At 60.0% G+C, this 56,620-nt stretch carries 55 protein-coding genes and 1 other RNA gene (1 of these 56 running past the window's edge); 21 read left to right on the top strand and 35 right to left on the bottom strand.

All coding sequences use genetic code 11. The annotated features are described in order from the left end of the window. Positions 1-45: 45 nt before the first annotated feature. From ACIK7D_RS15845 to ruvC, 19 genes are all read right to left on the bottom strand, one after another. The gene (locus ACIK7D_RS15845; protein WP_127755577.1) at positions 46-1,224 is read right to left on the bottom strand and encodes a phosphoserine transaminase; all 1,179 of its coding nucleotides are present in this window, start codon (positions 1,222-1,224) and stop codon (positions 46-48) included. Between the two features lie 212 nt (positions 1,225-1,436). Next, complete coding sequence (locus tag ACIK7D_RS15850) at positions 1,437-2,282, bottom strand: outer membrane protein (RefSeq protein ID WP_020810670.1); 846 nt, start codon at positions 2,280-2,282, stop codon at positions 1,437-1,439. Positions 2,283-2,469: 187 nt separating this feature from the next. Continuing rightward, positions 2,470-3,822: a phosphoglucosamine mutase gene (glmM, locus tag ACIK7D_RS15855; RefSeq protein ID WP_003523248.1), complete on the bottom strand. Its 1,353-nt coding sequence runs from the start codon at positions 3,820-3,822 to the stop codon at positions 2,470-2,472. Positions 3,823-4,011: 189 nt separating this feature from the next. After that, the gene (gene ftsH / locus ACIK7D_RS15860) at positions 4,012-5,976 is read right to left on the bottom strand and encodes an ATP-dependent zinc metalloprotease FtsH (RefSeq protein WP_080819500.1); all 1,965 of its coding nucleotides are present in this window, start codon (positions 5,974-5,976) and stop codon (positions 4,012-4,014) included. Between the two features lie 154 nt (positions 5,977-6,130). Continuing rightward, positions 6,131-7,468 (bottom strand): tRNA lysidine(34) synthetase TilS, encoded by a 1,338-nt coding sequence (gene tilS / locus ACIK7D_RS15865; RefSeq protein WP_400156770.1) that lies wholly within the window; start codon positions 7,466-7,468, stop codon positions 6,131-6,133. A 27-nt stretch (positions 7,469-7,495) separates the two neighbouring features. Then, entirely contained in the window at positions 7,496-8,512 is a 1,017-nt protein-coding gene (gene ybgF, locus ACIK7D_RS15870; protein WP_174024291.1) for a tol-pal system protein YbgF, read from the bottom strand. A gap of 158 nt (positions 8,513-8,670) precedes the next feature. Next, positions 8,671-9,204, bottom strand: coding sequence for a peptidoglycan-associated lipoprotein Pal (pal, locus tag ACIK7D_RS15875; RefSeq protein ID WP_003506243.1), 534 nt, complete (start codon positions 9,202-9,204; stop codon positions 8,671-8,673). A gap of 209 nt (positions 9,205-9,413) precedes the next feature. Further along, complete coding sequence (gene tolB, locus ACIK7D_RS15880; RefSeq protein ID WP_003523242.1) at positions 9,414-10,721, bottom strand: Tol-Pal system beta propeller repeat protein TolB; 1,308 nt, start codon at positions 10,719-10,721, stop codon at positions 9,414-9,416. Positions 10,722-10,741: 20 nt separating this feature from the next. After that, a complete protein-coding gene (locus ACIK7D_RS15885; protein WP_003523241.1) occupies positions 10,742-11,911 on the bottom strand; it encodes a cell envelope integrity protein TolA in 1,170 nt (389 codons plus the stop codon). A 9-nt stretch (positions 11,912-11,920) separates the two neighbouring features. Then, positions 11,921-12,379, bottom strand: a complete 459-nt coding sequence (gene tolR / locus ACIK7D_RS15890; RefSeq protein WP_003523240.1) for a protein TolR — start codon at positions 12,377-12,379, stop codon at positions 11,921-11,923. A gap of 52 nt (positions 12,380-12,431) precedes the next feature. Next, the gene (gene tolQ / locus ACIK7D_RS15895; protein WP_003523238.1) at positions 12,432-13,151 is read right to left on the bottom strand and encodes a protein TolQ; all 720 of its coding nucleotides are present in this window, start codon (positions 13,149-13,151) and stop codon (positions 12,432-12,434) included. A gap of 261 nt (positions 13,152-13,412) precedes the next feature. After that, positions 13,413-13,853: a tol-pal system-associated acyl-CoA thioesterase gene (ybgC, locus tag ACIK7D_RS15900; protein WP_400156771.1), complete on the bottom strand. Its 441-nt coding sequence runs from the start codon at positions 13,851-13,853 to the stop codon at positions 13,413-13,415. 1 nt (position 13,854) lies between these two features. Next, complete coding sequence (locus tag ACIK7D_RS15905; RefSeq protein ID WP_400156772.1) at positions 13,855-14,382, bottom strand: NUDIX hydrolase; 528 nt, start codon at positions 14,380-14,382, stop codon at positions 13,855-13,857. Continuing rightward, a complete protein-coding gene (locus ACIK7D_RS15910; RefSeq protein ID WP_080819505.1) occupies positions 14,379-14,903 on the bottom strand; it encodes an NUDIX hydrolase in 525 nt (174 codons plus the stop codon). The genes ACIK7D_RS15905 and ACIK7D_RS15910 overlap by 4 nt, the downstream gene beginning before the upstream one ends. Next, complete coding sequence (locus ACIK7D_RS15915) at positions 14,900-15,481, bottom strand: DinB family protein (RefSeq protein ID WP_400156773.1); 582 nt, start codon at positions 15,479-15,481, stop codon at positions 14,900-14,902. Before ACIK7D_RS15915 ends, ACIK7D_RS15910 begins: the two co-directional genes overlap by 4 nt. A gap of 36 nt (positions 15,482-15,517) precedes the next feature. Then, on the bottom strand, positions 15,518-15,736 hold the full coding sequence (locus ACIK7D_RS15920; protein WP_400156774.1) for a DUF2945 domain-containing protein: 219 nt from the start codon (positions 15,734-15,736) through the stop codon (positions 15,518-15,520). 52 nt (positions 15,737-15,788) lie between these two features. Next, on the bottom strand, positions 15,789-16,829 hold the full coding sequence (ruvB, locus tag ACIK7D_RS15925) for a Holliday junction branch migration DNA helicase RuvB (protein WP_031234297.1): 1,041 nt from the start codon (positions 16,827-16,829) through the stop codon (positions 15,789-15,791). A gap of 125 nt (positions 16,830-16,954) precedes the next feature. Then, positions 16,955-17,572, bottom strand: a complete 618-nt coding sequence (gene ruvA / locus ACIK7D_RS15930; protein WP_003523218.1) for a Holliday junction branch migration protein RuvA — start codon at positions 17,570-17,572, stop codon at positions 16,955-16,957. A gap of 32 nt (positions 17,573-17,604) precedes the next feature. After that, positions 17,605-18,117, bottom strand: a complete 513-nt coding sequence (ruvC, locus tag ACIK7D_RS15935) for a crossover junction endodeoxyribonuclease RuvC (protein WP_003523217.1) — start codon at positions 18,115-18,117, stop codon at positions 17,605-17,607. A 246-nt stretch (positions 18,118-18,363) separates the two neighbouring features. Here ruvC and ACIK7D_RS15940 point away from each other — a divergent pair, with 246 nt between their 5' ends. Continuing rightward, entirely contained in the window at positions 18,364-20,673 is a 2,310-nt protein-coding gene (locus tag ACIK7D_RS15940; RefSeq protein ID WP_400156775.1) for a methyl-accepting chemotaxis protein, read from the top strand. A gap of 128 nt (positions 20,674-20,801) precedes the next feature. Then, entirely contained in the window at positions 20,802-21,803 is a 1,002-nt protein-coding gene (locus ACIK7D_RS15945) for an LLM class flavin-dependent oxidoreductase (protein WP_080819508.1), read from the top strand. Positions 21,804-21,856: 53 nt separating this feature from the next. On the opposite strand, the gene ACIK7D_RS15950 is transcribed toward ACIK7D_RS15945, so the two are convergent. Further along, the gene (locus ACIK7D_RS15950) at positions 21,857-22,603 is read right to left on the bottom strand and encodes a YebC/PmpR family DNA-binding transcriptional regulator (protein ID WP_400156776.1); all 747 of its coding nucleotides are present in this window, start codon (positions 22,601-22,603) and stop codon (positions 21,857-21,859) included. A gap of 194 nt (positions 22,604-22,797) precedes the next feature. Between ACIK7D_RS15950 and ACIK7D_RS15955 the strand changes: the two genes are divergently transcribed. Continuing rightward, entirely contained in the window at positions 22,798-23,301 is a 504-nt protein-coding gene (locus ACIK7D_RS15955; protein WP_031234299.1) for a pyridoxamine 5'-phosphate oxidase family protein, read from the top strand. A gap of 38 nt (positions 23,302-23,339) precedes the next feature. On the opposite strand, the gene ACIK7D_RS15960 is transcribed toward ACIK7D_RS15955, so the two are convergent. From ACIK7D_RS15960 to ACIK7D_RS15990, 7 genes are all read right to left on the bottom strand, one after another. Continuing rightward, positions 23,340-24,182, bottom strand: a complete 843-nt coding sequence (locus ACIK7D_RS15960; protein WP_400156777.1) for an MBL fold metallo-hydrolase — start codon at positions 24,180-24,182, stop codon at positions 23,340-23,342. A gap of 114 nt (positions 24,183-24,296) precedes the next feature. Beyond that, complete coding sequence (locus ACIK7D_RS15965; RefSeq protein ID WP_003523211.1) at positions 24,297-25,121, bottom strand: TIGR00282 family metallophosphoesterase; 825 nt, start codon at positions 25,119-25,121, stop codon at positions 24,297-24,299. 173 nt (positions 25,122-25,294) lie between these two features. After that, on the bottom strand, positions 25,295-25,912 hold the full coding sequence (locus ACIK7D_RS15970) for a 5-formyltetrahydrofolate cyclo-ligase (RefSeq protein ID WP_400156778.1): 618 nt from the start codon (positions 25,910-25,912) through the stop codon (positions 25,295-25,297). Then, positions 25,912-27,174 (bottom strand): hemolysin family protein, encoded by a 1,263-nt coding sequence (locus ACIK7D_RS15975; protein ID WP_003523208.1) that lies wholly within the window; start codon positions 27,172-27,174, stop codon positions 25,912-25,914. The genes ACIK7D_RS15970 and ACIK7D_RS15975 overlap by 1 nt, the downstream gene beginning before the upstream one ends. A gap of 230 nt (positions 27,175-27,404) precedes the next feature. Next, positions 27,405-27,563: non-coding RNA, 6S RNA (gene ssrS / locus ACIK7D_RS15980), on the bottom strand. Positions 27,564-27,642: 79 nt separating this feature from the next. Further along, positions 27,643-28,020 (bottom strand): cell division protein ZapA, encoded by a 378-nt coding sequence (locus tag ACIK7D_RS15985; RefSeq protein WP_003523207.1) that lies wholly within the window; start codon positions 28,018-28,020, stop codon positions 27,643-27,645. 10 nt (positions 28,021-28,030) lie between these two features. Further along, positions 28,031-28,303, bottom strand: a complete 273-nt coding sequence (locus tag ACIK7D_RS15990) for a DUF4164 domain-containing protein (protein ID WP_035263131.1) — start codon at positions 28,301-28,303, stop codon at positions 28,031-28,033. A 325-nt stretch (positions 28,304-28,628) separates the two neighbouring features. Here ACIK7D_RS15990 and tkt point away from each other — a divergent pair, with 325 nt between their 5' ends. Both tkt and gap read left to right on the top strand, forming a co-directional pair. Continuing rightward, positions 28,629-30,611 (top strand): transketolase, encoded by a 1,983-nt coding sequence (gene tkt / locus ACIK7D_RS15995; protein WP_400156779.1) that lies wholly within the window; start codon positions 28,629-28,631, stop codon positions 30,609-30,611. 62 nt (positions 30,612-30,673) lie between these two features. Beyond that, positions 30,674-31,684, top strand: a complete 1,011-nt coding sequence (gene gap / locus ACIK7D_RS16000; protein ID WP_400156780.1) for a type I glyceraldehyde-3-phosphate dehydrogenase — start codon at positions 30,674-30,676, stop codon at positions 31,682-31,684. A 183-nt stretch (positions 31,685-31,867) separates the two neighbouring features. On the opposite strand, the gene ACIK7D_RS16005 is transcribed toward gap, so the two are convergent. Beyond that, positions 31,868-32,137, bottom strand: a complete 270-nt coding sequence (locus ACIK7D_RS16005) for a hypothetical protein (protein WP_080819512.1) — start codon at positions 32,135-32,137, stop codon at positions 31,868-31,870. Positions 32,138-32,539: 402 nt separating this feature from the next. Between ACIK7D_RS16005 and ACIK7D_RS16010 the strand changes: the two genes are divergently transcribed. From ACIK7D_RS16010 to ACIK7D_RS16060, 11 genes are all read left to right on the top strand, one after another. Continuing rightward, on the top strand, positions 32,540-34,405 hold the full coding sequence (locus tag ACIK7D_RS16010; RefSeq protein ID WP_400156781.1) for a potassium/proton antiporter: 1,866 nt from the start codon (positions 32,540-32,542) through the stop codon (positions 34,403-34,405). A 67-nt stretch (positions 34,406-34,472) separates the two neighbouring features. Continuing rightward, complete coding sequence (locus tag ACIK7D_RS16015; RefSeq protein WP_080819514.1) at positions 34,473-35,675, top strand: phosphoglycerate kinase; 1,203 nt, start codon at positions 34,473-34,475, stop codon at positions 35,673-35,675. 191 nt (positions 35,676-35,866) lie between these two features. Beyond that, on the top strand, positions 35,867-36,892 hold the full coding sequence (locus ACIK7D_RS16020) for a class I fructose-bisphosphate aldolase (protein WP_003523197.1): 1,026 nt from the start codon (positions 35,867-35,869) through the stop codon (positions 36,890-36,892). Positions 36,893-37,570: 678 nt separating this feature from the next. Beyond that, the gene (locus ACIK7D_RS16025) at positions 37,571-39,448 is read left to right on the top strand and encodes a TRAP transporter large permease subunit (RefSeq protein WP_174058044.1); all 1,878 of its coding nucleotides are present in this window, start codon (positions 37,571-37,573) and stop codon (positions 39,446-39,448) included. Between the two features lie 66 nt (positions 39,449-39,514). Beyond that, positions 39,515-40,525, top strand: a complete 1,011-nt coding sequence (locus ACIK7D_RS16030) for a TRAP transporter substrate-binding protein (protein ID WP_400156782.1) — start codon at positions 39,515-39,517, stop codon at positions 40,523-40,525. A 76-nt stretch (positions 40,526-40,601) separates the two neighbouring features. Further along, on the top strand, positions 40,602-41,405 hold the full coding sequence (locus ACIK7D_RS16035; protein ID WP_400156783.1) for an SDR family NAD(P)-dependent oxidoreductase: 804 nt from the start codon (positions 40,602-40,604) through the stop codon (positions 41,403-41,405). A 1-nt stretch (position 41,406) separates the two neighbouring features. Further along, entirely contained in the window at positions 41,407-42,264 is an 858-nt protein-coding gene (locus ACIK7D_RS16040) for an IclR family transcriptional regulator (protein ID WP_127755561.1), read from the top strand. Beyond that, complete coding sequence (locus ACIK7D_RS16045; RefSeq protein WP_400156784.1) at positions 42,261-43,430, top strand: acetyl-CoA acetyltransferase; 1,170 nt, start codon at positions 42,261-42,263, stop codon at positions 43,428-43,430. The genes ACIK7D_RS16040 and ACIK7D_RS16045 overlap by 4 nt, the downstream gene beginning before the upstream one ends. Next, a complete protein-coding gene (locus tag ACIK7D_RS16050) occupies positions 43,427-45,052 on the top strand; it encodes an acyl-CoA synthetase (RefSeq protein WP_400156785.1) in 1,626 nt (541 codons plus the stop codon). Before ACIK7D_RS16045 ends, ACIK7D_RS16050 begins: the two co-directional genes overlap by 4 nt. Before the next feature lie 31 nt (positions 45,053-45,083). Continuing rightward, the gene (locus tag ACIK7D_RS16055; RefSeq protein ID WP_174024315.1) at positions 45,084-45,857 is read left to right on the top strand and encodes an SDR family NAD(P)-dependent oxidoreductase; all 774 of its coding nucleotides are present in this window, start codon (positions 45,084-45,086) and stop codon (positions 45,855-45,857) included. Continuing rightward, positions 45,854-46,747 (top strand): PCC domain-containing protein, encoded by an 894-nt coding sequence (locus tag ACIK7D_RS16060; protein WP_400156786.1) that lies wholly within the window; start codon positions 45,854-45,856, stop codon positions 46,745-46,747. The genes ACIK7D_RS16055 and ACIK7D_RS16060 overlap by 4 nt, the downstream gene beginning before the upstream one ends. Positions 46,748-46,785: 38 nt before the next feature. On the opposite strand, the gene ACIK7D_RS16065 is transcribed toward ACIK7D_RS16060, so the two are convergent. After that, entirely contained in the window at positions 46,786-47,193 is a 408-nt protein-coding gene (locus tag ACIK7D_RS16065) for a PPC domain-containing DNA-binding protein (RefSeq protein WP_400156787.1), read from the bottom strand. Next, positions 47,180-47,746: a PCC domain-containing protein gene (locus ACIK7D_RS16070; RefSeq protein WP_003520352.1), complete on the bottom strand. Its 567-nt coding sequence runs from the start codon at positions 47,744-47,746 to the stop codon at positions 47,180-47,182. The genes ACIK7D_RS16065 and ACIK7D_RS16070 overlap by 14 nt, the downstream gene beginning before the upstream one ends. Positions 47,747-47,907: 161 nt before the next feature. Between ACIK7D_RS16070 and ACIK7D_RS16075 the strand changes: the two genes are divergently transcribed. Next, on the top strand, positions 47,908-48,393 hold the full coding sequence (locus ACIK7D_RS16075; protein ID WP_059755818.1) for an Lrp/AsnC family transcriptional regulator: 486 nt from the start codon (positions 47,908-47,910) through the stop codon (positions 48,391-48,393). Positions 48,394-48,482: 89 nt separating this feature from the next. Here ACIK7D_RS16075 and ACIK7D_RS16080 read toward each other — a convergent pair whose 3' ends face one another. Next, positions 48,483-48,638, bottom strand: a complete 156-nt coding sequence (locus ACIK7D_RS16080) for a hypothetical protein (protein WP_003520354.1) — start codon at positions 48,636-48,638, stop codon at positions 48,483-48,485. A gap of 137 nt (positions 48,639-48,775) precedes the next feature. Here ACIK7D_RS16080 and ACIK7D_RS16085 point away from each other — a divergent pair, with 137 nt between their 5' ends. From ACIK7D_RS16085 to ACIK7D_RS16095, 3 genes are all read left to right on the top strand, one after another. After that, positions 48,776-50,065, top strand: coding sequence for an MFS transporter (locus tag ACIK7D_RS16085; protein WP_035262904.1), 1,290 nt, complete (start codon positions 48,776-48,778; stop codon positions 50,063-50,065). After that, positions 50,062-50,253, top strand: coding sequence for a DUF1192 domain-containing protein (locus ACIK7D_RS16090; RefSeq protein WP_400156788.1), 192 nt, complete (start codon positions 50,062-50,064; stop codon positions 50,251-50,253). The genes ACIK7D_RS16085 and ACIK7D_RS16090 overlap by 4 nt, the downstream gene beginning before the upstream one ends. Before the next feature lie 404 nt (positions 50,254-50,657). Further along, the gene (locus ACIK7D_RS16095; RefSeq protein ID WP_035262902.1) at positions 50,658-51,173 is read left to right on the top strand and encodes a DUF1465 family protein; all 516 of its coding nucleotides are present in this window, start codon (positions 50,658-50,660) and stop codon (positions 51,171-51,173) included. Positions 51,174-51,650: 477 nt separating this feature from the next. Here the strand turns inward: ACIK7D_RS16095 and rpmE are convergent, their stop codons facing one another. Further along, positions 51,651-51,872 (bottom strand): 50S ribosomal protein L31, encoded by a 222-nt coding sequence (gene rpmE, locus ACIK7D_RS16100; protein ID WP_003497640.1) that lies wholly within the window; start codon positions 51,870-51,872, stop codon positions 51,651-51,653. A gap of 260 nt (positions 51,873-52,132) precedes the next feature. Here rpmE and ACIK7D_RS16105 point away from each other — a divergent pair, with 260 nt between their 5' ends. Next, positions 52,133-53,932 carry an ABC transporter transmembrane domain-containing protein gene (locus ACIK7D_RS16105; protein ID WP_400156789.1) on the top strand — a complete coding sequence of 600 codons (1,800 nt, stop codon included), beginning with the start codon at positions 52,133-52,135 and terminating at the stop codon, positions 53,930-53,932. Position 53,933: 1 nt separating this feature from the next. On the opposite strand, the gene ACIK7D_RS16110 is transcribed toward ACIK7D_RS16105, so the two are convergent. The 3 genes from ACIK7D_RS16110 to ACIK7D_RS16120 all read right to left on the bottom strand — a co-directional run. After that, a complete protein-coding gene (locus ACIK7D_RS16110; protein WP_400156790.1) occupies positions 53,934-55,580 on the bottom strand; it encodes an FAD-binding dehydrogenase in 1,647 nt (548 codons plus the stop codon). Between the two features lie 98 nt (positions 55,581-55,678). Further along, positions 55,679-55,933: a hypothetical protein gene (locus tag ACIK7D_RS16115; RefSeq protein ID WP_400156791.1), complete on the bottom strand. Its 255-nt coding sequence runs from the start codon at positions 55,931-55,933 to the stop codon at positions 55,679-55,681. Between the two features lie 16 nt (positions 55,934-55,949). Further along, positions 55,950-56,620: the 3' portion of a peptidoglycan -binding protein gene (locus ACIK7D_RS16120; RefSeq protein ID WP_003520358.1), read on the bottom strand. The gene runs 361 nt beyond the window's last position; only the last 671 of its 1,032 coding nucleotides appear in the window; its start codon lies off the right edge, out of view; it ends in the stop codon at positions 55,950-55,952.

The following is a 56,620-nucleotide window of genomic DNA, read 5'->3' on the forward strand; positions in this document are numbered from 1 at the left end:
GCGGGGAATATGCGGCCCCGCATCAGCGCAGGGCCGGTATCAAAATCAGGCGGCAGCCTTGGAAAGTGCTGCCTTCTGCGTCTGGTAGGCCCAGGCAAGCCAGGGCATGACGGCTTCCATATCCGCCGTCTCGATGGTCGCGCCGGCCCAGATGCGCAGGCCGGACGGGGCGTCGCGGTAAGCGCCGATATCGAGGGCGACATTTTCCTTTTCGAGCAGGGAGACAACGCCCTTGGCGAAATCAGCCTGTGCGGCGGCATCCAGCGCCTGCACCTCGGGATCGACGATCTTCAGGCAGACGGAGGTGTTGGAGCGGGTTTCCGGCTTGACGGCCAGGTTGGCGATCCAGTCGTTCTTTTCGATGAAGTCGTAAATGACCTTGGCATTGGCATCGGCACGGCCGATCAGCGCCTTGAGGCCACCGAGATTCTTCGCCCACAGCAGCGCGTCGATGTAATCTTCAACGCAGAGCATGGACGGCGTGTTGATGGTTTCGCCGGTGAAGATGCCTTCGATCAGCTTGCCGCCGGAAACCATGCGGAAGATTTTCGGCAGAGGCCAAGCCGGCGCGTAGCTCAAGAGACGCTCGACAGCGCGTGGCGAAAGGATGATGACGCCATGGCCGCCCTCACCGCCCAGAACCTTCTGCCAGGAGAAGGTGACGACGTCGAGTTTCGTAAAATCCATGTCCTGTGCGAAGGCCGCCGAAGTGGCGTCGCAGATGGTCAGACCCTTGCGGTCAGCCGGGATGAAATCGGCATTGGGAACGCGAACGCCAGAGGTGGTGCCGTTCCAGGTGAAAACCACGTCGCGATCGAAATCGACTTCGGCAAGGTTCGGCAGCAGGCCGTAATCGGCCTCGAATTTGCGGACGTCCTTCAGCTTCAGCTGCTTGACGACGTCAGTGACCCAGCCGGCGCCGAAGCTTTCCCAGGCGAGCATATCGACGCCGCGTTCACCGAGCAGCGACCAGAGCGCCATTTCAACGGCGCCGGTGTCGGATGCGGGAACGATACCGATGCGATAATCGGCAGGAACGTTCAGGACTTCACGGGTGAGATCGATGGCCTGCTTCAGCTTGGCTTTGCCAACCTTGGCGCGATGCGAGCGACCGAGCGGCGCATCGGAGAGAGCATCTAGCGACCAACCGGGGCGCTTCGAGCAGGGACCAGAGGAAAAATGCGTATTGCCCGGACGGACGTCCGGCTTCACGATATCTGTCATTTGACTACCCTTCCAGATAGGCGCTCCACGTTAGGGTGGAGTGTCCTGACGCCGTTGCTATTCCTCTCGCCGATCCCAGTCAAGCGGAATATGTCGCTACGCAGAAGAATTTTGGCCCATATGCGTCATGCCCCGTGTCAGATGCCGATAAAACAAAACCGCCCGCACCCGGAGGATGCGGACGGTCTGAAACTACCAGCTGGGCGTGACGTTTATTTATAAACGGCGGGCTGCAGCGGAATATCGGCGGGCGGCATGTATTGCGCGGTATCGCAGCCGTTGAAGACATAACGGCCGCCGACGCGCACTTCATGCGAATAAAGGCCCTTGTCACGACCCGGACCGCCGCCATTCTCATAAGCGAACATATCGCCCTTGTTGATATGGCGGAAACGATAGCCGATATCGGCCTTCAGGTTACAGGTAACGTCGATGGATGCGCCGGCCATCAGAGCGTAGGCGAAACGCCACTTGCCCTTGCCGCCATGTTCCGTGGTCGGGTCGCAGCCTAGGCCATTGACGCTGCAGGATGTGTTGCGCAGCTTGTCCCACTTGACGTAGGAACCGCCGATACCGCCACCGACATAAGGCGTGACACGGCCATAGGTGCCCAGATCGACATAGGCATTCGCCATCAGAGTATAGGCGCGAACCGAGCTAAGGTCCTCCGAGACGCAGCGACCGGGAACGGAACCGCAGAAACCGCTCGTGGAGCCACGAAAATCCGACTTACCCATATAGTCGAAGGTCACGTCACTGCGGAAATAGTTGTTGAACTGATAACCGACACCGGCGCCGATGACATAGCTGTCCTTGATCGTCGCGGTATCAAAATCCGCGAGGTAGCCGCCGGGGCCGCCCTGATAATAATGGGCGCCGCGCAGCTTGTTGAAGGAATAACCGACATCGCCGCGCAGATACCAGCCGCTTGCCTGGGTGATCTCGACTTCGGGGGCCTCGACATAGGCCGGTGCGGGCTCGGCTTGATAAAGATCGGCAGCGATGGCGCTGGTACCGGTCAGCAGGACGGCCAGAAATCCGGCCAGGACGTTTTTCATGACTTCCACTCCAGAAGAGGCACGTGCGGTTTCGGCAGCAGATGCCAGTGAACTGTTCAGTCATGGAGATTGACGTAAAATGGTTAAGTCCCGATTAACCACGATCATTCACTATATTTATTAGGAAATACTCAAAGAAAAAGCCGGCTGCAGAGCCGGCTTTTTCAGGCGTTACTGTCGTGGAAGCTCACGCCGCCGAGCGGGCATTGGCGATGACGCCGACGAGATCGTTGACGATCTGCTCCACCTTCGCGCTGTCGTCGCCTTCCGCCATGACGCGGATCAGCGGTTCCGTGCCCGAGGGGCGGATGACGAGGCGGCCATTATTGGCCAATGCGCTTTCCGCATCCGCAATCGCCTGCTGCACGACAGGGTTTTCCAGCGGCTTGCCGCCGGAAATACGGACATTCTTCAAAAGCTGCGGCACCGGCTCGAACTTGCGGCAGACTTCGCTGACCGTGAGGCCGGAGCGCTTGACCTTGGCGAGAACCTGCAAGGCCGCAACAAGGCCATCGCCCGTCGTGCCATAATCCGACAGCACGATATGGCCGGACTGCTCGCCGCCGACGTTGAAATTGTGGTTACGCATATGCTCAACGACATAGCGGTCGCCCACCTTGGTGCGGGCAAGGGTGAGGCCCTTGTCGCCCAGGAAACGTTCAAGACCGAGATTCGACATGACGGTCGCCACGATACCGCCGCCGCGCAGCGTGTTGTCGGCAGCCCAGCTATCGGCGATGACGGCCATCAGCTGGTCGCCATCAACGATCTCGCCGCGCTCGTCAACGATGATGACGCGGTCCGCATCGCCATCGAGCGCGATGCCGATATCGGCCCGTACTTCATGCACCTTCTTCTGCAGCGCTTCCGGGTGGGTGGAGCCGCATTCCAGATTGATGTTGATGCCGTTCGGCTCATTGCCGATGGTGACGACTTCCGCGCCGAGTTCCCAGAGCGCAGCAGGCGCCACCTTGTAAGCCGCGCCATTGGCGCAGTCGATGGCGATCCGCAGTCCGCTCAGCGTCACATCGCGCGGCAGGGTGCGCTTGACGAATTCGATATAACGATAGATGTCGCCATCCACGCGCTTGGCGCGGCCGATCTCGCTCGGCTTGGCCAGCTGCGCATAGATATCCTTGTCGAGAAGGTCCTCGATCTCCAGCTCCAGCTCGTCGGAAAGCTTGTAACCATCCGGTCCGAAAAGCTTGATGCCGTTATCGGAGAAGGGGTTGTGCGAGGCCGAGATCATCACACCGATATCGGCGCGCAGCGAGCGGGTCAGCATGGCGACGGCGGGCGTCGGAATGGGGCCGAGCAGAAAGACATCGAGGCCGGCGGCGGTGAAGCCGGCGACCAGTGCGTTCTCCAGCATATAACCGGAAAGGCGCGTATCCTTGCCAATGACCACGCGATGGCGATGATGGCCACGGCGGAAGATCGTCCCGACCGCAATGCCCACGCGCATCGCCAGATCAGGCGTCATGGGGAATACGTTCGATTGTCCACGGATACCATCGGTTCCGAAATAACGGCGTGCCATTTGAACTCCAAATCTTTTCCAGCATTCCGGCAAAGGTGAAAACAGCCGGAAGCGTTTTTGGCTAGATGCCACAAACCACGATAAACAGCACGTAAATTAGCGCAAAAATGGCTTATATCTTGTTACCAAAATGAAAAGGCCACCCGGAAACCCGGATGGCCTTTTACAATTCTTAGCTTGCGCGAACGATCAATGCGGCTGCGGCTCCATGCCGCCTTCGGCCTCACCGTCGCCCTTTGCTTCGCCGTCACCCTTTACTTCACTGGGGCCGTCCTTCTTGGTGCCTGCCTTCGGCACTGCCGAACCACGGCTGCCCGGAGAATCGTCACCCAGGTCGCGGGCGGGCTTCTCGCCCTTCAGCAGGGCCTTGATCTCGTCGCCCGTCAGGGTTTCGTATTCGAGAAGACCTTCGGCAATCGCAACGAAACCATCGTGGTTTTCCGTCAGGATACGGCGCGCCTCGCCATAAGCCTCGTCGATCAGGCGGCGAACTTCCGTGTCGATGGTCTGGGCCGTCGCCTCGGAGACGTTCTTCGACTGCGAGACGGAATGGCCGAGGAAGACTTCCTGCTGGTTTTCACCATAGGACACCTGGCCGAGAGCATCGGAGAAGCCCCATTGCGTGACCATGGCACGGGCAAGCTTGGTGGCCTGCTCGATATCCGAAGAGGCGCCGGAGGTGATGTTTTCCTTGCCGAAGGTCAGTTCCTCGGCAACGCGGCCACCCATCATGATGACGAGACGCGACACCATCCACTTGTAGCTCATGGAGTAGCGGTCGCCTTCCGGCAGCTGCATGACCATGCCGAGCGCGCGGCCACGCGGAATGATTGTCGCCTTGTGCAACGGATCGGCCACGGCAACCTTCAGCGCGGTGATGGCGTGTCCGGCTTCGTGATAGGCGGTCAGCTTCTTTTCGGCCTCGGTCATGGCGGAGGAGCGGCGTTCCGCACCCATCATGATCTTGTCCTTGGCGTCTTCGAATTCCTGCATGGTGACGACGCGCTTGTTGCGGCGGGCAGCCATCAGGGCGGCTTCGTTGACGAGGTTCATCAGGTCCGCACCCGAGAAACCGGGGGTACCACGGGCCAGAACCTTAAGGTCGACATTCGGCGCCAGCGGCACGTTGCGGATATGCACCTTGAGAATGCGCTCGCGGCCGACAATATCCGGGTTCGGCACGACGACCTGACGGTCGAAACGGCCGGGACGCAGAAGTGCGGGGTCGAGAACATCAGGACGGTTGGTGGCGGCGATGAGGATGATGCCCTCATTCGCCTCGAAACCGTCCATCTCGACCAGCAGCTGGTTCAGCGTCTGCTCGCGCTCGTCGTTACCGCCGCCAAGACCGGCGCCGCGATGGCGGCCGACGGCGTCGATTTCGTCGATGAAGATGATGCAGGGTGCGTTCTTCTTGGCCTGCTCGAACATGTCACGCACACGGCTTGCGCCGACGCCGACGAACATTTCCACGAAATCCGAACCGGAAATCGTGAAGAAGGGTACATTGGCCTCGCCCGCGACGGAACGCGCCAGAAGCGTCTTACCCGTACCGGGCGGGCCGACGAGCAGCACGCCACGCGGAATTTTGCCGCCGAGGCGCTGGAACTTCTGCGGATCGCGCAGGAATTCGACGATTTCCTCGAGGTCCTGCTTGGCTTCGTCCACGCCTGCAACGTCATCGAACGTCACGCGGCCATGGGCTTCCGTCAAAAGCTTGGCCTTGGATTTGCCAAAGCCCATCGCACCACGCGAGCCGCCCTGCATCTGCCGCATGAAGAACAGCCAGACGCCGAGAATGAGGAACATCGGCAGAAGCGTGCCGAGATAGCTCAGGAAACCGGAGGAACCGTCGCTTTCAGGACGCGCCACGATGGTCACGTTCTTGCTCTGCAAGCGCTCCATCAGGCTGTCGTCGATGACGGGGGAATAGGTCTGAAAGGCCGTGCCGTTTTCGGTGTAGGTTCCGAGAACCCGGTTACCGGTGACGGTCACGTCGCGAACTCGCCCGGAATCCACATCGCGAAGAAACTGGGAATACGGAATTTCCCGCGAACCCGTTTGCGTCGGCGACGTCTGGAACATGCTGAACAACGCGATCAGCAAGAGGGCAATCACGGCCCACAAGGCGAAATTTCTGAAATTTGGGTTCATCGAACTCCCCGAACTCACACGGGCATATCTGCTGCCCGCTCTTACGTGCCCCTAACATAAGGACGACATCTGCCGTTGCCAAGGCAAAGCGCATTATCTGATGCGTTTTGGTGTAAAAACTATTCCAAGGCAATTCACGAAAAAGAGGCCGGATTTAAACCGGGGGCTGTGGATATGCCGTCCGCCCGAATAAATTGGCGATTGCATTCGCCAACTCAAGGTCGAAACGCGACAGGAACAGATCGAAAGGTGCGAGCCTCGGCGTGATGGTGACGGCCTCCGCCCTCGAACCCGGCTCATCGGCCGCTGCGGCAATTTGCGGCAGCCCCGCCATTGCCTGTTTCGCCACGCCGGCCTGTACCGACGAAAAAAGCGCGGCCGCTTCCGCAGCATCGCTGGCCCTGCGCGCTTTGACGTGCACTGGAAAAGCCGATCCGTTCTTCACGAGGAAACGATCGTCCCACAGCCCTTGGTCATTTGCGCCAATATCAAGCTCCGGCAGGTTTCGCTGCTCGCGGAACATATAGAGCCCGTCCCGCCGGCGATCGAGCAGGACGCGACCGACCGTCAGTCGCCCGTTTTCAGCCGCTTTAAGAAACCGCAGAACGCGCTCCATGCTGCTTGCGGCTGGAAAATATGCCCTTCCGCCAAGGGTGGCGATCAGCGCCGCCAGCCCATGCCGGAACTCGGGAAGATCGGGATTGACGCCATCGCCGGCCAATCTGGCGAGCGCAGCATGGAAAACCTGTGTGTGACCGCGCAGGAAAGCCGCCGTTGTTTCGGAAAGCGCCCGTCTTTTGAGAGAGGTTTCCGCATCGATCCGAACGGGAGAGACGGGAAGCGCCTGCCGTACACGCACTCTCTCATATCGGGTGTTTTCATTGCTTGGATCCTCAAACCAGCCGCGGGAGCGGGAGGACACATAGTCACGGATCGCCTGCCTCTCACACGTCAGGAACGGCCGCATGATCCAGTGGCGGCCATCGTATAAGACCGCATCCGCCATGCCGGAGAGACCGAGATTGTCAGAGCCGCCGCTGCGGGCGGCGCGCATCGCCACGGTTTCACGCTGGTCGCCGATTGTATGCCCCGTCACGACAAGATCAGCGCCGGTCTCGCGGGCGACCTCGGCAATCAGGCGGTAGCGGGCAAGCCGGGAGGCTTCGGAAAGGCCGGAGGCCGGTTTGACGCCGTCCCATCGGCGGGTAACGTGGGTGATGCCGAGTTCGGCGCAGAGCGCCGCCACCTTGCGCGCCTCATCGGCGGATTCCGCTCTCAGCGCGTGGTCTACGGTGACAGCCGAAAGGCGCAAGCCGTCCCGACCCATCTCCGCCATTGCCTCATGCACGGCCAGCAACAGACCGGTGGAATCACTGCCTCCGGAGATTGCGACGAGGATATGGGCGGGTGTGTGGAGATTTTTGACAAAAGACCTTGCCGCCGCGAGCGGCGCAACAGTCTTTTCGTTCAGAATGCGGGCATCAACCGGCATGGAAATACCCGCGATCGCAGGGAAAAATCAGCAGCTCAGCCGTTTCTGTTCGCTGGCAACCTTGCTCAGCACGGTCTTGGAAGCATTGGGATAACGCTTCGGCACCTCGCGCAGCGTGGCGCAGGCGGTTTCGGTATTGTCGAGAGCGGCAAGCGACATGCCGAGCTTCATCAGCATTTCCGGCGCCTTCGGAGATTTGCCATAGGCCTGATGGCCGTTCAGGAAGGTTTTTGCGGCCTCATTGAACTTGCCCTGGGAATATTGCGCCTCGCCCAGCCAGAAGCTCGCATCCGCGGCCTTCGTGCCCTTGGGATAACCCTGCAGATATTGCTGGAACCCCTGTTCCGCCAGCTTGTAGTCACCGGAAAGAACATGGCCGTAAGCGGCCTGATAAATATCGCCTTCGCTGGTAAGCGCCGCCGTATTCACCGGATCCGTCTTGCGCTGGCTATTGCCCGTGCTGACGCCCGGAAGGCTGCCGGAAGAATTATTAGCGCCCTGATTCAACGTGCCGCCAACCGGCATTCCCTTGGAATCGAGCTCGATGGAGCCGAGCGTCGTCTCTCCCGGTGCGCCTGTCGGGGCGGTGGAGGGAGCAGACGGAGAAACGGAAGCGCCACCCTCGGGTGGCGTTTCGATGATCGTTGCAACGTCGTCGGTCGGCGGTGAGGCCGGATTGACCGGACTGGCTTCCGCCTTCTTTTTCGGCGCAGCGGTCGGGCTTGCACCCTTGCCGCCGGCATTGCCGCTCTCCAGTTCCTGGAAGCGGAACTCATTGTCTTCCTGCGCCTTGCGGATCGTTTCCTGCATCTGCAGAAGCTGGAAGCTCATTTCCTCGATACGGCCGTTGAGCTGCCGGATCTGTTCTTCAAGCTGCTGAACCCGATAGGCTTCATTGGCCTGAACCCGGACGACCGGGGGCTGCTGAGAGTTGATCGTGCCGAAGCTACCCCCCGCACCGAACAGCGGACCCGAAACGGCGATGCCGCTCAAGCCGGTGCAGGCTGCAAGCCCCAGCATTCCCGCCACGACAAGTTTCTTCATCTCATTCGTCCTGCCTTAACTGATTTGCACCGGAATGGCGCAAGCCGGATTTTTTCCATATCAACCGAAAAAGCAACTTAACTTCGGCCAAACTATGAAAAAAACAAAAGGCGGCCCAAAGACCGCCTTTCATTCAAGATCACAATAACGTCAGGCAATCACATGCCCGCGCCACCGAGAACCGTCACGGCGCGGCGGTTCTGCGACCAGCAGGAGATGTCGTCGCAAACGGCGACCGGCTTTTCCTTGCCGTAGGAGATCGTCTTCATGCGGTTTGCCGGAACACCCTGGGAAGCCAGGAAGTCGCGGGTTGCAGCCGCACGACGGGCGCCGAGCGCCAGGTTGTATTCGCGCGTGCCGCGTTCGTCGGCATGGCCTTCAACGGTGATGGCGTAGTTCGGATAACGGGCGAGCCACTGAGCCTGGCGCTGCAGGGTCTGCTGGGCGTCGGCGCGGATCGAGGTGGAGTCAGTGTCGAAGAAGATGCGGTCGCCGACGTTCACCGTGAAGTCCTGCTGGGAGCCCGGCGTTGCGGAGCCCGCGCCACCAAGGCCAAGTTCACCGGCGCTGTTCGGCATGTTCTTCTTGTTCGCGCAACCTGCGAGGGCAAGCGCGAGCGTCATGGCGATGACAGCCGGGTTACGGGCCAGTTTCTGCATGGGGCTGAGTGCCGAAATGTGTGTACGGCTCATCGCCGGTCTCTCCTTAGGATTTCAATAACGTTGCCGGACACTAACTGATCGCGGTTAATAGCCGGCAAACGCTTATGGTTAACAGAAAGGAAATGTCCCATTTTTTGCTCCCTCACAACAGTTTGCGGCAAGAAAGAGGCGCACTTCCCCATGGTATCAAATAAAACATGACGGCGCCGGTTCATGCCGGCGCCGTCATGGCAGTCATATCAGTCCAGAAGCGGCGACCATGCCGGATCCGAAGCGAAAGTCGGCGTCTTGATGAGCTGTTCGTTGTAGCCCGTCAGGTCGATCGAATAGAGCTGCGGACCGCCCGCACCGGCGTTCTGACGGAAGAACATCAGCACGCGGCCGTTGGGCGCCCAGGTCGGGCCTTCATTGTGGAAACCGCTGGTCAGGATGCGCTCGCCCGAACCGTCGGTCTTCATCACGCCGATCGAGAACTTGCCACCCGACTGCTTGGTGAAGGCGATCAGATCGCCGCGCGGCGACCAGACCGGCGTGGAATAGGAGCCATCGCCGAAGGAAACGCGCTGCTGGCCGGAACCATCGGCATTCATGACGTAAATCTGCTGGCGGCCGCCACGGTCGCTTTCGAAGGCAACGCGCTGCCCATCCGGCGAATAGGACGGCGCCGTATCGATCGCCGACGTATTCGTCAGCCGCGTCGTGGTGCGAGAGCGCAGGTCCATCGTATAGATATTGGCGTTGCCATCCTGCTGCAGGCTCATGATGACCTTTTGGCCATCCGGAGAGAAGCGCGGCGAGAAGGTCATACCGGGGAAATTGCCGACAACTTCGCGCTGCCCGGTTTCCAGTTGCAGCAGATAAACGCGCGGCTGCTGGCCTTCGAAGGACATGTAGGTCACTTCCTGACGGTTCGGCGAGAAACGCGGCGTCAGGACGATGTCGTTCGAGTTGGTGAGGTTACGGACGTTGAAGCCATCCTGGTCCATGATCGACAGCTGGCGCTTGCGGGCCGTCTTCGGGCCGCTTTCAGAGACGAAAACGACGCGGGTGTCGAAATAGCCCTTTTCACCGGTGATGCGCTCATAGATGGCGTCGGCGATGATGTGGGCGACGCGGCGCCAGTTTTCAGGCTGGGTAAAGAACTGCTGGCCAGTCATCTGCTGGTTGGCGAACGTATCCCACAGGCGGAACTCGGCGCGCAGGCGGCCATCGCTTTCGCGCGTCACACGGCCAGTCACGAGCGCCTGCGCGTTGATGACCTTCCAGTCCTCGAAACGCGGCTGCTGATCCGGATTGCTGATCTTTTCGATAAAGGCGTTCTTGTTGACCGGCGCAAAAAGGCCGGAACGCTGCAGGTCGGCGGCAATGACCGCGGAAACCTGCGCGCCGATGCCGTCGCTCGACATGAAGTCGGTGATGGCGATGGGCAGCGGCTCGACATTGCCCTTGTTGATGTTGATTTCCACCCGCGCAAAAGCCGGTGCGGAGAAAACCGACATGAGGGCCGCGACAGCGAGCACCAGCCGGATCGGCGAAAATATCTTCATGTTGCCAGGCCTTTCAGCATTCATAGCAATTCACTGGGATCGAAGTTCACGACAACTTCGTTCCATGCGTCATATTTGTCGGCAGGAAGGTTGGTGAACGGAGCAGAACGCATGATGGCGCGATAGGCTCCGCCGGAAAGAGCACGGCGCGTCCCTTCGGAACCGCCGGTCGCCTCGATCTCGGGCCGACCGATGATGGTTCCATCACGGTCGAGCTTCATGGTGACCCGGACGCGAACGTCCGAGGCATCCGCCATGCCGGGAATGATTTGCCAGTTCTTCTGGATCGCGCCACGCAGCGCATCCATTTCCGTCTGGCTGAGCGTCGAACCGCCCGTCGTCTTCTTGCCGCCGAGAGAGGCCTGCTGGGTGGAGCGCTTGGCGCCGCCGCCCGAGGGGGCCTGTTTGTTCAAAAGCGCGGCGATATCGTCAGCGTTAAAATCGCTTTCCTTCGAGGAAGCCGATTTCGCAGTCTCCTGCTTCTTCTCGCCGGGCTTCTTGTCGGAAGGCTTGTCGGTGGACTTCGCCTGATCGGGCTTGGTCTCGGCCGGTTTTTCCGCGGGCTTCTGCTCGGCAGGCTTGGTCTCGGCCTGCTTCGGCTCTTCCGGCTTCGGCGGCTCGGGACGGGAATTCGGGCGCGGCACGTTCTGCGGCACGGGGATTTCGGCCGGTTCCTGCTGCGCGGGCGGCGGCTCCTCGGCCTTGGTTTCCTGCGGCGGCGGCTCCGTCTTCGGCTGCGGCGCGATCTCGGGCTTGGTCTGCGGCAAGGCAGCCATTTCCTGCGGCTTCGGAGCCGAGGTTTCTTCCTTGACGATTTCCTTTACCTCGTTCGCCTTGGTGTCGACGACGGGTTGCGGCTTTTCCTGCTTCGGCGGGGCAGCAGCGCTGATATTGTCGTTAGGCTTGGTGGTCGGCGTCGGCGGTGCGTCAAGATCGACCGTGTTGTTGCCGACATTCTGGGCGTTCTCGACGATATCCGGACGCGTGGTCGGAACGGGGGCCGACTTCTCTGCTTTCGGCGCGTTCTTGTCGCCCTGCTGGATCTGGCTCAGCTCCTCGATGGGCACCAGTTCCACCGGCAGAGCCTCGGCCTGCGAAACGTCAAGCGGCTCCGGCGAGCCCAGGGATACGAGGGCGAAAGCCAGAAGCGACGCATGCACGATCGCGGATGTGGTAAGGCTGCCCTTCATCGTTTTACGTCAATTGTCCTGTTTCTGCTGGGTCACAAGGCCGATATTCTTGAAGCCCGCCGCCTGAATACGCGCCATCACATCGGCAACGACGCCGTAAGCGGCAACGGAATCCGCGCGCACGAAGATGCGCTCGTTATAACCTGTCGTGGCGATCGCCTGCAGCTTGTCGGCCACTTCGGCCGCCTGAATTTCCGTTTCCTGCAGATGGATCTGGCCATTGGCATTGACGGAAATGGTGATCGGCTGCGTGTCCGAGTTCAGCGCATTGGCGGATGTCTGCGGCAGATCGATCGGCACGCCGACCGTCATCATCGGCGCTGCCACCATGAAGATGATGAGCAGCACGAGCATGACGTCGACCAGCGGCGTCACGTTGATCTCGCTGATCGCGCCGCCCCTGCGTCGTCCGCCGCGCCCCCGGCGTCCACCGGAACCGCCGCCGCTGCCACCTGCTGACATACCCATATCATCTACTCCATTTTGCCTTGCGGCAAATTACTGCACAGCATGCGGCCGCTTACTGGGCGGCCTGCCGCGTCTGAAGTTTTTCATCGATCTGGCGCGACAGGATCGCGGAGAACTCGTCGGCGAAACCTTCCATGCGGGCGGAAAGCTTGTGCGCGTCGGCCGTGAACTTGTTGTAGGCGATAACCGCGGGAATAGCCGCGACAAGGCCGATGGCCGTCGCCAGAAGCGCTTCGGCGATACCCGGCGCCACGACCGCAAGGTTGGTCGACTTCGAACCGGCAATCGCCTGGAACGAGGTCATGATACCCACAACCGTACCGAAGAGACCGATGAAGGGACCGGCCGAACCGATGGTGGCGAGCGAACCGAGGCGCGCCTCGTACTGTTCGCTTTCACGCGCCATGGTCACGTCCATCGCCCGGTCGATACGCATCTGCAGACCGATGGGCGAACGTGCGCCGCGCTCGAAGGATTTCTTCCATTCGCGCATGGCGGAAACGAAAATCGCCGCAAGACCGCCGTTCTGGCGTTCCGCCAGCGTGCGATAAAGCTCTTCGAGCGACTGACCCGACCAGAAGACCTGTTCGAATTGGTCGAACTGGCGTCTTGCCTTGCCGAAGCTCACATATTTGTCAAAGACGATCGCCCACGTCCAGACCGAGGCGGCGATAAGTCCGATCATCACGAGCTTCACGATGAGGCCCGCCTGCATAAACAGTGCCCAGAGACTTACATCGTGCGTCGCCGCTGCCAAACCTGCCTGTTCCATAAATATCCAATCCCCGAATCCAAACGCCCGGTACGGGACCGGGCGATTCAAACGCGTGTTAACGCTCGAAGTCCTGCGGCAACAGCCGCCAACCCCTTAGCCATACCCCGATACTTGCCAGTAAGCCTTACTTGCCAATAAATTTGGTGAAAGGAAGGCGTGCGCCGCACAAATGCCAGTTGCTAAAGTAAGACACCATTATGGTTAAAGGAGTGTTACAGCCAGGCCACGCGGGATGGATTTACTGGATGCGGCCGCCAATTACTTCAGGAATTTTTCCGCCACGGTCTCCGGAAGACGCCTCGGGCGACCATTGGCATTGATGACGGCGATGATGACCTTGGCGGCGACCAACAGTGTTTCGCCACGCCGGATTTCCTGATTGAGCACCATTTTCGCGCCACCGGCCTTCTCGGTGATGGTCGTGATCGTCAACACGTCATCCATTCGCGCCGGGCTTTTGAAATCGATCTCCATGCGATGAACGACGAAGACCAGACCTTCTTCGTCAGCGGTCAGAAGCGCGCTTTGTTCGCAGCCGAGGCAACGCAGGTAATCGGTGCGCCCGCGCTCGAGAAAATGCAGATAGCGGGCGTGATAAACGAGGCCGGAGAAATCCGTATCTTCGTAATAGACACGCTGCATCAGGCGGTGGCCATGTTCGATAAGCTCACCCGAAAGCGAAACCACAAGCTCGCTCATACTATCTCCTTATTTCGACTGCATCAGAACGTCCTTCGCGGACGATAAGATGCTCATGCCGTTGCGGCAGCGCCTCAATACGCTCCGCGATGAAACGGGGCCTCAGATCGCTCTTCAGAAGTGCTGAAGGCTGCGCGGGCAGCCAGCGGAACTCCACCTCGACGCCATCCAGCACCCGATGCACGATATCGCTTTCATGGAACGGCAGAGGCTGTTGAAGCGAAACGAGATAATAAAATCCCAGCTCATGCGCCGCAAAGCCGTCATAGGCGAAAAAACTCTCGGCCGACCAGAGAAGACGCTCGACCGAGCAATCCCGGTCAAGCTCCTCGCCGATCTCGCGGATGATGGTTTCCTGCGAGCTTTCGCCGATTTCGGCCCGCCCGCCGGGCAAGGCCCAGTAGCTGTCCTTCGCGCCGCGCTGGACGAGAACATGGCCGTTCTGAAAGATCAGCGCCGCCACGCGCATGCTGAAAAGCTGCGGTTTCCGGTCCAGCCGGATCATGTGGCGTTCGGGGGCAGAGGTCATTTATCGTCCAGATCGCCGTCATGCCAGACGAGGTGTCTCGTGGCCTTCGGCAGGTGCTCTATTTCGTCGGCGATGAAATAGGGCGGAATATCAAGCTCCGTCAATGCCTGACGGGTTGCGGCGACCCAGCGGAACTCCAGTTCGTTGTCGCCGTCCTGAACGCGGTGAATGATATCGGTCGGATGAAAGGCCAGCGTCTCCGGCAGGTCCATCAGGTAATAAAATCCGAGTTCGTGCCAGTCCTTGCCCTCGTAGTGGAAGAAATTTTCGACTGCCCAGAGAAGCCGCCCGATCTTGGCCTCGACGCCAAGCTCTTCCACCATTTCGCGCGCCAGCGTTTCTTCGGAGCGCTCGCCCATTTCGGCGCGACCGCCCGGAAAGGTCCAGAATTTTTCATGCGACGCCCGGTGCACCAGCACGTGGCCATCGCGAAACGCCAGTCCCGCCACCCGCATCTGGAAAATGCGCTTCGGCTTGAACTTCATGCGGATGCGGGTGTCCTGCTTGGTATCGTGTGTCATGGCGCTGACCTGCGGGCTGGAAACATCAAATCGGTTTCCGTCCACCCTAACGCATCCATCTCTTCTTTTCTTGCCTTTGCATCATCGCCCACAATGAATTCATCCAGTTGCGGCGGCTTGACCACGGTGCCGGACAACATGGCATGCGCCTGCCCCCGATGATGCGTCTGGTGCTGGAAGAGATGGGACAGGATATCGTCGCAGCGATCGTGCTGTATACGCGCGCCGCGATGGATATTGACGTTAGCGGCAAGGCCGTCTTCATCGAGGCTGTCGACAAATGCGATCAGCACCTCGTCCAACTCCGTCTGGGCGACACGCAGATCCGCCATGGTGGCGAAAGGCTCTTCTTCAGCAAAGGCCGCAAGGCCGAGCGTGCCGCCTTGCAGGGCATCGATATAAAAGCGGTCGACGGTGTAGATGTGGTTCAGCGTCGCGCGCAGCGTTGGAAAGAAACTGACGCGGGAAGCCACAAACGCTTCCTGCGAAAGCTGAAGACAGGCCCGATGCAGCCGAAAATTGGCCAGCCGGTTATTGCGCGCGAGTTTGCGGAAGACCCGCAGCGAATCGTAAGACATGAAGGCTCCTCCATTGCCGCCGAAGAACGGCGTCGTTCAATCGACGCGCTCAAGCTCCGATCTGCTTTTCAGAACCCTGGCGCCGTCTTCCTGCTCGATCAGATAGGCAGGCTCCTGCCTGCTTGCCTTCCGCTTTATTCTGGAGCCGGCGATGGTGCGTTCGACATCATCCGTGAAAGTCTCGACGATTTTACCTTCACCGGTGCCACTGCTCCAGTTCCACCGGACCTTCGTGCCCTTGCGATACACCGACATGATCATCTCCGTGCCAAAGACGATCAAATGCCGGCACGCCGGGCTTGTTCCCTCAATCCTCCTCCAGCGTCAGCCGGAACTGTGCCGCCTCGAGATCCTTTGGCGGCTGCATTCCCAGATGTTTCCAGGCCGTGCCGGTCAGAATGCGGCCACGTGGCGTGCGCTGGATGAAACCCTGCTGGATCATATAGGGTTCGATAATATCCTCGATGGCATCGCGCGGCTCCGAAAGGCCGGCGGCGATGGTTTCGATGCCAACCGGGCCTCCGCCGAAATTGACCGCGATCATGGTGAGATACCGCATGTCGAGCTGGTCGAGGCCCATTTTGTCGACCAGCAGCCGGGTCAAAGCCTCATCGGCGATCTCGCGGGTAACGGCTTCCGCCCGCGCCACCTCGGCGAAATCGCGCACGCGGCGCAATAGCCGGCCGGCGATGCGCGGCGTACCGCGCGCGCGCCTTGCCACCTCGCGCGCCCCCTCGTCGGTCATGTTCAGCCCCATCAGCCGCGCGCCGCGCCGTACGATCAGTTCCAGTTCGTCGACAGTGTAGAAAGCCAGCCGGACGGGAATGCCGAAACGGTCGCGCAGCGGCGTCGTCAAAAGCCCCAGACGGGTCGTCGCAGCGACAAGGGTGAATTTGGAAAGATCAATCTTCACCGAGCGCGCCGCCGGTCCTTCGCCGATGATGAGGTCGAGCTGGAAATCCTCCATTGCCGGATAGAGTATTTCCTCCACCGCCGGGTTGAGACGGTGGATTTCATCGATGAAGAGTACGTCGCGCTCCTCGAGATTGGTCAGAAGCGCTGCAAGATCGCCCGCCTTGGCGATGACGGGGCCGGAGGTGGATTTGAAGTTGACGCCAAGCTCCTTGGCCATGATCTGCGCCAGCGTGGTCTTGCCGAGACCGGGCGGGCCGACGAACAACACGTGATCCAGCGCTTCACCACGGTTCTTGGCCGCCTCGATAAATACCTTGAGATTGGCGCGGGCCTCCGCCTGGCCGGTAAAATCGTCCAGCGATTGCGGACGCAGGGTGGTGTCGATGTCCTCACCGCGCTTGTCCGCCGAAATCAGTCTGTCCGCATCGCTCATTCAGGGCATTCCATTGTTCTAAACGAATTCATGAGGTGGTCTTCGCCGCTATATCATGACTGTCACGCCAAGGCGCTTCACGAAATTCAACATCGCGCCCGAACACCATGTGTACCGCGCCCGGCCTACCGCGAAAGCTCTTTCAGCCCGAGCCGGATCAGCTTGGCGCTGTCGCCGCCCTCCCCGCCGTTCTTCAGCGCGGCGGCAACCGCATTGGCGGCCTGGTCGCGCGAGTAGCCGAGATTGGTGAGCGCGGAAACGGCATCCGCTACCGGCGCGGACGCGACGCCTTCGCCAAGCTCCTGCTTGAGGCCGATTGAGGCGGAAGCCTCTCCCGCAAAGGCCGGAGCCTTGTTGCGAAGCTCGGTCACAAGACGCACCGCCACCTTTGGCCCGACGCCCGGCGCGCGCGAGATCATCGTTTTGTCCTGTAGCGCAATGGCATTGGCCAGTTCGGAGGGTGACAGCGTGGAAAGAACGGCCAAGGCCACTTTCGAGCCAACACCCTGCACGCTCTGCAGCAGGTTGAACCATTCCCGCTCCAGCGCCGAGAGAAAACCGAAGAGCTTCAGCTGGTCCTCACGCACATAGGTTTCGATGAACAGCACCACCGCCTCCCCGACGGAGCCGATTTTCGACAGCGTGCGCGCCGAACAATAGGCGACGTAACAGACGCCGTGCACATCCACCAGCACATAGTCCGCGCCGATTTCCTCGATGCTGCCCTTCAGTTTTCCGATCATGATGCCGCCCGCTGCAATGAGACTCTAAATATTCAACCGGCCGCCAGCAGTCGCCGCATCCTGTCACCGCCGCGATTATGGGCGTGGCAGATTGCGATGGCGAGCGCGTCCGCCGCATCGTTACCCTTGAATTCGGCCTTCGGCATCAGGATTTTCAGCATCATGTGAATTTGCTGCTTTTCGCCGTGCCCTACACCGATCACGGCCTTCTTGACCGCGTTCGGCGCATATTCGAAGACCGGCAACCCTGCGCGCGCCGGAACCAGCATGGCGATGCCGCGTGCCTGGCCGAGTTTCAGGGTCGCAACCGCATCCTTGTTCACGAAAGTCTGCTCCACCGCCGCTTCATCGGGCTGGTGGCTGTGCACGATATCCGCCAGCCCGTCATGCAGCTGGCAGAGCCGCGAGGCCAGATCCATATCACCGTCCGACGTCACCGTGCCGGAGGCGACAAACCGCAGGCTGTTGCCGAGGGTGTCGATCACCCCCCAGCCGGTGCGCCTTAATCCGGGGTCAATGCCGATGATTCGAATCGTCTTTTGCATGAGGCACCTTATCTTTCCGGCTGCGACCCTGCCAGCGATAAGTGAACAAAACGACAACATTCATCAAATTTGCGGTGCAGCATTTACCTCTGCTTAAACCGCGTACCGCATTGTTCCCTCACAAAAACAAAAAAGGGGAGCTGCGGACATGATGATCCGCAGCATAATATTTGAGCCATATCAGCCATCCGGTGGCGCCACATGCTTGGCGCGGGAACTGATCCGGCATTGGGGGCTGCATCGGCCATGCTGAACCGTTTTCATTCCATATCCACCAAAGTGCTGGCGATTTTCCTGGCGCTGATGGCGATCTCGACCGGGGCTCTGACGCTTCTCGGCTATCAAAGCAGCAGCGGCGTTCTCGAAGAACAGGCGTCGAAATCCATGGAGAGCATTCTCGTCTTTCGCGGCGACATGCTTCAGGAGCGTCTTGAGCAGCTGAAAACGCAGGCGGATTCCATTGCCAAGATCGAATCCCTGCAAATGGCTGTCGTCTCCATGCGCAGCGGCTGGGCGACCGTGCAGAAGAATTCCGGTGATGCGAAGGCGGAACTGCAGCGCGTCTTCGTCAAGGAAAACCCCTTTGGCGAAAAGGAAAAGCTGATCAAGCCGGAAAGCCCGAGCGGCTTTTATTATTCAACCCATGAGAAGACCCAGACGGATATTGGCGGTTATCTGCAGGGAACGCCGTTCAGCGACGTTCTCTTCATCGATCCCGCAGGCACGGTCTATTACTCTTACCTGAAAGGATCGGCTTTCGGGGAAACCGTCACCGGCGGTGCCTGGACGGAAAGCGGCCTCGGCGCGGCCTTCGCACGCGGCGCTGCGAACGGCGAAAAGGCCGTGAACGACGTGGCGCAGACCAGCTTCTCCGGCCTGCGCATCGATGCCGCCACGAAAGAAGCCGGCATTTATTTCGGCGTTCCGGTCGTCAAGTTCGGCGCGTTCAAGGGCATCGTCCTCTTCCGGGTCAAGGAAGAGGTCTTCAGCCAAATCCTCACAAAGGGTGTGACGGCCGGCAGTTCCGAACAGTCGGCAATCGTTTCCGCCGATGGCAAGGTTATCGGCGTGGAGGGCAACAGGCTGGTCGGCCTCGATCCGGCAATCTATGGTTTCCATGGACAAGCGCTGAATACGACGGGCATGACGATTGCCAAGATCGACCGTGCGGATGGCGAGGCCAATGCCTATGCCCGCCCCTTCTCCTTTGCCGGGGAAAAATATCTCGCGGTGGAAAGCATGCTGCGCAGCGAATTAAATGCGGGCTCGGTTTCGATTGCCGGCACGCTTGCCGTGATTGGCCTTTGCGTTCTGGCGGCCATGTGCGCGGCCACGGCCTTTTTCGCGCGGCGTCTCTTTGCACCGCTGGAAAAGCTTGCAGGATTGACCGGCGAAGTGGCCGCAGGCCGTCTCGATGCGGAGATCGGCAATCAGGACCGAAAGGACGAGATCGGCCGCATGGCGCAGGCGCTCGGCAGTTTCCGCGAAAAGCTCATCCTGCAGCGGGAGATGGAAGAAACCGCATCGCGCACGCGGGAGGAAGCCGAAACGGCCCGCCGCGCGCATCTTGCGGAACGGGAGGCCGAGGCCGGCACCCTGCAGATGGTCGTGCATTCCCTGGATGAAGGTCTGGACCGGCTGGCGAACGGCGACCTCGCCTATCGTATCGAAACCGTCTTCCCCGACGATCTCGAAAGCCTGCGTCATAACTTCAACACGGCGCTTTCCCGGCTCAGCGAAACCATGCAGGCCATCGGCCGCAACTCCGCCGCGGTTCGTGGCGGTTCCGAGGAGATGCGGGTGGGCGCCGATCAGCTCGCCGAACGGACCGAGCGGCAGGCAGCCTCCATCACCGAAACGGCAAGCGCCATCAAGGCGATCACGGAGGCCGTCCGCGACCAGATCGAACGCGCCGAACAGGCAACGCGGATCGCCCGCGACGCCAGCGCGGAGGCCACGGCATCCAGCCGCGTCATGGAGCAGACCATCGCCGCCATGGAGGCAATCCAGACCTCGTCGCGCCAGATCAACCAGATCATCGGCGTCATCGATGAAATCGCCTTCCAGACCAACCTTCTCGCCCTCAATGCCGGCGTGGAGGCAGCCCGTGCGGGCGAAGCCGGCAAGGGCTTTGCGGTCGTGGCGCAGGAGGTGCGCGAACTGGCGCAGCGTTCGGCAGCGGCCGCAAAAGAAATCACCAGCCTGCTGAAACGCTCCACGGACGAGGTTTCCGCCGGCGTGGCGCTGGTGGAAAAAGCCGGCACGTCGCTTTCCGGCATCGGCAAGCATGTGCAGACCATCAGCGCGCGCATCGAGGAGATCATGGACTCCACCCGCGAGGAAGCGCACACGCTCTCGGAAATCAACAGCACCGTCGCCAGCCTCGACACCATGACCCAGCAGAATGCCGCCATGGTGGAAGAAACGACGGCCGCCATTCACAATCTCGCCTCCGAAGCGGGTGAAATGGATGGCAGGCTTGGACAATTCGCACTGGCTTCCGACCGGAATGCGGCAGGCCATCACAACGCCCGACAAATTCGGCGGGCAGGCTGAGAAAGAAATGGGCCTCTTCGGAGGCCCAATTTTTTTGAACCATCCTTCAATTCTGCGCGACTTCACTGGTAAATCGGGACACGCGTCTTACATCCGCAGCAAAGATTTAAATTTCGCAGGAGCGTCGGATGATCCCCTTTTCCATTCTCGACCTTTCGCCCATCGGCGAAGGCGAGAGCGTCAGCGAGGCGCTTGAAAATTCCCGCCGAATGGCGATCAAGGCCGAAGAACACGGCTATAACCGCATCTGGCTGGCGGAGCACCACGGCATGCCGGGCATTGCCAGTGCTGCAACATCGCTGGTCATCGCCCATGTGGGCGCGGCCACGAAACATATCCGCGTCGGCTCCGGCGGCATCATGTTGCCCAACCACTCCCCGCTCGTCATCGCCGAGCAGTTCGGCACACTTGCGGCGCTGCTTCCCGGCCGCGTCGATCTCGGTCTCGGCCGTGCGCCCGGAACCGACATGCGCACGGCACGGGCGCTGCGCCGCAATCTCGATGCCGGCGCGGAGAATTTCCCGCACGATATCGTCGAACTCCAGCGTTACCTCGGCCCGCCGCAGCAGGATCAGGCTATTCTCGCCGTGCCCGGCATGAATTCGAATGTGCCGATCTGGCTGCTCGGTTCCAGCACCTATAGCGCGCATCTCGCCGCAGCCCTCGGCCTGCCCTATTCCTTCGCCTCGCATTTCGCGCCTGACATGCTGATGGAAGCGATCCATATCTATCGCGAGCGCTTCCAGCCCTCAGAAGTGCTGGACAAGCCCTATGTGATGGTGGGTGTGATGGGCGTCGGCGCCGATACGGACGAGGAGGCGCAGCATCTCTTCACCTCGTCGCAGCAGCAATTCGTCAACCTGCGCCGCAACGTGCGCACGCAGTTTCCGAAGCCGGTGCACAGCATGGACGATTACTGGAACGAGATGGAGCGTTTCTCTGTCGAACACACACTGCGTTTCGCGGCCGTGGGCTCACCTGAGACGATCCAGCGCCATCTCGACGGTTTCCTGGCGGAAACGCAGGCGGATGAGCTGATCGTTTCCATGCCGATCCATGACATCGAAAAACGGCTGCGATCCGTGGAGATTTTTGCCGACGTGCGAACCTCCATAAAGAAGGCCGCCTAAACAAAAAGCCCCGGAGCGGATCGCTACCGGGGCTTTTTTTGAAACATGAGACGTCAGGCGGAAAGCTTGGCGAGAATTTCTTCGGACACTTCGAAGTTGGAATAGACGTTCTGTACGTCGTCATCGTCTTCGAGATTGTCGATGAACTTCATCAGCGACTGCGCCTTTTCTTCATCCACCGGCACCGTGTTCTGCGGCTTCCAGATGGCCTTGACGCTTTCGGCTTCGCCCAGCACGCCTTCCAGCGCCTTGGAAACCTCGTTCATCGCTTCGAAACCGCAGATGATGGTGTGACCGTCTTCGGAAGATTCGACGTCGTCGGCACCGGCCTCGATGGCGGCTTCCATGACCTTGTCGGCATCGCCGACTTCAGCCTTGTAGGAGATTTCGCCGACGCGGTCGAAGGAGAAGGAGACCGAGCCGGTTTCGCCGAGAGCGCCGCCGGCCTTGGTGAAGATGGAGCGAACGTTGGAGGCGGTGCGGTTGCGGTTGTCGGTCAGGGCCTCGACGATGACGGCGACGCCGCCCGGGCCGTAACCCTCGTAGCGGACTTCGTCATAGTTTTCGCCATCCGCACCGGAGGCCTTCTTGATCGCGCGCTCGATATTGTCCTTCGGCATGGACTGGGCCTTGGCGTTCTGGATTGCCAGACGCAGGCGCGGGTTCATGTTCGGGTCGGGCATGCCCGTCTTTGCCGCAACGGTGATTTCGCGCGCAAGCTTGGAAAACATTTTGGACCGCACGGAGTCCTGCTTGCCCTTGCGGTGCATGATGTTCTTGAACTGTGAATGACCAGCCATGGAAAACCTGATTGTCGTAATTTGGAGATTGCGGGCCTTATAAGTGCGATAGCCGCGCCATTCAACCCCGCAAGCGCTTTCTCTTGCCGCAACAACGGAAGGAACTGATTTATCCGCTCTTCGTTCTGATCATGAACGCGGCGGAACAGGGCATTTTTCCTCCGTCGCAGCATGAGACCCGAAGGAGAAAACATATGGTCAGCCTGACTGAAGCACGAGAAGCACCGGCCCGCCAGCTCTGGGACGAGATCAATTCCGTCCATGCCGGCATGCTCGGTCTCGAAGGACTGCACAACCACATGCAGCCCATGGCGCCTCATGCTGACCCCAAGACCAACACCATCTGGTTTTTCTCCAAAAAAGACACCGATCTGGTGAAATCGCTGAAATCCGGCTCCCGGGCGCATTTCTGCGTGGTGGGCAAGGACCATGACTACCACGCCTGCCTTTCAGGCATCCTCGAAGCCCGCGACGACAAAACCAAGATCGACGAATATTGGAACTCTGTCACGGCGGCCTGGTACGAACACGGCAAAAGCGACCCGCAACTGACCATGCTGGCGTTACATGTCGACGATGCCGATATCTGGGCTTCGACGGACAGCACGCTGAAATTCGGCTGGGAAATCGCCAAGGCGAACATGTCGGATGACAAGACGCCTGACGTCGGCGTCCGTCAGCACCTCACCTTTGCCTGATAAACCACTCCCCCCGGTCTTCCCCGCCCGTCGCCATTTTACATGCCTTTCGGCACCAGTATCTGCGGCTGGCGGGGAAGGTTTCTCATCGAAACCCGGATCACCGGATCGGCCGCATAGGCAATGCGGAAACTTTCGCCGAACATCGTCAGAAACTGCTCCAGCGGCGGGCCGGTGCGGTGCATCGGCAGGATAAGCGCGGAGCGCAGGCGCTTGACCACCCGGCTCATACTGTCGGCACCCATGGTCAGACCGCCATCCACCGGCACCATCAGCACATCCAGACGACCAATTTCGGCATAATGTGTATCCGTCAACTCATGATGCAGATGCCCGAGATGGCCGATGCACAGCCCGGCAACCTCGAAGATGAAGATGGAATTGCCGTTCTCCTGGAAGGACTCGTAATCGCCCCAGCGGTTGCGGATATCGGTTGCGACATTGCGGATATAGACATCGCCCACCAGAACCTTGTGCTCGGCCTTTTCTCCCGGCGTATCGCTCCAGCCATGCAGCACATATTGAATGGCCGGGTCCGGACTGAGGGTGAAGTGCGTCGAATGCGCCCGGTTCATCGTCACGACAGTCGGCGTGACGGGCGGACGATAGATGCCGTTATAATCGGTGGCGATGGTCACACCGCCGGGGCTTTCGATGAGATAGGTGGAATGGCCGATGAAGCTGATCTTCACCTCTTCCTTCGCCGTCGCCTGCGCCAGCTGAACACCCGGCGGATTGAAGCTCGCGAACATGACGCCCGGAATGTTGCTGGCGATCGCCTGGCACTGGCTGACGGGAGGACGGCTCGCCGTCTGGGCAAAGGCCGCTCCCGAACAGGCGATCAGCCCGGTTATTGCAAGCATTAGCACGCGCAGCATCATGCCACTCCCCTGAACTTGCGAAGCTGAGAGGATGGGACAGGTTTTGGCGAGCGTCCAGTTACAAGAGCAACGGAAGGCTCACACTCTCGTCATTGTGAACGCTTCGGGGGAAGATTAAACCCAGAAGGACGGCAGGGTTTCCGAAAGCCGCGGCCCGATGCGCAGCGGCGCAATCTTTTCCGCCAGTCCGGTTCGGTCGGAAATCTCCACGCCGACACCGCAGATCGTCGCAGGTCCGCTCGCAGCCTCGAAACGGCCCTTCGGCATTTTGGAAATGAAGCGGTTGATCGGCTCTTCTTTCTCCATGCCAAGCGAGCTGTCATAATCGCCGCACATGCCGGCATCCGACATGTAAGCGGTTCCGCCGTTCAATATCTGGGCATCGGCGGTCGGAACATGGGTGTGGGTGCCGACAACGAAGCTGGCGCGCCCGTCGACGAAATGGCCGAAACACTGTTTTTCGCTGGTCGCTTCCGCGTGGAAATCGAAAATAATGGCGTCGGCCTGTTCCTTCAGGGGGCAGGCGGCAAGAATGTTTTCCGCCGACTTGAAGGGATCGTCCAGTTCCGGATGCATGAAGACCCGGCCCATGATGTTGGCAACCAATATGCGCGCGCCGTTGCGGGCATAAAAAATGCCCGAGCCCTTGCCCGGCGTACCATCCGGATAGTTGGCGGGCCGCAGGAACTGGTCGTGGCGCTCACAGAAGGAAACCGCTTCCTTCTGGTCCCAGACATGGTTGCCGGTCGTCACCACATCGGCGCCGGCATTGATGGTCTCAAGATAGATATCCTCGGTGATACCGAAACCGCCTGCAGCGTTTTCACCATTGACGATGACGAAATCCAGCTTCAGGTCGGAAATCAGCCCCGGCAATCGTTCCCAGACAGCCGTGCGTCCGGTCTTGCCAACCATATCTCCGAGAAAAAGAAGCCTCATTCACCCGCCCCGATCTTGCGCATGTTTCTATATTTCGTCCCCTCTAGTGCATTTCCAGGGAAAGTGGAACCCGGTTTTCCGTCCGGAAATGCGACGAAACAAAGAGTTAGAGGGTCTTCGCCATTCAAAGAAAGTGGAGCCCCTCCAGCGGGTAATCCATCTTTTAAAAAGTGCTAAAGCGCCTTTTGCCCACTATCGGAGATCGACAACGGGGCGGAAAACCAGCGCAGTCCGCTTTCCGTCAGAATGGCGTGAAGCGACACATCATGCGGCTCCGCCGGTACGGACGGCACTTCCTGACAATCGAAGGCGACGCCGATGAGCACAGGCTGACGGCCCCTAGCGTGCAAACGCGCAATGGCGCGGTCATAATGGCCCGCGCCATAACCGACCCGCTGCCCTTTGCCATCGAAAACGGAGAGAGGCACGAGCAGAATATCCGGATCGAGAACCTCCGCATCCTCACCCGGGCCGGTCGTGCCGAAGCCGGTCTTCACCAGCGGCGTATCCGTTTCAAAGGCGCGGAAGACAATGGTTTCACGATCCAGCACAACGGGCAGGACAAGACGCCCGCCCTTTGTCCGCAACGCTTCCATCAGCGGCCGGGTATCGGCCTCGGAGCGGATCGGCATGAAGCCGGAAATTACGGTGCCCGGTGCAAAGGGGATGCCGGAGGCGCCATGCGCCATAATGGACTGGCTCTTCTGCTGGCGCTCCGCCAGCGTCAGCGCATCGCGCGCGGCGAGCCTTTCGCCGCGCAGCCTTGCTTTTTCGGCAACGTCACCGGGCATCAGGCGGCCCGGCTCACGAGAACCTTGTCGATACGGTGGCCATCGAGATCGATGACCTCGAAACGCCAGCCATTGCGAGTGACATGTTCGCCCAGTTCCGGCAGGCGGCGGAACTCGTCCAGAACCAGACCGGCAACGGTTTCGAACTCGGCATCCTCGTCGATCTGGAAACCCATGCGATAAGCGAACTCATCGGCGGGCATCCAGCCGGCGACGAGGAACGAACCGTCCTCGCGCTCGACCATGGCCGGCTCCTCGTCATCATCTTCCTGAAACGCGCCGGTGATGGCTTCCAGCACGTCGCCGGAGCTGATGATACCTTCGAAATGGCCGTATTCGTCATAGACCAGCACCATATGCACGGTGGAACGGCGCAGCGACTGGATGACGTCCACCGCACTCGTCAGATCCGATACGACCGGAACTTCCCGCAGAAGCTCGCGAATGTTGAGTTCCTTGCCGGAAGCCAGCGCATCGAAAGCGTCCTTGGCGAAAAGCACGCCGAGAATTTCATCCGAGGCGCCGTTGCGCACCGGCAGGCGCGAACGCTGCGTCTGGCGAAGCTGCTCGCGGATTTCTTCGGCGCTGTCTTCGATATCGACCACTTCCACATCGCGACGCGGCGTCATCAGGCCGCGCGCATTGCGGTCGGCAAGGCGCATGACGCTGGTGATCATCGCCGATTCCTCGGTCTCGATCACACCGGCGCTGTGAGCTTCGGCCAGAACCGTGCGGATTTCATCGTCGGTGACCGAAGCGTTGGATTCACCGCTATGGCCGAGAAGCGCCAGAACGGCCTTGCCCGACCGGTCGAGCAGCCACACCAGCGGCGCGCCGACCTTGGACAGCAGCATCATGGTGGGGGCGACGCGGGCAGCGACCTTTTCGGGATCGCGCAGCGCAATCTGCTTGGGCACCAGTTCGCCGACGATCAGCGACAGATAGGTGATGGCGACGACCACCGAGCCGACGCCGAGCGCATCGGCGGCACGGTCGGGAACGCCCTGCTCCAGAAGCCACGCCGTGAAGCGCGCGCCGAGCGTGGCGCCGGAAAAAGCGCCGGAAAGGACGCCGACCAGCGTGATGCCGATCTGCACCGTGGAAAGAAAGCGTCCGGGATTTTCGGAAAGGCTGAGCGCCAGTGTGGCGCCCTTGCTGCCTTGTGTGGCAAGCACCTTGAGCCTCGCCGGTCTGGAGGAGACAACGGCAAGCTCGGACATGGCAAGCACACCGTTCAATACGGTGAGCAGGACCACGATCATAATTTCAGTAAACAAGTTTAGCTCTTTGGGCTGTTGAACGGCACGTCGCGGTTTTGACCGCAGCGCCCTTTTTTAAAGGGCATGACAGACATACCAATCCGGATAATAGGGAATTGTTCCGCCATTGCAATGACGGCAATATAAAAAAGCCGTGTCCGGCAGTTATGAAAAATGACTGTCGAATATATCAAGGGTACAGGGAAGCCCCGGGGGTTGATCCGAAACTTCAAGCGCGATCCACGGCGACCGATGGAGATTTACGATCCTGGGCGCCTACAAAAGTAGGTGGGCACCGTGTGTCCAGCCCCACGGGACTGGCCAGGGACAGCTCCCTTTGGATCGAGTATGGCCCCAGGGATTGTGGTTCCTGTCGGGAAGCGCAGAACGCATAGAAGATATAGGACGGATCGGAGAAAACCGCCAGAGGGCACCGCGCGAAATTTTGCCGCCTCAGAACCCTTCACTCGGTCAATGCGCGGCGGGCTTCGGCCGCGCCAGGAGTTTTTCGGTAATCCCGTTCAGGCGGTCGGCCAGATCGCCGATGGCAAGCGCCACCATCTCGTCCGATTTCGCCCGGTGCTCCGCCATGCCGTCGCGGTTGCGGGAAAGGGATGCGACCTCCCCTTCCAGCTTCTCTATCTTGCGATTGAGTTCGGAAAGCTCGTCCATCACCATGATGCCCGCCATGACGGTCAGGCGAAGATCGCCGATTTCACCGAACTGGCTCTTGAGGTGCCCGACATACCGGTCGAACCTCGTTGCGAGATCGGTAAGATGGTCTTCCTGCCCCGCCTCGCATGCCATGCGATAGGCCTTGCCGTCGATCATAACTGTGACTTGCGCCATGAGCCCGCTCCTATCGATCCAGCACCGCGCGGATCGTCTCCATCGCCGTCACCAGCCGGCGGGAAACCTCGCGGTTGACTTCTTCAAGACGATTGGCGCGAAACTCGGCCTGATCCAGCTCATGCGCGAGCCTTGCGCGGTCGACATGGACACGCTTGACCTCATTATCGATCTCGCCCGTCTCCCTTTGCCGCTCGATACGCATATCGATGGCATTTTCGAGATTTGTGATGGCAGCATTCAGCTCCGTCAGCGCAGATTGTACGGTCTTGTCAGCCGACATCGTTTTTTCCAACTCGCACGCCACCGGCCGAATCGTCCGGTTTCAGGCCTTTTCAACAATCACGAGGTTATTACCCGATTTACCATCCCGTCAATCAAACCAGTGCATTGAGACGTTTTGCTCTGTGGATGAACGAAGAGGCGGCAGCGCCCATCGCACGGATTTTGTCAGGATGCCCGATTTTCTAAACGATTTTTTCTCCCTCAGCGAACCGCAAACGCCCGTGGATTTATTGACTTGCCGGCCTCACCTGCTATGGATCAACCCGCTTTTTGGATAGTTGCGTAAAACTATCTCCTTTCACCCGGAAACAGACGGAAAAGCCATGATTTCTCGCGACAAACACAACCGGATGGCAAATGCGATCCGATTTCTTGCCATGGATGCAGTGGAGAAGGCCAATTCCGGCCATCCCGGTCTGCCGATGGGCGCCGCCGATGTCGCCACCGTTCTCTTCACCCGTTACCTGAAATTCGATCCCAAGGCTCCGCTCTGGGCGGATCGTGACCGCTTCGTGCTGTCGGCAGGTCATGGCTCGATGCTTCTTTACTCGCTGCTCTATCTGACGGGCTACGAGGACATGACGATCGACGAGATCAAGCGTTTCCGTCAGTTCGGTTCCAAGACCGCCGGCCACCCCGAATATGGCCATGCGACCGGCATCGAAACCACCACCGGCCCGCTCGGCCAGGGCATCGCCAACGCCGTGGGCATGGCAATCGCCGAACGCAAGCTGGAAGAGGAATTCGGCTCCGACCTGCAGAGCCACTTCACCTATGTCCTGTGCGGCGACGGCTGCCTCATGGAAGGCATCAGCCACGAAGCCATCGCGCTTGCCGGCCACCTGAAGCTCAACAAGCTCGTTCTGTTCTGGGATGACAACAACATCACCATCGACGGCGAAGTCGGCCTCTCCGACAGCACCGACCAGATCGCCCGCTTCCAGGCCGTTCACTGGAACACCATCCGCGTCGATGGCCACGATCCGGACGCGATTGCCGCCGCCATCGAAGCCGCGCAGAAATCCGACCGCCCGACCTTCATCGCCTGCAAGACCGTCATCGGCTTCGGCGCACCCAACAAGCAGGGCACCCACAAGGTTCACGGCAATCCGCTCGGCGCCGAAGAAATCGCCGCCACCCGCAAGCACCTGAACTGGGAAGCGGAAGCCTTCGTCGTTCCGGAAGACGTGCTGGATGCATGGCGTCTTGCCGGCCTGCGCTCCACCAAGACCCGCCAGGACTGGGAAGCCCGCCTTGAAGTTGCTGAAGCCGGCAAGAAAGCCGAATTCAAGCGCCGCTTCGCCGGCGACCTGCCCGGCAACTTCAACAGCGCCATCGATGCCTTCAAGAAGAAGATCATCGAGAACAACCCGACGGTCGCCACCCGCAAGGCGTCGGAAGATTCGCTCGAAGTCATCAACGGCGTCCTGCCGGAGATGGTCGGCGGTTCGGCTGACCTGACGCCGTCCAACAACACCAAGACCAGCCAGATGAAGTCCATCACGCCGACGGATTTCTCCGGCCGTTACCTGCATTACGGCATCCGCGAGCATGGCATGGCGGCGGCGATGAACGGCATCGCGCTCCATGGCGGCCTCATCCCCTATGCCGGCGGCTTCCTGATCTTCTCGGACTATTGCCGTCCGTCGATCCGCCTTGCGGCGCTTATGGGCATCCGTGTCGTCCACGTTCTGACGCATGATTCCATCGGCGTCGGCGAAGACGGCCCGACCCACCAGCCGGTGGAGCAGATCGCAGCCCTGCGCGCCATTCCGAACCTGCTCGTCTTCCGCCCGGCGGATGAAACCGAGACGGCGGAATGCTGGCAGCTGGCTCTCGAGCAGAAGCATCGTCCTTCCGCGCTGGCACTCACCCGCCAGAACCTTGCGCCCTCGCGCAAGGAATATGAAGAGAAGAACCTGTCTGCTTACGGCGCTTACGAACTCGTCTCCGCCAGCGACGCCAAGGTTTCGATCTTCGCATCCGGTTCGGAAGTCGAAGTGGCGCTGAAGGCCGCCGCAACGTTGAAGGACAACGGCGTTTCCGTCCGTGTCGTTTCCGTTCCCTGCTTCGAGCTTTTCAAGGAACAGCCGGAAACCTATCGCAACGCCATCATCGGCAAGGCTCCGGTCAGAATAGCGGTCGAAGCCGCCATTCGCCAGGGCTGGGATTATTTCATCGGTAACGACGGCGCTTTCGTCGGCATGCACTCCTTTGGAGCGTCCGCGCCGGCGAAAGATCTCTTCAAGCACTTCGGCATCACGGCGGAAGCCGTCGTCGCCGCAGTCGAGGCAAAACTTGCATGAGGGCTCCCAAGGCCCTCACATTCCGCATAGACCAAGCACATATCTTGTTCGGGAGACTGTAAATGACTGTAAAAGTTGCCATTAACGGCTTCGGCCGCATCGGCCGCAACGTCCTGCGCGCCATCGTCGAATCTGGCCGCACCGATATCGAAGTCGTTGCCATCAACGACCTCGGCCCGGTGGAGACCAACGCACACCTGCTGCGCTACGATTCGATCCACGGCAAGTTCCCGGCCGATGTGAAGGTCGAAGGCGACACCATCATCGTTGGCGGCGGCAAGCCGATCAAGGTTACGGCCGTTCGCGATCCGGCAACGCTGCCGCACAAGGAACTCGGCGTCGACATCGCGCTGGAATGCACGGGCATCTTCACTGCGCGCGACAAGGCTGCCGCTCACCTGACGGCCGGCGCAAAGCGCGTCATCGTGTCTGCTCCGGCTGACGGCGCAGACCTCACGGTCGTCTTCGGCGTCAATGACGACCAGCTGACGAAGGACCATCTGGTCATTTCCAACGCGTCCTGCACCACCAACTGCCTCGTGCCGGTCGTGAAGGTTCTCGATGACGTCGTTGGCATCGACCATGGCTTCATGACCACGATCCACTCCTACACGGGCGACCAGCCGACGCTCGACACCATGCACAAGGATCTGTACCGCGCCCGCGCCGCAGCCCTTTCCATGATCCCGACCTCGACGGGCGCCGCCAAGGCCGTTGGCCTCGTTCTGCCGCACCTCAAGGGCAAGCTGGACGGCACGTCGATCCGCGTTCCGACCCCGAATGTTTCGGTCGTCGACTTCAAGTTCCTCGCCAAGCGCGACACGACGGTTGAGGAAATCAACGAAGCGATCAAGTCTGCCGCCAATGGCCAGCTCAAGGGCATTCTCGGCTATACCGACGAGCCGCTGGTTTCCCGCGACTTCAACCACGACAGCCATTCCTCGATTTTCGCGATCGACCAGACCAAGGTCATGGAAGGCAAGTTCGTACGCATCCTGTCCTGGTACGACAACGAGTGGGGCTTCTCCAACCGCATGTCGGACACGGCCGTCGCCTTCGCGAAGACCATCTAAGCGGAATTACTCCAATCAAAAAGCCGGCAGGAGCAATCCTGCCGGCTTTTTATTTATAAAAAATGCCGACGGGAACGAGGAAACCCGTCGGCGTCGATCCGGAAGCAAGGCGGGGCGCTTCGGATCGAAAACATCGCTGGGGGCAAGGGGGACTAGCCCGCTGCCAGCCTGCCGGCCCAACCGTCACCTTCTGTTGTTGATGATGATTGGATCGCGCGAGCCGGCATTGCTCCAGATCGTGTCGAAAGTCTGCTGCCTCAACTCACTTTGCTGCATGGAAAGCTTCATCATGCAGTCGGCAGCATCTCGCGAGCCTTCGGGATAACCGAAGGACCGGCAGCGCTCGCGTTGCGCCGCCATGTTTTCAGCTGTCTGTTCCGTGCTGGAGCAGCCAGAAACAATCGCGCCCGCCGCCAATACTATAATAAGTCCAGTAATATTTATCTGTTTCATCCGATCGCTCCGGTAATGTTGAAAAGCAATTCGGACGAAAGAACTAACGCAGCTGCATTGTCTCTATGTTACGTTGAAACGCTGAAAAAGGAATTGTTTCTGCGGGAGTATCTGCCGCTCTCCTTGCCATCCATTTTTTCGCCCGCGAGCCGAAAAAATTCCCATTTCCTGCCTTTGTCTGGTCCACTTTGGGACGGACAAGAAACACAGGGATAACGGTCGTGCGCAATGCACTTCGGCCCTGCCGTATCATTCGATACACCCCGCCTTGCGTCGCCTTTCAACGCCACCCGAAACAGCGCTGACAGACCGCAACCCGTGGCGCATTGACTGCAGACGCGCAGAGCATTCATTGCGCCACGGACTGCGGTCCATCAACGCGGTTTGAATGAGGCGGTGGACGTGGAATCATTTTATCTTCTGTTGCTGGTCGCAACCGTTCTCGTTCTCGTCGCCGCCTTTTCCAGCCTCATCGCCTTCCGCTTCGGCGCGCCACTCCTCCTGCTTTTCCTGATGATCGGCCTTGTGGCTGGTGTGGATGGCCTCGGCATCGAATTCACCAACAATCCGCTGGCCTATATGCTCGGCTCGCTGGTGCTTGCCGTTATCCTCTTCGATTCCGGCTTCGGCACATCCATCCAGTCCTTCCGGCTTTCGGCGGCACCCGCCGTCGCTCTCGCTACAGTCGGCGTCATCCTCACATCCGTCTTTTTTGCCGGCGCGGCGGCTCTGCTACTCGGGCTTTCCTGGCTGGAAGGCCTGCTGCTCGGCGCCATCGTCGCCTCCACGGATGCGGCAGCCGTGTTCTTCCTGCTGCGCATCGGCGGCATTCATATCCGCGATCAGGTGCGTTCGACGCTGGAAGTCGAATCCGGCACCAACGATCCGATGGCGATCTTCCTCACCATCGCCCTGGTCGAAATCATCGCCAAGGGCGAGGGGCTGGCCGGCATCGACAGCGGCTTTCTGCTGCTTTTCATTGAGCAGATGGGGCTTGGCGTGATTTTCGGCCTGCTCGGCGGCGTCATGATTGCCACCGTCGTCAATCGGTTCGCCGCCGACCGCGGGCTTGCGCCGATCTTTGTGCTGGCGCTGGCGCTGCTGGTCTTTTCCTTCACCGGCACAATTGGCGGCAGCGGTTTTCTGGCGGTCTATGTGGCCGGCATCGTCGCCGGCAACCGCCGGATCTTCGCCAAGGAAACCATCCGCCGTTTCCATGAGGGGCTGACCTGGCTTGCCCAGATCATCATGTTCCTGATGCTCGGCCTGCTCGCCACCCCGTCGCAGTTTCCGGCAATCGCCATTCCCGCCGTGCTGCTCGCGCTTTTTCTGATCTTCGTCGCCCGCCCGCTCGCGGTGTGGCTCAGCCTGATGCCCTTCAACTATACCCAGCAGGAAACCTCCTTCGTCGCCTGGGTAGGCCTGCGCGGCGCCGTCTCCATCCTGCTCGCCATCATGCCCATTCTCGGCGGGCTTGACGATGCGCAGGTCTATTTCAACGCCGCCTTCATCATCGTGCTGGTGTCACTCCTCGTGCAGGGCTGGACCATCAAGCCGGTGGCGACAAGGCTCGGGCTGATCGTGCCGCCGCGCATGGGCGAAGTCGACAAGCTGGAGGTGGACCTTCCCGGCACCGCCAATCATGAGCTGATCTCCTACCGGGTCGCGAAAGGCAGCGCCATCATGCAGGGCGAGCGCATTCCGCGCTGGGCCATGCCTTCGCTGGTGGTGCGCGACGGCAAATCGATCCGCTACCAATATGCCGGACGGTTGCGGGAGAACGATCTCGTCTACCTCTTCATCGCACCCGGCTATTCCCGCCTGATCGACCGGCTTTTCGCCAGCGCCCTGCCGGTTGCCGATGACGACGCCGATTTCTTCGGCACCTTCGCGATCTCGCCCACCCGCCCGGCGAAGGAGCTGGACGCAGCCTATGGTCCGGGCCTGCTTTCGTCCGCCGAACAGGCGATGAGCGTCGCGGAACTCATCGAGGCCCGCCTTGCCGGAAAGGCCGACTATGCCGACCGCGTGCGCCTCGGCTCCATCGTGCTGATCGTTCGCACACTGGACGAACACGAGGCGATAACCGGTGTGGGCATCTCCCTCGAACCGGTGGAACCGGCGACCAGCCTGCCGATCTTCATCAGCTTTTCGGAAATCCTCAACCGTGTACGCAACCATGTGGCAGAGAAGCGCCAGCCGCGCGCCGCCAGCGTTGAAGAAAGCGCCCCCGCCGCTCCGAATACAGTGAGAGAAAATGAGGCGTGACCCGCTTGCGTCGTCAATCAGGCATAGTATGGTCCGTGCCGAACTCGCAACAAATCAGGATCGACCTATGCCCGCTTTCAAGACCCTCGACGACCTCAACGACATTGCCGGAAAGCGCGTTCTCGTCCGCGTTGATCTCAACGTGCCGGTCGCGGATGGCAAGGTAACGGACGCAACCCGTATCGAACGCGTTGCGCCGACCATTCTGGAACTGTCCTCCAAGGGCGCGAAAGTCATTCTGCTTGCCCATTTCGGCCGTCCGAAGGGCGAACCGGTGACCGATATGTCGCTTTCCCAGATCGTGCCTGCCGTCGAGGAAGTGCTGGATCATGCCGTTTCCTTCGCGACCGATTGCATCGGCGCACCGGCCGCGGACGCCGTCGCGAAACTGAACGATGGCGATATCCTGCTTCTGGAAAACACCCGTTTCCACAAGGGCGAAGAAAAGAACGATCCGGCCTTCGTCGAAGCTCTGGCAGCCAATGGCGATATCTATGTGAACGACGCCTTCTCCGCCGCCCACCGCGCCCACGCTTCCACCGAAGGCCTTGCACGCCACCTGCCCGCCTATGCCGGCCGCACCATGCAGGCCGAGCTTGAGGCCCTGGAAAAAGGCCTCGGCCAGCCAGTCCGTCCGGTCGTCGCCATCGTCGGCGGCGCCAAGGTTTCGAGCAAGATCGATCTGCTGATGAACCTCGTCAAGAAGGTCGACGCCCTCGTCATCGGCGGCGGCATGGCCAACACCTTCCTCGCCGCCCGCGGCGCGCAGGTCGGCAAATCGCTTTGCGAGCATGATCTCGCCGAGACCGCAAAGCAGATCATGATCGAGGCTGCGACATCCGGCTGCGCCATCGTGCTGCCGGAGGACGGCGTCGTCGCCCGCGAATTCAAGGCCGGCGCGGCCAATGAAATCGTCGACATCAACGCCATTCCCACTGATGCCATGGTTCTCGATGTCGGCCCAAAATCGGTTGAAAGCATCAAGGCCTGGATTTCCCGCGCCGAAACACTGGTCTGGAACGGCCCGCTCGGCGCCTTCGAAATCGAGCCCTTCGACGCGGCGACCGTGGCTGCCGCAAAACACGCGGCGGAATGCACCAAGGCCGGCAAGCTCGTCTCCGTCGCTGGCGGCGGCGATACCGTTGCCGCCCTCAACCACGCCGGCGTTTCCGAGGATTTCTCCTATGTTTCGACGGCCGGCGGCGCCTTCCTCGAATGGATGGAAGGCAAGGAACTGCCGGGCGTTGCCATCCTGACCGCCGCCAAGTAAACTCACCCTACTTGCCTGACACGAGGCCGGACAAGCCATGCTTGTCCGGCCTTGCTTTTTGGTAAGCGGCACCGGGAGGAAAAGTTTCAAACGATTGAAATCATTTCAATCGTTTCAATGAGTTAGCGTGCCATTTCCCTGCCCTGGAACTTCTGTTATCGGAAATTTATTGTGCCTTGGGAGAATAGCAAATGACCGAACGTCTCGAAGACATCGCAATCAAAATGGTCGCCGACGGCAAGGGCCTGCTCGCCGCCGACGAATCCACGGGAACGATCAAAAAGCGTTTCGACAGCATCAATCTGGAGTCCACCGAGACCGCCCGCCGCGATTATCGCGAGATGCTGTTCCGTTCCGACGACGCCATGAAGAAATACATCTCCGGCGTCATCCTTTATGAAGAGACCCTGTTCCAGAAGGCCGCCGACGGCACGCCTTTCGTGGATATCATCAAGGCGGCCGGCAGCCTGCCGGGCATCAAGGTGGATATCGGCGCCAAGCCGATGGCTTTCCACCCGCATGAATTCATCACCGAAGGTCTCGACGGTCTTTACGAGCGCCTGCGCAAGTATCATGAGGCCGGCGCGCGTTTCGCCAAGTGGCGCGGCGTCATCACCATCGGTGAGCAGCGTCCGAGCTGGGGTTCGATCAAGGCAAACTCCCAGTCACTCGCCCGTTACGCCGCCCTCTGCCAGCAGGCGGATATCGTGCCGATCGTGGAACCCGAAGTGCTGATGGACGGCGAGCCGGGCACGCATGACATCGACCGCTGTGCGGAAGTCACGCAATGGGTTCTCCAGACCGTCTTCGCGGACCTGTTCGACGCCCGCGTGAATCTTGAAGGCATGATCCTCAAGCCGAACATGATCATCGACGGCAAGAAGGCCCGCAAGGCTTCCGTCGAAGAAGTGGCGGAAAAGACCGTGAAGGTTCTGAAGGCAACCGTGCCTTCCGCCGTTCCGGGCATCGCCTTCCTTTCCGGCGGCCAGTCCTCCGAAGAGGCGACGGCGCATCTCTCCGCCATGAATGCCGGCTACGACCTGCCCTGGTCTCTGACCTATTCCTACGGCCGCGCGCTTCAGGATACGGCCCTCAAGACATGGGGCGGCAAGCAGGAAAATGTCGCCGCCGGCCAGCGCGCCTTCACACACCGCGCCGCGATGAACAGCCTCGCCGCCAAGGGCAACTGGAAGCAGGAACTCGAAAAGGCAGCCTGAGGCTGACAGAGAACATCCGATAAACAGCAGCCGCCCCAACGGGCGGCTGCTGTGTTTGATAAAGCAAGATCATCCATATTCCGTCACCCGGACCAATCGTCTTTCATTTTACCTGACTGATAATTCTCAACCGTTTTGATTGTGCATCGCTACCAGCGTGGAAGCATATCCACCATGGACAGCCTTATCCGCTCAAGTCATGCGACCTGACGACTTTATGACCGTCATTGCCGCAATAGACAGCGGATGCCCTCCCCGGCTTTCTCCAGCGCATAACGCCAGACCATCCGGATCGCCCGGCACCACAAGCGCTTTCGTCGAAGGGCTCTCGAAAAGCCCCGGAAATTGCTGCGCGCTCGTTACATCACAGATAAATTTCAATCAATTATAGTATGATCCACTATGTGGACCTATAAACATGCTATGAAAACCACGCAATACTGCATTTATACAGTTGATTTCGGCACTTTTCCTGTGTATCCCGAATGCATAGTTTTTTAACGGTCCATATTGTGGAGGCAATATACCGCTAGTTTCAGGCTTTTGGAGGGGTCTGGCCGGTCTGGCAATGACAGATATATCCTGATGCGTCAGTCATGATATTGGCCTGGACGCGGATAATCCTCTTTGTCTGCCGCAGTCCGTTGCGAAGGTTGTTCTGTGGGAGAGGAGGCCCCGATGACCATGACCGCAAACGCGAATGACGACGTATTTGTACTCGACGGAGAGCTGTTGCATACGGGGCCGGTAACAGGCTCGTGGTTCATGCGACCCGTCGAGGCCGTGGCGGCGGTGCTGCTGGCGGTGATGATCGGCCTGCTTCTGCTGGGCGTGACATCGCGTTATGCCCTGCATTTGCCAATCGTCTGGATCGATGAAACGGCGTCGTTGAGCTTCCTGTGGTTTGCCATGCTGGGTGCGGCAATTGCCATCGACCGCAGCGAACACCTGCGACTGACGCTGTTCCTCAACATGTTTCCGCAGCGCATTCTGGGCTATGTCAACTCGCTCGCGCTCGTGCTGGTGGCGACATTTCTTGCGGCGATTATCAAGCCGGCGATAGAATATGCCATTGAGGAATGGGTCGTCACCTCGGCGGCGCTGAATATTCCGATGTCCTTCCGCGCCGCGGCATTGCCGGTCGGCGCCTGTCTGATGCTGCTGCTGGTCCTCAACAATCTCTTCCGCAGGGAAAATCTGCGGGACATCATCGCAGCCATTGTCACCGTCGCGGTCGCCTCCGGCCTGCTCTATCTGGCATCGCCGACGCTCGAAACTTTCGGCAATTTCAATCTGGCGATCTTCCTCGGCCTGTTCGTGGCGGTGTTTCTGGTGCTGGGCGTACCGATCGCCTTCTGTTTTGGCCTTGGAACCCTCGCCTACCTGACCTTTACCACCTGGGTTCCGACCATCGTGATGATCGGGCGCATTGACGAGGGCATGTCGGGCATCATTCTGCTGTCGGTTCCGGTTTTCGTGCTGCTGGGCTGTGTGCTCGATGCCACCGGCATGGGCAAGGCGATTGTCGAGCTGCTATCCTCGATGTTCGGCCATATTCGCGCCGGCATGTCCTATGTGCTGCTCGGCTCGCTGTTTCTGGTCTCGGGCATTTCCGGCTCCAAGGTTTCGGATATGGCGACGGTTGCACCGGCGCTGTTTCCGGAAATGAAGCGCCGTGGCCACAAGCCCAAGGAAATGATTGCGCTGCTCGCCACCGGCGCCGCCATGGCCGATACCGTTCCGCCCTCCATCGTGCTGATCGTTCTCGGTTCGGCGGCGGGTGTGTCGATTGCCGGTCTGTTCACGTCCGGCTTCATGATCGCCATGGTGCTGCTTCTGGTGCTGGCCGTTCTGGCCCGCTGGAAGGCGCGGCATGAAAACATGGAAGGCGCAAAACGCACCCCGTGGCCGCTGGTCGGCAAGGCGGCCCTCGTTGCCGCACCGGCGCTGGTTCTGCCCTTCCTCATCCGCAGCCTCGTCGGCGGCGGCGTGGCGACGGCCACCGAGGTTTCCACCATTGCCGTGCTCTATGCGATGATTATCGGTGCGGTGCTTTATGGCGGCATCAGCCTCAAAAAGCTCTATTCCATGCTGGTGGAGACGGCCGCCCTTTCCGGGGCGATCCTGCTGATCCTCGGCTGCGCCTCGGCCATGGCGTGGGGGTTGACCCAGAGCGGCTTTGCCTTCCAGCTGACCGCGATGATCACCGATCTGCCGGGCGGATGGATGACCTATATGGTCGTATCGATCCTGATTTTCATGATCCTCGGCTGCGTGCTGGAAGGCCTGCCGGCAATCGTATTGCTCGCACCGATCATGTTCCCCATCGCCCGCACGCTTGGCATCAACGACATCCATTATTCGATGGTGGTGGTTGTCGCCATGAATATCGGCCTGATGGCGCCGCCCATCGGCATCGGTTTCTATATCGCCTGCAAGATAGGCAATGTTTCGCCTGATGAGGCCATGGGCGCCATCTGGCCCTATCTCGCAGCCATGGTCATCGGTCTGCTGCTGATTGCGGCAATTCCGGGCTTCTCGACAATTCTGCTCTGAGACCGTGGCGGGTCCACCCGCCACGCCGATGAATGACACATGCTTTTATTTTGGGAGGAGAAAGCAATGAATATCAACAGACGTACCGTGTTGGCCGGCGCCGGTTCTGCCGTTCTTGCCACCGCTTTTGTGTCGCGCGCCCGCGCTGCGCAATTCAATTATAAATACGCCAACAACCTGCCTGCAGCGCACCCCATGAACATCCGCGCCAAGGAAGCGGCCGACCGTATCGCCAAGGAAACCGACGGCCAGGTGATGATCAATATCTTCCCCAGCAGCCAGTTGGGCGCTGATACGGATGTGTTGAGCCAGGTACGCTCGGGCGGCGTTGAATTCTTTACGCTTTCGCCACTGATCCTGTCGACGCTAGTGCCGAATGCATCCATCAGCGGCATCGGCTTCGCCTTCCCGAACTACGATTCGGTTTGGGCGGCCATGGATGGCGATCTCGGCAAATATGTCCGCAGCGAAATCGCCAAGCAGAACCTCGTTGCCATGGACACCATCTGGGATAACGGCTTCCGCCAGATCACCAGCGCGTCCAAGCCCATCGCCACGCCGGCCGATCTCGAAAGCTTCAAGATCCGCGTGCCGGTAAGCCCGCTCTGGACCTCGATGTTCAAGGCCTTCAAGTCGGCCCCTGCCTCGATCAATTTCGCTGAAGTCTACACCGCCTTGCAGACCGGCGTTGTCGATGGCCAGGAAAACCCGCTGGCGATCATTTCCACCGCCAAGCTGTTCGAAGTGCAGAAATTCTGCTCGGTCACCAACCATATGTGGGACGGCTTCTGGTTCCTGGCCAACAAGCGCGCCTGGGAGCGCCTGCCGGATGACCTGCGCGCCATCGTTGCCAAAAACCTCAATCAGGCAGGCAAGGACGAGCGGGCCGATGTGGCGAAACTCAATGCCTCGGTGAAGGAAGACCTGATTGCCAAGGGCATGACCTTCAACGACACCGACGCCTCACTCTTCCGTGCAACCCTCAAGGAAGCCGGCTTCTATTCCGAATGGAAGGGCAAATATGGCGATGAAGCCTGGGCCATTCTCGAAAAGGCCGTTGGCGCCAGCCTGACCTGATCGGTCCGCTGAATAGCTGGCCCCGCGTCAGGCGGGGCCGACCCGACTATTTTTGACGATTGTAATGGAGACTGTTTTGACAGGTCGCCTGACGGGAAAACGCGCCATTGTTTTTGGCGCAGGATCATCTGGTCCTGGTTTCGGCAATGGCAAGGCTGCGGCCGTGCAATTTGCCCGCGAAGGCGCGCGCGTGTCCTGTGTCGACCTCTCCGCCGACGCGGCAGAGGAAACCGCGCAGATTATTCGCGCCGAAGGTTTCGAGGCGATTGCGGTTGCGGCCGATGTCACGGAACTCTATTCCGTATCAGCCACGGTTGCGCGGACCTGCGAGGTCTTCGGCGGCATCGATATTCTGCACAACAATGTCGGCGTGACCCATATGGGCGGCCCGGTCGAGCTGGATGAGGAACGCTTTCGCGCCTCGGTCGATCTCAATATCGGCTCCGTTTATCGCACCGCAAAGGCAGTGTTGCCGGTGATGCTGGCGCAGGGCGGCGGGGCCATCGTCAACATCTCCTCGCTCGCCTCCATTCGCTGGACCGGCTATCCCTATTTTGCCTATTACGCCATGAAAGCCGCCGTAAACCAGGCAACCGTGGCGCTGGCCATGCAATATGCCCGTCAGGGCATTCGCGCCAATTGCGTTCTGCCCGGAATGATCGATACGCCGCTGATCTACAAGCAGATCAGCAATCAATATGCCTCCGTCGAGGATATGGTGGCGGCGCGCAATGCCGCGGTCCCGGTCGGCCGCATGGGCGATGCCTTCGATATCGCCCGCGCGGCAGTCTTTCTGGCATCCGATGAAGCCAAGTTCATCACCGGCATCTGCCTGCCGGTCGATGGCGGGCAAAGCTGTGCGGTGGGAGCGTTTTCCTGATATGGCCACGATGATCCCGACAGAAAGCGACCTGACAGGCGCGCGCGCGGTAGACCGGGCGCTGGGACTTCTATCCATGGTGGGGCGTCATGCCGAACGCGGTGTGGCGCTTTCGGTCATCGTCACCGAAAGCGGGCTGAACAAGCCCACGGCCCGCCGCCTGCTGCTGGCGCTGATCCGCGCCGGCCTGGTGGAGCAGGATGAGGAAACGCGGCGTTATTATCTGGGCGAGGAAGCCTATGTGCTGGGCAGTCTGTCATCGCGCCGTTTCGGCTTGCTGCAGATGGCCCAGGACAGTCTGACGCGCATTTCCCGCCGGACAGAGGATTCGAGCTTCCTTTCCGTTCGCCGCGATACATTTGCATTGTGCCTCTATCGCGAAGAAGGCACCTGGCCGGTGCGCACCCACGCGCTTCAGGCCGGTTTCGAGCACCCGCTGGGCATTGGCGCGGGATCGCTCGCCATGCTGGCGGCGCTGCCCGATGCCGAGGTGGAAAGCGTCATTGCCGCCAATAGCGGGCTGATTGCCGCGAACTATCCCGGCATCACGCTGGACGGGCTGCGCCGCGATGTCGAATTGACGAGAACCAATGGTTATTCGCTCAATCCGGGTCTGATCCTCTCCAATTCCTGGGGTATCGGCGTTGCCATCCGAACACCGGATGGCGCTGTGGCGGGGGCGTTGAGCATTGCCGCCGTCGACAGCCGCATGCGACCGGAGCGCCAGCCGGAACTGGCGGCCCTGCTGCGCGAGGAAGTGACGCGCATCGAAACACGCATTGCGGAAATGATGGCCAGCCGCGCCCGCACGCGCGGCGAAGGCGATGCAAAACGGCAAACAAGGAGAACGAGCAAATGAGCAAAGCGCAGATCGTCGGCTGGGCGCATTCGCCTTTCGGCAAATCGACCCTTGAAAATACCGAGCAACTGATGGCTTCGGTCGTGGTGCCAGCCATAGACCATGCCGGCGTCGATGTCGGCGATATAGACGGCATTTTCGTCGGCGTCATGAATAACGGTTTCTCGAAACAGGATTTTCAGGGCGCGCTGGTGGCCATGGGCGATGAGCGCCTCGCCTATACGCCCGCAGTGCGTTTCGAGAATGCCTGCTCGACGGGATCGGCCGCCCTTTACAGCGCCATGGATTTCATCGAGGCCGGGCGTGGACGCATCGCGCTCGTTGTCGGCGCCGAAAAAATGACGGCGCTGCCAACCGCCGAGGTGGGTGAAATCCTGCTATCCGCCTGCTACCGCGCTGAGGAAGCCGATATTTCCGGCGGCTTTGCCGGCCAGTTCGGACGCATCGCTGAGGCCTATTTCCAGCGCTATGGCGATCGCTCGGAAGAACTGGCGATGATCGCCGCCAAGAACCACGCCAATGGCGCGGTCAATCCCTATGCCCATATGCGCAAGGATTTCGGCTTCGATTTCTGCAATACGGTATCGGAGAAGAACCCTTATGTCGCTGGCCCCCTGCGCCGCACCGACTGCTCGTTGATTTCCGATGGCGCTGCCGCCATCGTTCTGGCCGACGAGGAAACCGCGGCGACACTCAACCGGGCCATCGGTTTCAGGGGCCGCAAGCATGTCAATGACATTCTGGCGCTCAGCCGCCGCGATCCGCTGGCCTTCGAGGGCGCGCGCCGCGCCTGGGCAGGTTCGCTGGAACTCGCAGGCGCAACGCTCGACGACCTCTCCTTCGTCGAAACCCATGATTGCTTCACCATTGCCGAACTCATTGAATATGAGGCGATGGGATTGGCGAAGCCCGGTGAAGGCCACCGGGTGGTGCGCGAAGGCACGGCCCTGAAAACCGGTCGCCTGCCGATCAACCCCTCCGGCGGGCTGAAATCCAAGGGGCATCCGGTCGGGGCAACCGGGGTCTCCATGCACGTCATGGCGGCGATGCAATTGATGGGTGAAGCGGGTGACATGCAGATCCCCGGCGCCTCGCTCGCCGGTGTTTTCAACATGGGGGGAACTGCGGTTGCCAACTATGTCTCGATCATGGAGCGCGTGAAATGACGATACATCCTCCGGGCGGGGTTGCGCCTTCGACCACGCGGGTCATGAATCTTGCGCATTTCCTGACCCAGGCAGCGCGCCGAAACCCAGCCGACATCGGCTTCGTATGGGGTGACAAGACCTGGACATGGGCTGAAATGGACGCCCGCGTCGATGCCATGGCGCTGGCGCTGGTAACCGAATTCGGTGTCCGGAAAGGTGACCGCATTCTGGTGCAGTCTTCCAACAACAACCAGATGTTCGAATCCATGTTCGCCTGCTTCCGCGTGGGCGCGGTGTGGGTGCCGACCAATTATCGCCAGTCGCCCGATGAGGTGGCCTATCTCGCAAAAGCCAGCGGCGCACGCGGCATGATCTGCGCCAGCGCTTTTCCCGAGCATGCGAAGGCCAGCCGTGAGGCGACCGCGATCGATTTCACCATCGCCATTGGCACGGCCGAATTCGGCGAGGACTACGATACCATCGTGGCCCGTCATCTGGGCCAGAAAGTCAAAAGCCAGGCGGTGGATCGGGACGATCCCTGCTGGTTCTTCTTCACCTCCGGCACGACGGGTCGACCGAAGGCGGCGGTACTGACCCATGGCCAGATGGCCTTCGTCATCACCAACCATCTTTGTGATCTGATGCCCGGCACCGGACCGGGCGACGCTTCCATCGTCGTTGCGCCGCTTTCGCATGGCGCGGGCATTCACCAGCTGGTGCAGGTGGCGCATGGGGCAAAAACGGTGCTTCCGGCTGCGGAAAAACTCGATGTGCCTGCGGTGTGGGCGCTGATCGAGAAATGGCGCATCACCAATGCCTTTACCGTGCCGACCATTCTGAAAATGCTGATCGAAGACCCTTCCGTGGATCGTTTCGATCATTCTTCGCTGCGCTACGTCATCTATGCCGGTGCGCCCATGTATCGCGCCGATCAGAAACGGGCGCTTGCCAAGCTCGGCCCGGTGCTGGTGCAATATTTCGGCCTCGGCGAAGTGACCGGCAACATCACCGTGCTGCCGCCCTCCTTCCACGCCGCCGAGGACGGCCCGGAGGCGCGGATCGGCACCTGCGGCTTCGATCGCACCGGCATGGAAGTGCAAATCCAGAACGATGCGGGCGAGGAGCTTCAGGCCGGTGAAACCGGCGAAATCTGCGTGATCGGCCCTGCTGTTTTCGCGGGTTATTACGATAATCCCGACGCCAATGCCAAAGCCTTCCGCAACGGCTGGTTCCGCACCGGCGATCTTGGCCACCGCGATGAGAACGGTTTCGTCTACATCACCGGCCGCGCCTCCGACATGTATATTTCCGGCGGCTCGAACATCTATCCGCGTGAGATCGAGGAAAAAATCCTCATGCACCCGGATATCAGCGAGACAGCGGTTCTGGGCGTGCCGGACGCGGTTTGGGGCGAGGTCGGCGTCGCCGTCTGCGTGGCGCGGGAGGGCGCGGATATCGCCGGCATCGACCTGAAAGCCTATCTCGACGGCAAGATGGCCCGTTACAAGCTGCCGAAAGCCGTTGTGTTCTGGGATGCGATGCCGAAATCCGCCTATGGCAAGATCACCAAGAAGATGATCCGCGAGGAGCTGGAAAAGCGCGGCCAGATGCCCGTTTTCGAGGAAAAACTGACCGGCTGAAGGCCGTAACGCATAACCGGGAGGAGACGGTATGACACAGAGAGAGATGAAAGGCGCTGTCGCCATCACCGGCGGCGCATCCGGCATCGGCTTTTCCACGGCGCAGCTGTTGATGGCGCGCGGCTGGCAGCCATGGCTACTGGATCTCAAGCGTGAGGCGCTGGATGCCGCCTGCGAAAAACTTGGCATCGATGCTTCGCGCGGCATCGTCTGCAACGTGGCGGATGAAGCGTCGATAGAGGAAGCTTTCGCCGCCTTGACGGCAGGCGGCACCGATCATGCCGTTGATCTGGTGGCCGTCGTCAACAGTGCCGGCATCGGTATCGACAAGCTTTCCGTCGATACCAGCGTGGAAGAGTTCCGTCGTATCGTTGACGTTAATCTCGTCGGCAGTTTCGCCGTGGCCCGCGCCGCCGCGCGTTACTGGCTGGATCGCGCAATTTCCGGTTCGATCGTCAATATCAGCTCGGTTTCCGGCATGTGCGGCAATCGTGGCCGCAGCGCCTATGGCGCTTCAAAGGGCGGCGTCAATCTTCTGACGATGGTTATGGCAAACGAGCTGGGGCAATCGGGCATTCGCGTCAATGCGATTGCGCCCGGCCCCGTCGATACCCCCCTCACCCAGGCGGTTCATACGGAGAATGTTCGCAGCCAGTGGCACAGCCGCGTTCCCATGCACCGCTATGGCAGGACGGACGAAATCGCCTCTGCCGTGGCTTTCCTTGTGTCGGACGACGCGAGCTACATCAACGGACAGGTGCTGGCCGTGGATGGAGGCTTCATTACCGCAGGGCTTGCGGTATGACGATAATGCCCCCGGAGGGGCTTCCGCGCAGCATCGTCCATCCGGGGCCGGCAACACCCGAACGCTTCCGCGTCGTCGGCTGCCACGCCCACCCTGTCACGCTGAATGCCAAACCCGGCGTCTGCGTCAACGAGGCGATTGCCGAGGCCTTTGTCGAACAGGGTTTCGATGGCGGTTATGTCAGACTGAAAAACGTGCCGATGAAGCGGTTGCACTATGTGATGCCCGCAGCCGCACCCGATGACGCCCATGCCGCCTGGTATAGCGAAACATTCTCCATGCCGGGGGGCACGATCATCGATGCCGGCCTGCATATGGGGCGACGCGACGGTCGGCCGTTCCTGCACTGTCATGGTTCGTGGAAAAGTGCCGAAGGCGTTCTATCCATGGGGCACCTGCTGCCTTTGGAGTCCGAATTTGCCGGGGAAACGCCGCTTGAGGCGCTGGCGCTGGATGGTGCAATTCTGGACGTGCAAAAGGATGAGGAAACCAATTTCCCCCTCTTCACGCCCATCGCGCAACCGCGCAGCCGAAAAGATGCAGGGCTCCGGGCGCTGCTATGCACAGTGCGGCCCAATACCGATATCTGCACGGCGCTTGAAGCCGCCTGCAGACAATTCGACCTGCGTGAGGCCGAGGTCAATGGCATCGGCAGCCTGATCGGTGCGGATTATGAAGACGGAACAAGCCTCACCGCCTATGCCAGCGAAATCCTCATCCGCAATGGCCACATCCACCCCTCCGCCACAGGTGGCGAACGGGCAATGCTGGATATTGCGATGGTCGATCTTACCACGCAGATCAGCGGCGGGCGGCTGGTGCGCGGCAAAAACCCGGTCTGCGTCACTTTCGAACTGCTTTTGACCGAAAGACAGGGGGCGGCCGCATGAGTTGCGCCGTGCAACTCCACCGCCCGCCTTACCGTACCTCACGCCGCCTGCGGCTTTTCCGCAGGCAACCATTCTTCCAGCGTCACCTCGAAGGTCATGCACACGGGGTTGGCGCCGGCGATGAAGGGACCGCCGTAAATCGCGCCATCGGTATCGGCAACAACGCCGGTCAGCGCGGCGCGCAGGGAACCATCGGGCTGGGCGCGTACCTCACCGGCAATCGAAACTATCTCAACGGCAGGACCGCTTATCTGCAAAAACGCGCCGCTGCGGGTGCCGAGGCACGCATCCACCAGACTGCCCAACGCGCCGCGCACGAAGGCGTTGCGGAAACCTTCCGCCAGACACAGTTTCTCGACGCCGAGCACGAGGTCTTCATTGGGCGCGATGCGGGCATAGGCCACGCGGCCCATGGAGCCGGATTCGACAGTGTTATGCGTGTTCATCGGCGCGCTCCGTGCGGTTTCTGGGTTGAAGAAGGGGAATATTGGTTTCGGGATCGAAGGACTGCTGCAGCACGAAACTGTCGAGCGAGGTCACAAGTGCGGAAATGCCGCCTTCTCCGACGATACAGGATTCCGTCAGCAAATGGCCGCCTTTGACCACACCCGCCGCGGTCCGCATGGCGGCATGGCAGTGCACGATCGGCTCGCCGTTCATGCTCCGCCCCAGCGTGGCGTTGCCGAAAACCAGCCAGGCCGCCCCGGCATCGATGGGTTTCGTATAGGCGATGACCGCCCTGCCGGAGGGATCGGGTGGAGCCACGCAATAGGACAGGATGTCGAAATAACCGCCGAGAATGGTCAACGAGGCATTTTCGATGCCGTTTTCGGCCAAAGACCGCACGATCCCATCGTAGAGGCTGCACCCCGGCGCGATGAACAGCCGCATATGGCGCGCAGATGGCGAGCGCAGGCTGTTGATACGCACCGGCGAAGAAATACCGGGGTGTATCAGCGTTCTCGGCCTTGGAAAATGCTGTTGCCGTGTGGGTGCCATGCCTGCTCCTCCCTGCTGCCTGTACCTTGCAGTACGGTACTCAAAGACCAGCCAAAGGTGCTTTCGAATGGCGCCGCCAAAGTGCTCTTCGGAAAACACTTCTTTCGCGAGCGGCCCCACGGACGGCAGATTTTTTTGCGATATATTTCAGGGAGGCCGGCATGACGAAGCCGCTGGACAGAATTGACCGCAAAATATTGCGGGCCCTGCTGGAGAACGGCAGGCTGAGCAATACGGAACTATCGGAAAAGGTGGGGCTGTCGCCCAGCCCTTGCTGGCAGCGCGTCAAGCGGCTGGAAGACGAAGGGGTCATTCGCGGCTATACCGCCATTCTCGATCAAGCCCATCTGGGACTGACCGAGACGGTGATCATCGAGGTCATGCTGGAACGTCACGACGATGAGGTTCTGGAACGTTTCGGTAAAGCCATGGCCGCTCTTCCCGAAGTGCTGGAAGCCTATCTGACAACCGGCGAATATGATTATCTCATCAAGGTGGCGGTGGCGGGAACCGCAGGCTACGAGCAATTTCTGCGCCGCAAGCTTTACAAAATCGAGGGTGTGCGCCATTCCCGCTCCTGTTTCGCACTTAAGTGCCTCAAGCACACATTGTCAGTCGTGCCCGATGCCGAGCCTCCATCTGGCTGAATGGGTCTGACCGGGGACAGGAATGGTACGGTGGAGAGGTTTTTGCACTTTGCCAGCCTTTGAAACCATTCCGACGGGCGGCTTTTTCGTTACGGGCGCAGAAGCAGCGTCACCGACCAGATGACAAAGGCGGCAACCGCGATCTTCCAGCAATCGCCTCTTTTTTTCAGGCCCGGCAGACCAAGCGGCCGGATGATCTGGACCACCATGGCCAGCAGTAAAAAAAGGCCGATCGCCTTCGTCATTTATTGAGCCTTTTCTTTATTTCTGCATCGTCACAGGCTGGACATTTTTACCGTTCACCAGAAGAGTGCAACTCATTCGGGTAACGCCCGTCCTATGACCTGTCCGTCCGTCCGTCCGAACGCATGAGAGTGTTTTCATGAGCAGAAATCTTCTACCCGTATTCGCTCTTTTATCCAGCACTCTGTTTCTTTTTCTCGGCAACGGCCTTCAGGGCCTCGTGCTGCCGGTGCGTGGTTCGGCGGAAGGTTACTCCAATGAAATTCTCGGCTTTCTGGGCACCTCCTGGGCGGCGGGATTCGTCGTCGGCTGCTTTGTCGCGCCTGCCATCGTGCGCCGCGCCGGTCATGTGCGGGCATTCGGGTCCTTCGTGGCGCTGGTGTGCCTGACGGTGCTGATGACCGGCCTTATTATCGATGATACCTCATGGATCGCGCTGCGTGCGCTTACCGGTTTCTGCACGGCCGGAACCTCGATGATCATCGAAAGCTGGCTGAACGAGCGCGCCACCAATGAAAGTCGTGGCATGATCTTCTCGCTTTATATCGCCATTACGCTGCTCGGCGTCGTGGCGGGGCAGATGATCGTGCCGATGGGCGATATCAGCAATACCTCGCTGTTCATGATCTGCGGCATCATCTATTGCATCGCCATTCTGCCGGCCACGCTTTCGAAAGCGGCGAGCCCACAGCCGTTGCAGAAGGTGAAGCTGGATCTGCCTGCCCTTTACCGCAACTCACCGGTCTCCTTCATCGGCATTCTGATGATCGGCATTGCCAACGGCGCTTACGGTACGCTCGGCGCCGTCTTCGGTGCGCGGGCAGGGCTGGACCCGACCATGATCGCCATCATGGTGTCCGTCACGATTTTCGTCGGTGCGCTGGCGCAATTTCCGGCAGGCCGGCTTTCAGACCGGATAGACCGCCGCTATGTGCTGGCCGGGCTGGCCGGGCTTGGCGCTGTCGCCGGCCTGGCTGTCGCGGTGGTCCAGCCGCATGATGTCTATGTGCTAATTTCCATGATCGCCATTTATGGCGCCGCCGCCAATGCGCTCTATCCCATCGCCGTGGCCCATGCCAACGACTTCGCCGCGTCGGAAGACTTCGTCAAGGTTTCCGGTGGTCTGCTACTGCTTTACGGCATCGGCACCATCATCGGCCCGACGCTCGGCGGCGCGATCATGACCCATTTCGGCCCCTATGCGCTGTTTCTGGTGACGGCTGTGGCGCATCTGCTCATCACCGCCTATGCCATCATCAGAAGCCGCCGGCGCGCAGCACTTTCGACCGAGGAAAAAGACAATTTCTCGACGATGATGCCAACGACGCCCTCACCGCTCGTCACGCCGGAAAGTATTGCGCTTGACCCGCGCGCGCCGCAATATCCAGGCGACGATGGCGACTATGTGGAAAAAGGAGCAGGCATATGAGCCTCTTTGACGATGACCGTCCGCAAAAACCGGCAGTGCATGAGATCGGTGGCGATCTCAGCCTTCTTTCCGTGGACGAGCTGAGCAGCCGTATCGATCTTCTGCAAACCGAAATCACCCGACTCGAAGAGGAGAGGACACGGAAATCCGCCGGAAGGCAGGCGGCGGAAAATCTCTTCCGATCCTGATGCGCACTGCAGAATAGACACACGACTGCACTTCCGCTGCCGTAAGCTACTGCTCAGCCAGCGCCCGAAAATGAATATTACGGGGCAGTCTTTCGTTTACCATTAACCAAAAATTAAGCTTTCTGAGAGATTACTATACATGTCCAGTTCTTCTGGACCTCAGGCATCTTCTCCATACGGCGAATTGGTCTGATTTTTCTCCCTGTTTTACCTTGAGAGCCGCTTTCGCGGCTCTTTTTTTGCCGCTGGCCGGTTTCCGTAAAACTGTGGGTATTAACCCTTCTTTAATAATTGCCTTGCGCATTTCAGGTAAAGATACCATCCTGAAAACACTAAAGGCCGGAACAAAATATCCGGGTCGTCGTTGCCTGACAGTGTGGTGCGTGAGCAGGGATTTAAAGAAAATGTCGGAACAGGTTTTAAATACCATAAGCTTTGCGGGTCGCGCGGCTGCTTCCAACCAGTTCAAGACCCTCTATACCGAAGGCATGACCTTGGTTGAGGAAACGGCAAGTTATCTCGACGGCGCCGGCCGCGCCGCCTCCAAGGTGCTGCCGCGCATGGCGTCGGTGCTTTATGCGGCGGAATCGATGCGCCTCACCACCCGCCTGATGCAGATGGCCTCCTGGCTGCTTCTGCAGCGCGCCGTCAACAACGGTGAAATGACGCGCGATCAGGTTCTGAACGAAAAGAACAAGGTGCGACTCGACAGCTTCAACGTCGACCGCAACGCACCCGGCTGGAACGACCTGCCGGAGTCCTTCCGCGATCTTATCGAGCGCTCGCTGCGTCTCCAGAACCGCATCGCCCTGCTCGACCGCGAAATCTATCGCCCGTCCGAAGCCGCCAAGGTGCCGGACAATGAAAACAGCGTCCAGGCGCAGCTAAACCTCCTGCGCACGGCTTTCTCGATCAACTGAGAAAAGACGACCTTATCCGGACAATTTGAAAAGCAGGCTCACCGGCCTGCTTTTTTGTTTTTGGGAGAAAGCAGAAATATCGAGGCATGAAACAATAAGTTTCATCGTCACGCCACATTTCATATTTTAGTACACATCTACAGTACAATAATGGGAGTGAAAATGCGTATCCTTAAGTATATTATGGCTACGTCCGGATGCGCCCTACTAATTGTCACTTTTATTATCGGCAAAGAATTCTGGGATATAAACGAAAAGATTGACCGGTGCTTTGATGACTACTCTCCGGCATACATCCATGATGACGCTGCGAGAGCCGCTGCCTGCGATTGATCAAACCATGCACCCGTAAAATTTAAGGTCTCTGGCCGCTATCAACAAAGCTGTTGCATCACACTGAAGCAAATCCGGTCGAAAAATGGCAACAAAAAAGCCCGGAAAAACCGGGCTTTTTTAAACGATCCGTCCGCAAGAGGATCAGAGGCCGAGGCCGCCGAAACGCTTGTTGAACTTGGAAACGCGACCACCGCGGTCCATAAGCTGCTGGTTGCCGCCCGTCCATGCCGGATGGGACTTGGGGTCGATTTCAAGGTTCATGACGGCGCCTTCCGAACCCCAGGTGGAGCGGGTTTCGTATTCGGTGCCATCGGTCATGACCACCTTGATCGTGTGATAATCGGGATGGATATCAGCCTTCATGACAATCTTCCTGGTTAAGTGACGTGCGGTCCATTTGCCGCAATTGCGTCAACTGAGCCATTTCAATAAATGAAGCCATAGACCAGATGGGCTATGGCTTCCCAATTCGATGCGGAGCCTATACATGAAGGTCGCCCAGATAACAAGAGCCTGCTATCCCCTTGTGAAAGGAGATGGCCAAAGAGGCGGGAATTTTACCGCACACCGGAAATTCACCCACAAAAGGCCCAAAACGGCAGGGAATGAGGAGCATAGAGGACGTGGCAGACATTGACGAGCAGAAAGCGGCGAAACAAAGAAGCCTGAAGCCGCTTCTTGGCCTGTTTCCCTATCTCCGGCGTTATCGCGGCCTGATGGCGGCCGCCCTTTTCGCTCTCGTGCTTTCTTCCGCCACGACACTTGCCTTGCCGCTTGCCGTTCGCCGCATTATCGATCACGGTTTCCAGACGCCGGATGGCGGCATGATCAACAGCTATTTCGCCATGCTTCTGGCGATTGCCGTTGTCCTCGCGCTCGCCAGCGCCATGCGTTACTATTACGTCATGACCATCGGCGAAAGGGTCGTCGCCGATCTGCGCCGCGATGTCTTTGCCCATCTCACCACCCTGTCGCAGCAGTTTTTCGATAGCAATCGATCAGGCGAACTCACCTCGCGGCTAACCGCCGATACCGTGCAGATTCGCTCGGCTTTTGGCTCGTCCGCCTCGGTGGCGCTGCGCAACATCATCATGTGCTGCGGCGCGGTGGCAATGATGATCTATACCAGCCCCGGCCTTTCCGGCCTTGCGCTGCTTGCCATTCCCTTCATCGTTTTTCCGCTGATCGCCTTCGGGCGCTCGGTTCGCGCCCGCTCCCGCACCACGCAGGACACATTGGCCAATTCCGCCGCTTATGCTTCCGAGACGATTGCGGCGAGCCGCACCGTGCAGTCCTTTAATGCCGAGGTGCTGGCAAATGCCCGTTATGGCGCCTCCGTGGAAGCCGCCTATCAGGGCGCACGCGCCGCCATCGGCGCCCGCTCCATCCTCACCGCCGTCGCCATTGCGCTGGTCTTCGGCAGCGTCGTCGGCATTCTCTGGTATGGCGCGCAAAGCGTGCTGTCGGGCACTATGACGGCCGGTACGCTCGGCCAGTTCGTGCTTTATTCGGTCATCGCGGCAAGCGGTCTCGGTCAGCTCTCGGAAGTCTGGGGTGAACTGGCGCAGGCGGGTGGCGCGGCGGAACGGCTTTCCGAACTGCTGAACGAGCACTCGCCCGTCGCAGAACCCACATCGCCCGTCGCCATGCCGCAGCCGCCGCGCGGCGAGGCGGAATTCGAGAATGTCGATTTCGTCTATCCGCTCGCGACAGGACGGCCGATCGTTTCCGGCCTCTCCTTCAAGGTCAGCGCCGGCGAAACCGTCGCCATCGTCGGACCTTCCGGTGCCGGCAAGAGCACGGTCTTTTCGCTGCTGATGCGCTTTTACGATCCGCAGCAGGGCCGCATCACCGTCGATGGCACGGATATTCGCGAGGTCACCCTTGCCGATCTGCGCGCGCGCCTGTCCATCGTTCCGCAGGATGTGGCGATATTCGCCTCCTCCATCCACGACAATATCGCCTTTGGCCGACCTGACGCGACACGCGAGGAAGTGCGCGCCGCCGCCATCGCCGCACAGGCCGACAGCTTCATCGAACGTCTCACCGACGGATATGATACGCAGGTGGGTGAACGTGGCGTGACGCTTTCCGGCGGCCAGCGCCAGCGCATCGCCATTGCCCGGGCCATTCTGCGCGATGCGCCAATCCTGCTGCTGGACGAAGCCACCTCGGCGCTGGATGCGGAAAGCGAAACGCTGGTTCAGAAGGCGCTCGACGAGCTGATGAAAACTCGCACCACCATCGTCATCGCTCACCGCCTCGCCACCGTGCTGAAGGCTGACCGTATTCTGGTGATGGATGAAGGCCGCATCATCGAAGAAGGCACACATCAGAGCCTCATTCGCCAGAACGGCCTTTATGCGCGGCTCGCCCGGCTGCAATTCCAGACCGGGCCGGACGAATTGCGCGCCCAGGCCTAGATCACGCCAGCACTTTGCGCCCCGCAACGCGGCCGGAAAACAGGCAGCCGCCAAGGAATGTGCCCTCCAGCGCATTATAGCCATGCATGCCGCCGCCACCGAAACCCGCCACTTCGCCGGCGGCATAAAGGCCCGGAACCGGCGCGCCGGCAGCATCCAGCACCCTTGCTTCAAGATCGGTGTGAAGGCCGCCAAGCGTCTTGCGCGTCAGCACATGCAGTCGCACGGCAATCAACGGCCCCATTGCCGGATCGAGCAACCGGTGCGGTTTTGCCGTCCGCATCAGCCGGTCGCCGAGATAACGTCGCGCGCCGTGGATGGCCGTTACCTGCGCATCCTTGCTGAAACCGTTTTCGATTTCGCGGTCGCGCGCTTCTATCTGCCGGCGGATATGGTCTATATGCAGCCGGTCGTCGCCGCTGATGGCATTCATCGCTGTCACGAGTTCTTCGAGCGTATCCCGAACGGCGAAATCTTCGCCGCGCTCCATGAAGGCACGCACCGGTCCCGGCGGTTCTTTGCCCAGCCGTTTGAGCAGCAGCCTTATATCCTTGCCGGTCAGATCCGGATTCTGCTCCGAGCCTGAAAGCGCAAATTCCTTCTTGATAATCGCCTTGGTCAGAATGAACCAGCTATAGCCGCTGCCGCGTTCGCCCAGCATTTTTAGCGTGCCGAGCGTATCGAAACCCGGCATGGCGGGGGCGGCGAGGCGGTTTCCATCCGCATCGCACCAGAAGGACGAGGGGCCGGGCAGGATCCGGATACCGTGACCCGGCCAGATCGGATCGTGGTTCTTCACGCCCTCGGTATAATGCCACATGCGGTCACGATTGATGACGGCTCCGCCGGCCGTTTCCGTAATGGCGATCATGCGGCCATCCACATGCGCGGGAACACCGCAGACCATACTGGCAGGAGGCTGGCCCAGCCGTTCCACCGGCCAGTTGCGCCGCACCAGTTCCTGATTGCCGCCAATACCGCCGGAACTGACGATAACCGCCGCAGCGGCGAAGATAAAATCGCCCCGCTCTTCCCGGCTGCTCTCCTGTCCGCGTTGCACGGGGTCGGTTGCAAGAACAGCACCCGAAACGCCGGTCACCCGGCCGTCGGCGATCTCCAGACGATCAACCCGGTGGCGAAAGCGAAAAGTCAGCCGGCCGGTTGCCGCCATGGCCTTCGCCTTTTGGATGAAAGGTGCAAGTACGCCCGGACCCGTGCCCCAGGTTACATGGAAACGTGGAACGGAATTGCCATGGCCGTGGGCAAGGCTGCCGCCGCGCTCGGCCCAGCCGACAACGGGAAACCAGCGCATGCCCATGCGGTGCAGCCATTCGCGTTTCTCACCGGCAGCAAAATCGAGATAGGCCTGCGCCCAGCGGCGCGGCCAATAATCCTCCGGACGGTCGAAACCGGCCGAACCGAACCAGTCCTGTCTTGCAAGATCGAGACTGTCTCGCACCCGCATCCGGCGCTGTTCGGGACTATCGACGAAAAACAGACCGCCCAGCGACCAGAAGGCCTGCCCGCCAAGGTTCTGCTCACCCTCCTGATCCACGACGCAGACGCTTAAACCCCGCTCAGCCGCCTCGGTTGCCGCCACCAGACCGGCAAGCCCCGCGCCGACAACGATCACATCATAGCCTTCCATCAGCCCCTCCCAGATATGACGGAATTACTTTTACGCGAACGTAAATTTAGAAACTATCGCAGGCGCCCCGAATGTTGGAGATAAAATTCTTGAAGTGGCTAAAATTTTTTAAGTGACCAAAGCTTTGTTTCCTTATTCTGCTCTACCACGCCCTCTGCCTCCATAATCGACAACAAAGTCCGTGAAATATGGCCTTCGTGTTCCACATGGCCCGTGTAGATTCCAAGCGCACGACCGATTTCAGAATTCTTCAGCCCGTCGCTTTTGGCGTCCTTCAGCAGGAGATAAATGGCCGACTTCAACTGCGACATTGCCAGTTGAGCAATGGCGTAAGGCTCATTTGGAAACGTCATGCATTCTCCATAAGTGCTAGCGCTCGGTAAGCTTGAGTTCGATACGGCGGTTCTGCTGCCGTGCTTCCGGCGTATCGCCTTCGGCAATCGGCTGATATTCGCCGAAACCGGCGGCGACCAGCCGGTTTGCCGGCACGCCCTTGGAGATCAGGAATTTCACCACCGAGGTGGCGCGGGCCGAGGAAAGCTCCCAATTGTCCCGGTAACGCCCGGAACCGGAAAGCTGGACATTATCCGTATGGCCATCCACGCGCAGCACCCAGTTGATCTCCGCCGGAATTTCCTTGGCGAGATCGAGCAGCGCGACGGCCAGCTTCTCCATCTCCGCCTGCCCTTCCGGGTTGAGTTCATTGCCGCCGGAAGGGAAGAGCACTTCGGACTGGAAGACAAACCGGTCGCCGACGATGCGGATGTTTTCGCGGTCCGACAGGATTTCGCGCAGCCGCCCGAAGAAGTCGGAGCGATAGCGGTTCAGTTCCTGCACCCGCTGCGCCAGCGCGACATTGAGGCGGCGGCCAAGATCGGCGATCTTGACCTGAGAAGAAGCATCCTTGGCTTCCGAGGCCTGAAGCGCGGCCTCCACGGAAGCGATCTGCGCTCTCAGCGCCGCAATCTGCTGGTTGAGCAATTCGATCTGTGCGGAGGCGCGGGAATTGGCCTGCCGCTGCTCGTCCAGCTCACCGGTCA

The organism is Agrobacterium sp. P15N1-A, from assembly GCF_044626815.1.
Lineage (GTDB): Bacteria > Pseudomonadota > Alphaproteobacteria > Rhizobiales > Rhizobiaceae > Agrobacterium > Agrobacterium leguminum.

Coding starts and splice junctions, on each gene's coding strand:
- ACIK7D_RS16095 (WP_035262902.1), top strand. CDS start 50,658: ATGTCGGAACAGGTTTTAAATACCATAAGCTTTGCGGGTCGCGCGGCT.
- ACIK7D_RS15950 (WP_400156776.1), bottom strand. CDS start 22,603: ATGGCTGGTCATTCACAGTTCAAGAACATCATGCACCGCAAGGGCAAG.
- ruvB (WP_031234297.1), bottom strand. CDS start 16,829: ATGAGCGATGCGGACAGACTGATTTCGGCGGACAAGCGCGGTGAGGAC.
- ftsH (WP_080819500.1), bottom strand. CDS start 5,976: ATGAACCCAAATTTCAGAAATTTCGCCTTGTGGGCCGTGATTGCCCTC.
- ACIK7D_RS16090 (WP_400156788.1), top strand. CDS start 50,062: ATGAGCCTCTTTGACGATGACCGTCCGCAAAAACCGGCAGTGCATGAG.
- ybgF (WP_174024291.1), bottom strand. CDS start 8,512: ATGAAGAAACTTGTCGTGGCGGGAATGCTGGGGCTTGCAGCCTGCACC.
- ACIK7D_RS16020 (WP_003523197.1), top strand. CDS start 35,867: ATGACCGAACGTCTCGAAGACATCGCAATCAAAATGGTCGCCGACGGC.
- ACIK7D_RS16040 (WP_127755561.1), top strand. CDS start 41,407: ATGGCCACGATGATCCCGACAGAAAGCGACCTGACAGGCGCGCGCGCG.
- ACIK7D_RS15845 (WP_127755577.1), bottom strand. CDS start 1,224: ATGACAGATATCGTGAAGCCGGACGTCCGTCCGGGCAATACGCATTTT.
- ACIK7D_RS15920 (WP_400156774.1), bottom strand. CDS start 15,736: ATGTCGGTGTATCGCAAGGGCACGAAGGTCCGGTGGAACTGGAGCAGT.
- ACIK7D_RS16070 (WP_003520352.1), bottom strand. CDS start 47,746: ATGGCACCCACACGGCAACAGCATTTTCCAAGGCCGAGAACGCTGATA.
- ruvA (WP_003523218.1), bottom strand. CDS start 17,572: ATGATCGGAAAACTGAAGGGCAGCATCGAGGAAATCGGCGCGGACTAT.
- ACIK7D_RS16055 (WP_174024315.1), top strand. CDS start 45,084: ATGACACAGAGAGAGATGAAAGGCGCTGTCGCCATCACCGGCGGCGCA.
- tolB (WP_003523242.1), bottom strand. CDS start 10,721: ATGAAGATATTTTCGCCGATCCGGCTGGTGCTCGCTGTCGCGGCCCTC.
- pal (WP_003506243.1), bottom strand. CDS start 9,204: ATGAGCCGTACACACATTTCGGCACTCAGCCCCATGCAGAAACTGGCC.
- ACIK7D_RS16060 (WP_400156786.1), top strand. CDS start 45,854: ATGACGATAATGCCCCCGGAGGGGCTTCCGCGCAGCATCGTCCATCCG.
- ACIK7D_RS15965 (WP_003523211.1), bottom strand. CDS start 25,121: ATGAGGCTTCTTTTTCTCGGAGATATGGTTGGCAAGACCGGACGCACG.
- ACIK7D_RS15970 (WP_400156778.1), bottom strand. CDS start 25,912: ATGCCCGGTGACGTTGCCGAAAAAGCAAGGCTGCGCGGCGAAAGGCTC.
- ACIK7D_RS15850 (WP_020810670.1), bottom strand. CDS start 2,282: ATGAAAAACGTCCTGGCCGGATTTCTGGCCGTCCTGCTGACCGGTACC.
- ACIK7D_RS15945 (WP_080819508.1), top strand. CDS start 20,802: ATGATCCCCTTTTCCATTCTCGACCTTTCGCCCATCGGCGAAGGCGAG.
- tolQ (WP_003523238.1), bottom strand. CDS start 13,151: ATGGAACAGGCAGGTTTGGCAGCGGCGACGCACGATGTAAGTCTCTGG.
- ACIK7D_RS16030 (WP_400156782.1), top strand. CDS start 39,515: ATGAATATCAACAGACGTACCGTGTTGGCCGGCGCCGGTTCTGCCGTT.
- gap (WP_400156780.1), top strand. CDS start 30,674: ATGACTGTAAAAGTTGCCATTAACGGCTTCGGCCGCATCGGCCGCAAC.
- ACIK7D_RS16005 (WP_080819512.1), bottom strand. CDS start 32,137: ATGAAACAGATAAATATTACTGGACTTATTATAGTATTGGCGGCGGGC.
- ACIK7D_RS15960 (WP_400156777.1), bottom strand. CDS start 24,182: ATGATGCTGCGCGTGCTAATGCTTGCAATAACCGGGCTGATCGCCTGT.
- ACIK7D_RS15905 (WP_400156772.1), bottom strand. CDS start 14,382: ATGACCTCTGCCCCCGAACGCCACATGATCCGGCTGGACCGGAAACCG.
- ACIK7D_RS15885 (WP_003523241.1), bottom strand. CDS start 11,911: ATGAAGGGCAGCCTTACCACATCCGCGATCGTGCATGCGTCGCTTCTG.
- tolR (WP_003523240.1), bottom strand. CDS start 12,379: ATGGGTATGTCAGCAGGTGGCAGCGGCGGCGGTTCCGGTGGACGCCGG.
- ACIK7D_RS15940 (WP_400156775.1), top strand. CDS start 18,364: ATGCTGAACCGTTTTCATTCCATATCCACCAAAGTGCTGGCGATTTTC.
- ACIK7D_RS16050 (WP_400156785.1), top strand. CDS start 43,427: ATGACGATACATCCTCCGGGCGGGGTTGCGCCTTCGACCACGCGGGTC.
- ACIK7D_RS15915 (WP_400156773.1), bottom strand. CDS start 15,481: ATGTCTTACGATTCGCTGCGGGTCTTCCGCAAACTCGCGCGCAATAAC.
- ACIK7D_RS16045 (WP_400156784.1), top strand. CDS start 42,261: ATGAGCAAAGCGCAGATCGTCGGCTGGGCGCATTCGCCTTTCGGCAAA.
- tilS (WP_400156770.1), bottom strand. CDS start 7,468: ATGCCGGTTGATGCCCGCATTCTGAACGAAAAGACTGTTGCGCCGCTC.
- ruvC (WP_003523217.1), bottom strand. CDS start 18,117: ATGCAAAAGACGATTCGAATCATCGGCATTGACCCCGGATTAAGGCGC.
- ACIK7D_RS16115 (WP_400156791.1), bottom strand. CDS start 55,933: ATGACGTTTCCAAATGAGCCTTACGCCATTGCTCAACTGGCAATGTCG.
- ACIK7D_RS15990 (WP_035263131.1), bottom strand. CDS start 28,303: ATGTCGGCTGACAAGACCGTACAATCTGCGCTGACGGAGCTGAATGCT.
- ACIK7D_RS16085 (WP_035262904.1), top strand. CDS start 48,776: ATGAGCAGAAATCTTCTACCCGTATTCGCTCTTTTATCCAGCACTCTG.
- ACIK7D_RS16080 (WP_003520354.1), bottom strand. CDS start 48,638: ATGACGAAGGCGATCGGCCTTTTTTTACTGCTGGCCATGGTGGTCCAG.
- rpmE (WP_003497640.1), bottom strand. CDS start 51,872: ATGAAGGCTGATATCCATCCCGATTATCACACGATCAAGGTGGTCATG.
- ACIK7D_RS16015 (WP_080819514.1), top strand. CDS start 34,473: ATGCCCGCTTTCAAGACCCTCGACGACCTCAACGACATTGCCGGAAAG.
- ACIK7D_RS16065 (WP_400156787.1), bottom strand. CDS start 47,193: ATGAACACGCATAACACTGTCGAATCCGGCTCCATGGGCCGCGTGGCC.
- ACIK7D_RS15985 (WP_003523207.1), bottom strand. CDS start 28,020: ATGGCGCAAGTCACAGTTATGATCGACGGCAAGGCCTATCGCATGGCA.
- ybgC (WP_400156771.1), bottom strand. CDS start 13,853: ATGAGCGAGCTTGTGGTTTCGCTTTCGGGTGAGCTTATCGAACATGGC.
- glmM (WP_003523248.1), bottom strand. CDS start 3,822: ATGGCACGCCGTTATTTCGGAACCGATGGTATCCGTGGACAATCGAAC.
- ACIK7D_RS16075 (WP_059755818.1), top strand. CDS start 47,908: ATGACGAAGCCGCTGGACAGAATTGACCGCAAAATATTGCGGGCCCTG.
- ACIK7D_RS15975 (WP_003523208.1), bottom strand. CDS start 27,174: ATGATCGTGGTCCTGCTCACCGTATTGAACGGTGTGCTTGCCATGTCC.
- ACIK7D_RS15910 (WP_080819505.1), bottom strand. CDS start 14,903: ATGACACACGATACCAAGCAGGACACCCGCATCCGCATGAAGTTCAAG.
- ACIK7D_RS16025 (WP_174058044.1), top strand. CDS start 37,571: ATGACCATGACCGCAAACGCGAATGACGACGTATTTGTACTCGACGGA.
- tkt (WP_400156779.1), top strand. CDS start 28,629: ATGATTTCTCGCGACAAACACAACCGGATGGCAAATGCGATCCGATTT.
- ACIK7D_RS16110 (WP_400156790.1), bottom strand. CDS start 55,580: ATGGAAGGCTATGATGTGATCGTTGTCGGCGCGGGGCTTGCCGGTCTG.
- ACIK7D_RS15955 (WP_031234299.1), top strand. CDS start 22,798: ATGGTCAGCCTGACTGAAGCACGAGAAGCACCGGCCCGCCAGCTCTGG.